Source organism: Persicitalea jodogahamensis (assembly GCF_014651615.1).
In the GTDB taxonomy this organism is placed as follows: Bacteria; Bacteroidota; Bacteroidia; order Cytophagales; family Spirosomataceae; genus Persicitalea; species Persicitalea jodogahamensis.
Map to the genome: position 1 here is coordinate 173015 of NZ_BMXF01000007.1, position 57671 is coordinate 230685.

A 57671-nucleotide genomic window follows, 5' to 3' on the forward strand; every position below is an offset into this window, starting at 1 on the left:
GCCATTGGCTTCGTCGTGGTACCATTCCCGTTCGGCGTCCAGGAGTTCGCGGGCGTTCTCGAAGTAGAGCCGATGCGCGGGCTCATGCATGGGGTAGGGGCGGTTGAACAGAATCTTCGATTCCTCGTCCTGGAAGCTCACGCGGGTGAATTTATGAAAGCTCAGGCCGTAGGTACTTAGCGACTTGACGCGCAGGTAGTTCTCCGACCAGCTTTGCAGCAGCAGCATTTCCAGGCCGGGGCTACTCTCCAATAGTTTCGGATGTTTTCCCAAAACAATCAGTTCCCGGTCTTCGTAGTCCCAGCCCGTGCTTTCGAGGTACTCGCCCCGGTTGGGATACCGCGCCCGGATGGCGCGTTCACCATCGACGTACAGCTGCCGAAAGCGGGCGTTGGGCAGAGCGGCCTTATGTACGCCGGGCTGGTTTGAAACGGGTCGCCAGTCCGTCACCGCCCGTCCGCTGTGGATGAGTACCTGCCCGTCGCGGGAACCGCGGTAGGTCACCCGGTACGCGGCCGAGCCGCCGTCGGCCGGGCCGAAGCGCAGCGGCTGGTCGAGGAAATATTCACCCGGCTGAATCTGCACGACGATGTCCTGCCGGCGTTGGTTGCCGGGCAATTCCCGGATCGCCCGCTGCGCCCGGGCAATCGTCTGGAAGGGGGCGGTTTGGGTACCCCTGCCGTTGTCGTTGCCCTGGGCGGAGACATAAAAGTCTGCCTGTCCCCAAGCGGTGGAGCCGAAGATGGCAAGTGAACAGAGTAGAAAAGCAGTAAATCTTTTTATCATGAAATACATGAAAATATCCTGATCCAAAGTAAGAGAATCAAGACTTCACATGCTGCGACTATCTTATTTCTTTATAGCACTATTTTAACCAATTAGCTTTGATTATTGAGTAAAAGCGATGAGATAGTCTTCTTTTCGTTGGTGTATCAGGAAAATATCTTCTTTTTTCTGCAAATAATGCCCAGTTTTTGTCCGCAACTGACTTTACCTAATTATGAAAACACTCGTCGAGAAATGGTCGCGTCCCAGTCGGCATTCGTTCACCACCAATCGTTACATGGCCGACAAAAACCTGGATCGCAGCTCGGAAGTCCTGATGCGGCTGCACGACGAATACGAGGTGACCGTCATGATGGGATGCAGCGGGAAGCGGTTCATTGGCAACACGATCGAGAATTTTTCCCAACAAGACCTGTTTCTGATCGGCCCGCACGTGCCGCATTGCGTCCAACTCAACGAACACAACCGGGAAGACGTGATTACGCTGCACTTTTTGAAAGAAGGATTTGGGCCGGGCTTCTTCGAACTGCCAGAAAACGAGAGCATCGCCCGGCTGCTGCAAGAAGCACAGCGCGGCGTTTCCTTCGCCCCCTCCGAAGTACCCGCTTTCCACCAAAAAATCGTGGAAATAACCGACCTGCAAGGCTTCGAGCGCATGATCGCGTTTTTCCAACTGCTCCAGCATATGTCCCTCACTCCGCAGCGGACGACCCTGTCGAGCCGGGGATTCACACTTGTGAAAAATGAAAGGGATTATGAAGTGGTCAATAATATTTACGAGTACATCATCACCCGCTTTGCGCATGACATCATTACGCTGGACGAGATCGCGGCCCACGTGAGCATGGCACCAGCCACTTTCTGCCGGTACTTCAAGGAGCACTTTCACAAGACGTTCACCAGTTTTCTAAATGAGGTACGGGTGGGTCACGCCTGCAAACTGCTGCAGGAGACAAATATGAACATAGCGGAGATTGCATTCGCTTCGGGCTATAACCACCTGACCCACTTCAACCGACAGTTCAAGCGTATATTGGGGTACTCACCCAAACAGTACCGGCAGCAACTTGACCGTCAGAATGCGTAGTTGTGGGCTGATTATTTTAACGGGTACGGGTTTTCACTTGGTTGTCTCCCCGGCAGCCTACAACTCTTCCTTCGTCAATGGAAACGTTGGAGAAACATCAACTGCGGATACGACTTCGACAAATTTACGGTTAGTCCGGCCGGAACAACCGCAACCGATGTTCTGTCCGACCGCTGGAACGGCGCATATCAGGGTATTTGGCGTAGCAATATCATTCTGGCCTGATTTCGCGGACGTTTTTCGCAACGACAACGGCAACAAGGCGAGGATCGTTTTTGCCGTGCAGTACGCGCGCGCGGGGCGGCGTCGGCGAGGGCAACAACATCTTCACGCAATTTGCGCCGCAGGGTTCGGGAAAACGCCGTGATCGGCGGCGGAACCATCCTCAACCACCCCACCGCCGACGTACTGGATGCCTACGAGCCGGGCGACAAGCGCAAACAGGCCACCATTGTCACCAGTTACGTGACGGCCAATTATAAGACGGTCAAAATTTTCTTCGTGAAAAAATTCCTCGATCCCGCCATGAACTCCGTCCAGGAAACCGACACCAACTATCCGGTGCTGCGCTACCCGGACGTACTGCTGATGTAAGCCGAATGTCTGAACGAGACGGGAAAAACCCAGGAAGCCCTCCCGTACCCGAACCAGGTGCAGGAGTATCAGAAGGTTTTTCCCATCCCCCAATCCCAGATCGATGTCCATTCGACCAAAATCACCCAAAACAAGGGTTAATGATTTCCAATAAGAAAAAAATATTTACAAATTTATAAAAGCCAGCCCATGCCCACATTACTGGTTTTAATCAGCCTGCTGCTCATACCGCACCTTTCTGAGCCGGAAGAGTTTCAAAACAAAAATCTCGACAACCCCGTTCTGGTGATCTCTAATTTAATTGGGACTTTCGCTTGTGATTAGAAATAGGATTAAATTTACTGGATGCTGCAGAAAAAAGACTACATAAAGTATCTGCTGAGCCCGCCGTTCGACTACACCTGCACGAACCTGGCCGACCACAAGCCCAACCTGTACCACGATTCGGTCAGCGGCTTTCTTCGGCGCGAACGCTTCACGCCCTCGTAGTTGTGGGCTTCGGTCGCACCCTACATCAAGGATTCGGAGACCTCGGTCATCATGGTCGATGACAGCGTCCAGAACAAGCAGTATTCCATCTTTATCGAGTTAGTCAAGCGGCAATACTCTGGCAATGAACACGGTACGGTCAGGGGGGGGGGGCTTGGTCAACCCGGTGCATTCCTCTGGAAAGGACAGCGACCTTTGGCCCATCGACTACTGCGTCTACAGTCCCAAGGACGACGGCAAGACTAAGAATGATCATTTCCAAGAAATGTTCATGCATTTGGTGACCATCAAGCAGCTCAAAGCCAGGACGATACTCTTGGACACCCGGTACGCCTCGGTGGCCAACCTCAAGCTCATTCACCGCAGCGAGTGAACCTTCTTCACCACACCGCAGCGGCGGCCGCTGAAGAGCAACTTCCTAGTGAGCCTGAACCGGGAGATTGGCTACCAGCATTTGGACGAACTTCCCTTTGACGAGCAGTCGCTGGTCAGGGGGTTGACAGTCAAGCTGAAAGAATGCCCCTTCATGGTAATGCTGTTCATGATAGTTGCCCCAAACGGCGACATTGACTGGGTCATCACCGCCGGAAGGCCCCGAAATGACCTTGACCACGCTGTAAACCTGTTTGTCGCCGAGATCAAGAACGACAACAGGTGGCAGGTGGAGCAATTCCAGAGGGAGTTCAAGCAGTTGACGGGCTCGGAGAAGTGCCAGTGCCGCAAGGCCCGCTCGCAGCGAAACCACCTGGCTTGCTGTTACCATGCATGGGTCTCGCTTAAGGTCAAAGCCAAGCAGATGAAGACCACAGTCTATCAGGTCAGGCAGGGTTTGTTCACCGACTATCTGGTTCAGCAACTGATGTGTCCTACTGTCCATGCTGTTTAAGCGAAAGTCCTGATATTAGTTAAGGCCGAAAGCTGTCCTTAATTTCAGAAGTCAACGTATTTTCGACTTTTACCAGCCACAACAATCCCACGATTCCGGAAAGCACCGTCCCAAACATAATGGCCAGCTTGGCGCTGCTCTGTTGAGCGGCATCCGAAAAGGAAAGCCCAGCAATGAATATCGACATTGTAAAGCCGATACCCGCCGTGAAGCCCAACCCGATGATGTGTCGCCATTTTAGTCCGAGGGGTAGTTTGGCCCCACCTGACTTGACAACGCCCCAGGAGAACAGCACAATACCTAGTGGCTTTCCCAGAAATAACCCCGCCACGATACCCAGGCTCAGCGGCAACGTCAGCAAACCATAAACGTCCCCGGCCAGAATAATCCCTGTATTGGCCAACGCAAAAATGGGCATGATGAGGTAGTTAACAGGCTTATACAGCGCGTGTTCGATCTTACCCAGCTGGCTAAGCGGAATGGTCATAGCCAAAAGCACCCCGGCGATGGTCGCATGAACGCCCGATTTGAGAACGAAAAACCAAAGCAAAAGGCCAGGGATGAGGTAAAAGACAAAGCGAAGCACTTTGAAATAGTTGAGCGCGACGAGGACTGGCAGAGCAGCGGCCGCACCAAGTAACATATCAATATGAATCTCGTGGGTGTAGAAAAGCGCGATGACAATCACCGCGATCAGGTCGTCGATAACAGCGATGGCGGTCAGAAGCACTTTCACAGCAAAAGGCACCCGCTTGCCCAGCAGCGACAACATCCCCAATGAGAAGGCGATGTCCGTCGCAGTGGGAATGGCCCAGCCATCAGCGGCGATGGTATCGATGTTGAAAGTCAGATAGATTGCCGCCGGGACGATGGCCCCGCCCAGCGCAGCCGCGACGGGGAGTACGGCCTGCCGCCAGTCCGCCAATTCCCCCGCCAGGATTTCGCGTTTGATTTCCAGCCCCACAAAAAAGAAAAAGACGGCCATCAGACCGTCGTTCACCCAGTGACTGATGGTTTTGTCCAGCGGCGGAATGCCGACTTTTTGGTTCCAAAAAGCCAGAAACTCCGTGCCCTGTGAAGAATTAGCCCAGATCAACGCTATGGCCGTGGCCACCAGCAGCAACACGCCCGACAGTCGGCCAAGTCACGAATGGGGTTGATAACCGGATTGACTACATTCTTTATTTTGACAATTCTCCTTTTATTCTTCATCTAAGTTTTTAAAAAATTCCGTTTTATGGCAGACTGTTGTTACTTAGTGCTGCGTCTTGTAATTGCCAGGATTCGTCAGCGGGTTCAAACGCGTTGGGGTGGGGTTAGAGTTTCTAAAAATTGACCAGCCCGGCCGCTGTTTGTATTTGGGCGTATTGAGCTGATAAATCTCTCTGGGTACTATGACGGAGCGTGGCACGATCCCCACACGCGAGGGGAATCGGCTCCGGCGCTGAATCCTTTGCGAGTCCTCGGCCAGCTTCGCTTTGTGCGGGTGTTTGTAGTTATGCACCGACACACCCGGATCAACTTTTACCTTTTGCTGATCTTGGGAGTAAACCTCGAAGATACTCAGCAGCATCGCGCAAACTGTAATGATGAAAGATTGGACGGTATTCATGATTTTACTGGGTACAATGTAATGGATCGGGACTAGATTGTTGTACAAAAATCTTTTTTGTCTCAAAGCGCCATATCCCCGGCAGCTTCAGGTTGGTAAATCACCTCTTCGATCTTAATTGAGACCATACCACCCGGCGTATTTATCTTAGTGAGTGTTCCCTGTCGGCAGCCCAGGATGGCGACCGCCAGCGGAGCGAAGATTGAAATCCGCTTTTTCTCGATGTCGGCAACTTCCGGATAGACGAGCTGGACTTCCAGTGTCCGGTTGCTTTCGGGATAAGTCAGCCTGACACGGGAGTTCATTGTGACCACATCCGCCGGCATGTCGGTCGGGTCAAGCAGCGTGGCTTCGTTGACCGTTCGCAGGATGTCATTGGTCTGGTTGTTGGAAAAATTAAAGTCGTTTTTTGCCCGACCAATCCACTGCTGGAGCCGCTGGTAATCCAGGCGACTAATAATGAGAGTGTTCATAACTTAGTTAATTTAAAAAATGGAATAATTAATTGAGATGAAATTTGGACGGGTTTCTTTCCAAAAATTTGGTTTTATATACAAGGCTCTGAATAAGAATGCCGATAACAACAGCCACGGCGATCATCAGCGTGGTGATTACCGACACCCCGGCGGCTTCGCGGTGTGAACCCTGCACGATCTCCTGACCGGTTTCAGATTGGATTCGGGCAAGCGTATGCAGGTTCTCGATGCTCCGGCGGAAAATGGCCACTCCATCTTTATTATATAGGGCGGTGGCTATCTCCCTGTTTTCGTCTTCGGCCTGCTTCATCACCACCCGCTCCATGCGAACGTTAGCGGCCAAATCGGATTTAAACTCCTTCAGCACTGCCGCTTCGTTCCGTGTAAGTAACGTCTGCTCGAAATCACCTACCAATTGGTTATTCCTCTCGTCATGTTCTGCAAATTTGGTTTTCAATTCGGGGGTAGTAAGTCTCGAATGCTCGCTCAAGTGGTTGTCGAGAAGTCTGCGCTTGTCGTGGAGATTCTCGCTGAGTTTAACTATGATCAGCGCGGGTTGCAGGCGGTCATTATAAACCGAAGTGATGGCCGCGTCCATGTTGTGTGCCTTGTCGTCCACGCGTAGCGAATAAAGTATTACAAAGGCCATCACCAGCAACAGCAGGGCCGCCAATTTCACTTTTTGGGTAAGCAATTGGGAAATAATCATATTTAAGACAGGTTTTGGTGAAATAATGAGAAACGCTACGTACTTATTTTGAATTCAATTTTTATAGCTGTAAATTTACAACTGTAAAATTACAAACGCAAACTTTATGACCTATATCAGCACCGAACCTCGTATCTCCGGCCGCTGGGAGGAGGTATGTTACCCTATCGAATCCGTATGGCTGAACGACTTATTGCCGAACCACGACATTATCGCCACTGACCGCCAGCAACTTATCGTAGGACAGATGCCCGGAGGACGCAAAACGCTCTTCGGAATTCAGAGCGCGGATTACACCATAGTACCCAATGCGGCTATACGCGAGGTGATCGACGAGTTAGTGGATGAGTACCAACTAGTAGTCAAACACACCAACACGGGAGAGTTTAACATTTGCATCGTGTTGCCCGCCACGGTGCAGATCGGCGGCGAATCCATTCACCGCAGTCTAACACTAACTAACAGCTATAATGGCAAGACACCGTTCAGCATTCAGGGGCAGTCGCTCACGGCCCTGCTCGACCCCGCTACCCGGCTGGGAAGCAGCCTTTACCGTAATCTGTGTCAAAACGGACTGATGGGCTGGGCCGATCCGTTTACCGATCTGGCCGAATACGAGTCATGGCTTGGGCAATGGGCCGGGGGAGGTAAAAAAAAGCAGCCGCCCAAAATTACCATTGGCCCAAAGCGGAAGCGGCAGATGAGTTCGGAAATTCGCAACATTCACCACGGTGCGCTCACCATCGAGATATTTCAGGAACACTTGCGTGACCTGGTCGCTGAACACCTCGCCGCCGACTACACTCTCACCACCCAGGTATACGAGCATTTCCAACAGATGGTACCCGCCAGGGCGGATGAGTTTTTACTGAAGGAACTGCCTGTTCCCGTCCAATTGGCTAAACAAGCCCGCGAACGGCTGAGACTCGAAGAACGGCTACTGGGGTCGGAACCTTCGTACTGGCTGCTGTACAATGCCGTGAACTACGCACTGTTCACCGCTCGCAGCAGCCTGACCTTCAATGACCGCTACCGGCTCGACGAGCGCGTGTTTCACCAATTGGCCGCGCACTCATTTGACTGAAAATTCTGCTTTTTTCAATTTTATAAAAACAAAATCCGTGTATTACCAAAAATGAAAAGTCATGAATTCACCTGATCTGTTAATGGGCTTGGGCAGCGTCATTTACGCCCTTTCAAAAATCGACGGCGAACTGCAAAAAGAGGAAGTGAAGGCCGTTCGCGAGATTCTCCTTGACGAGCCGCACGGCGATCTGGCCGTGTGCGGATTTTTCCTGCGGGATAACTTCGGGTACAGCACGGAGGAAGCTTACGACACCGGAATGCGGCGCATGGCTGGCGAAGGCATCGAGGTCAACCGCGAAACCCGGAAGCGCTTCATCAACATTCTGCTTCGGGTGGCGCGGGCGCACGATGGCGCATCCAGGGCGGAATGGGAGTTCATCCGCAAGTTCTGGCGGGAGTTACTTTCGATGAAAGCCAGTGAAGGGGAAGTGAGAATTCCAATGCTAAGCTCTACCGGGTGAGTTCAAAACCACAATAGGGTCGCTGCCCCCTGCTTTAAACAAAAAACAACTTAGCATGGAAACAGAGCAGAATAGTTTTTAACAAAAAACCACTCGCTTATGAAACCCTACCTGATTGCCCTATTTCTGGCATTTATTTTAATGGCTGGCTGCGGAACAAACTGGAAGAACAAAAAGCTGGATCAACTGTCGGCATTGTCGATGGAAACGGACGAGCTTTCGAAAGGACTCATCATCGGGAGATCCTGGCGACTGGTGGAATTGGAAGGGGAAGAAGTCGCCAGGAGTCCGAATCAAAACAGCGAAATCAAATTTGTTCTCAAAACCGATCAGAATCGGTTTACGGGTATCGTAGGTTGTAACACCTTCAGCGGCAATTATCGATTGAAGTGGGGTAAAGCGATTCGTTTCTCTCAGATAGTCAAGACGAGGAATGATTGCCCCGAAGTGTATGCTCTAGAAAAGGGAATGTTCAATGCTTTTGGACTAGTCGACAGCTATATAATCAAGGGGGACACGCTGACTTTGCTTTTCGGCGAGGGGGCACCCCTGGCTAAGTTTGATACGGTACAATTGGATGACACGACATTAGCAGAAAAAAACTAGGAAAGTTAGGTCCACATGGGTTCTTATCGGTAAAGCCAACTATTCACATTACGAAGTATCATTTGGAAAATCTAGCATAATGAAGACCACAAATTTAGTTGGAGAACCTGTTATGCACGGGTACGTTCCATTGATCGTCGACTTAGTTTTTTCGCAATAATCATCATTGCGTTCACCTCGCCCCTTATCGCACCTAACCCCCTGGCCATGCTGTTTGGCCTTTCCTTTGTGCTCGGCGGAGTTTCTGTCCAATTCGTTACGCATATAAAACAAAAGTGTGGCCTCGCTAAAACTATTCGACTTTATGGATGAAATTTTCACAAACTAGATAAGCCAACATCGGCTTGAAACTTAACGGAATAACGGCATGGTAGAAAAAAACTTCGCGCTCGAAAGGCTTGTGTTTATTTCGGACGCGGTCGTGGCTGTTTCCATTGCGTTACTCGCTCTCGGCATAGGTATTAAATCAATCTCTTCCGAATACTGGCAGTTTTCCGATATCGGCAATTTATTTAAGCTACTGGCGGCCTTCACGTTGTCGTTTTTCAACATCGCCAATTTCTGGCGCACCCATCACGCTTGTTTCACCCATATCAATCGGGTCGATGAAAGGCTTCTATGGTATAATATGTTATGGTTGTTTTTCATCGTTCTTATTCCCTTTTCGACATCGTTGCTGAGTACTTTTTGGGGTGAGACTATTGCAGCGACTGTTTACAGTATGAATACACTCCTCATCGCCCTTTCTCAAAATTTAATTTGGGATTATGCGTCGGACAATAAATACACAAAGGAGGTGATTTCAACGAAGATCGATGACAGTATCCGCATTTTTTCCAATTTAGATATGATCAACGGAGCGCTGGCACTGACATTCTCCTTCTTCCATCCCTTTGCAGCGTTCGTTCTATTATTTATCAAACTACCCATGATTGTCATTTCCCGAATGTATTTCCGCGAGGGTAGAAGCTCTCGAGGATAATGAAAACAAGAAACCTGTCGATAATCAAGAAATATCACAAAAGCCGGTAGTTCAATTCTAGGGTTGTCAAGTTAAGGCGGTCAGGAATATTTGCCAGGCGGATTCCGCTCGATAAATTGAGGTTCTCTGCCTGGCGGACCGTCTGAACTTCACTAAGAAGTTGGCATCGTCGCATTGTCCAACACTGCTGGAGGCGAAAGTTTTGACAAAACCCAGACTGGGATACGTATGGCAAGCGATTCTAATTGACTCAAAGCCCTACGGCAGCCAAGTTTTTAACATGGCCTAAGCCACGCCGACGGCCCCGACTACCAATTCTGGCGGCAAGGTGCCTCTTGGCGCTAGCTTTTTCAATATACGGCTAGTATGGTTTCGTCGCTGTTACGGAATTATTCAGCCAATATTCAATTTATCAGATAATACCATGAACTTCGAAGCATTCTTCCGCGCCAACGCCGAGGCAATCTACTGGGGATTTGGAGTAACGGCCACCGCCGCCCTGCTGTATTACCTTACCAATGTCTCAGTAAAGGTCTTGATCAATAAAGGGAAGAGACGCGGTTTCGATAATTTTGGCCTGCTCTTTACGGTACAGCGCATTCTCAAAGTCTTTATCCTGCTGGTTCTGGTTCTGTTCTCGACCTACTACTTCGTGGATAAGGACAGTCACGATATAGTGACTCACAACATCAAGACCATCACTTACCTCACCTTCGTGGCCATGCTTACGATCGTGCTGGATTCGGTGGCTCGGACGGTCATTAACCTAGCGATCAGAAAGAAAAAGCAGCGCGGTGAAAACCAGACTACTTTCAAGTTTTTAAAATACGTCAGTTCTTCGCTGGTGTACCTGCTCGGCATCGGCATGGCAGCGTACGCTTTTCCTTTTCTGAAAGGTATTACTCAGACGGCCATTGGCGGAGCGGGCATTGCAGCCGTCATTATCGGCGTAGCGTCCCAGGAGGCTTTGGCCAATCTGGTCGGCGGCTTTTTTATTATTCTTTTCAAGCCATTCCAAGTGGGGGATATCATCAAGATTTCGGGAGAAATGCTGGGGGAAGTGACCGACATCACCCTGCGGCACACGCTTATTCGCGACCCTCAGAACAAGGTCATCGTCGCTCCCAACGCCATAATTAACAAGGAGAAGGTCATCAACCACAGCCTCGGTGAATCGCCCATCTGCGAATGGATCGAGATCGGAATTTCCTACGACAGCAACGTCGACCGGGCCAAGGAAATCATGCGCAGCGAATGCCTGGCTCACCCTGACGTTATCGACAAGCGCACGGCCCTCGAGCGGGCAAACGGCGACCCTGTGGTACGCGTCCGCGTCATTCGGCTGGCGGAATCGTCGGTAGTGGTACGTGCCTGGGCGTGGGCGAAGGATTTCCCATCCGCCTTCGCCATGAAGTGCGACCTGCTGGAATCCATTAAAAAGCGGTTCGACACTGAGGGCGTGGAGATTCCGTTTCCCTACCGGACGTTGGTTTTCAAGCAATCGGAAGCGCCGGATTCACAGAATTTGCATACCGGACAGGATCAGCGAACTTCTGTCCGAAACTCAAATCCGAACGGTTTTAATCGGAAAGCCGAAAATTGATGCAATAACTTTGGCGTTGCTTGAAAAGTAAGGCGTCAACTTTAAATATGACTGTCGTCATCGGTGGGATGGTCAAAAACATATACGTTTGCACCCCCATCCATATAAGCAACATCCCTAAAAAATGAAGACCGCTTCCCTATACAAAGATCTGACTTACCAGGATGACAAGCCACTGGTGCAGCCACTGTTGGAAACTGACTTCACCCGCGAGATCAGAATCGTGTTCAAAGGGGGACAGGTCATGAAAAAGCACTTTACGCCCTTCCCCATCGTCATCGAGATCGTGGAAGGAGAGATCGATTTTGGCACGGGTGGCACAATTCACCGCGCTGCAGAAGGAGACTTGATTTCTTTGGAGGGGGGCATTCCCCATGATTTGACGGCCCTGACCGATAGCATTGTCCGGCTGACGCTATCGAAACCCGACCGGAGTGAGCGGGTGAAGGAGGTGGCCAATCAATAGCGGCAGGGCGACGGGTAATCGGACACGGACTCAAACGGAGAACATCTTTCAATGCACCCGAATCTCGTCGGCGAACATGTACCCTTTGTTATTTTTGGCAAAAATCCGAATGTAACGCGCCGACTGACCGTCCAACGGCACGGTCACGTCTTTAATAACCAAAGAATTGACCGACTCGGGCACGGTACGCTCCACCCGCACCGGGGCCGAAAAGGTTTTGCCGTCTTGCGAGAGGGATACTTCCACGTAGCGCGGCATATATACTCCGGGGCCCGTGAGCTGCATAAGGCCGATCTGTACCTCCTGCAAAGGCTGCACTTTTTCTAAGTCAATCGTCACGTCCATGTCGATACCCTCGAAGCCCAGCCATTGCTGATCGCCGTAGGTGAACGAGCCGCGGTTGCCGTTGACCAGCGTGCCGTCGCCCTGCGCGGGGTAGCTGTTGGTGTAGCGAATCCCGTAGGTGATGGGTTTGCCGAACGCCTTGTGAAAATCCACGGGCAGCGCCGCCACCGGACCGATGGCCGCGCCATCGCGGTACAAAGCCGCCTTGATGCTGGCCGATTCTTTCACCGAAAAGGGGCCCGCATAGCGGCTCGACCGGGCGGTGGGTTCGCTGCCGTCGAGCGTGTAGCGAATTTCCGGCTGGTACTGCTCCGAGCGAAACTCGACGCGGGCCGCCCATTCATTGGGTTGGAAATTAGCCAGGATTTCCAGATCGACGCCGGGACGGTAGTAGTTAACGTTGCGACGTTGCAGCAAGAGGTAGTGATCCTGCAACCGCCGCTGAAAACCGGGCCAATCCCGCGCCGACGAGTCGGACCAAACTACCTCCGACAGTGCCAGCAGCCGGGGGAAAACCATGTATTCCAAATGCTCCATCGTGGGGACGTACTCCGTCCAGATGTTGGCCTGAGCGCCCAACACGTGCTTTGCCTGGGTGGGTGTCAGCTCTTTGGGGATGGGTTCGTAGCCATACACTTTTTTCAGGGGCAAAAAGCCGCCGATGGCTTCGGGCTGCGTGGTGGGGTTGGCCTGGTAGCTGTCGAAGTACACGTAGCCGCCGGGCGTCATGATCACGTCGTGGCCCTTTTGGGCGGCCGCAATACCGCCACTTTCGCCGCGCCAGCTCATCACGGTAGCTCCTTCGGCCAGGGGTGCTTCGGGCGTGTCGCCATGCAGGATTTCGTCCCAGCCGATCATCTTGCGCCCTTTTTTCTCCAAAAACTGATCCATCCGGCGCACGGCATAACTTTGCAGCGCGTGTTCGTCGGCCAGGTTGTGTTCCTTGATACGGCGCTGGCACTTGGGACATTTTTTCCAGGCTTTGGTACTAGCCTCATCGCCGCCGATGTGGATGTATTTGGATGGGAAAATGTCCAGTACTTCGGTAAGCACGTCTTCCAGAAACGTGAAGGTACTGTCGTTGCCCAGACAAAATTCGCTATTGGCGTAAGGCTCGCCCGAACACGATAGGTGCGGATACACCGCCAGTACTTCCTCGGAATGGCCAGGCATCTCGATTTCGGGAATGACCGTAATGCCCCGTCGGGCAGCGTAGGCTACCAACTCGCGGGCTTCGTCCTGCGTGTAGTAACCGCCGTAGGCATTGGGATCGCCCTCGCGGCTGTAACGGCGCGGACTCGCCCACCATTCTTTCCAGGTGCGGTGGGTGCGCCAGGCGGCCCGCTGGGTGAGGGCCGGGTACTTCTCGATTTCCAGCCGCCAGCCCGCTCCGTCGGTCAGGTGCCAGTGGAAGGTATTGAATTTGTAGAGCGCCATCAGATCGATGTACCGCTTGACAAAATCCAGATCGAAGAAATGACGCGAAACGTCGAGGTGCATACCCCGGTAGCCGAAGCGCGGCGCGTCGGTCAGGTTCAGGCCGGGTAATTGCCTTGGGTCAGGTTGCAGATCAGCCAGTTGCAGCAGGGTTTGCACGCCCCGCTGCGCTCCCGCCACGGTGGCGGCGGTGAGGTGAATGCGGTTGGCTTCGATGCGGAGTTGGTAGCTTTCAGCATCGGAATCCGCCGGGTTGGTCGCTTTCTTTTGCTCAAAAATGACCTGCGCCAATCCGCTTTGGTTTCCCGACAGCGGGCTTACCGTCAGTGCTTTGCCAAAGCTTTGTTCCGACCACAATTTAGCGGCGCCGGTGAAGGCGGGCGAACTGCTAATCCGTAGCTCTGGCGTGAGCGAGAAAGTACCCGGCACTTCCTTTAAAGTTGTAGGTTGGGGAATTAGCGAATGGACGGTTTGTGCCTGCGTTGTGAACGCTGAAAGGCTGGTTAATACAAAAAGGAATACGCCTTTTTTGAAAATTTCCATAAAAATCAAAGGTGCATGATTAAATCAATTGCCGGGCGGACGGGGCAGACCCACCTGTTAGCCTCCGGATAGAGGAATTATTACTACGAATACACCTCCGGCATTTCCGAGGCATAGACGAAGAATTCTATATCCTCCAAATCCTGAAAAAATTCGCCGTACTGCGCCTCACTCATGTTACGCACGGGCAAACGGAACGTTCCGCAATCCAGGCCCAGTGCCCGCATGTAGGCTTTGCCCACCGAAATGCCGCCGTACTTGCCCAGCAGTTTCACGATGTCGATGGATTTTTCCTGCAAACGCCGGGCTTCTGCCAGATCGCCCGCGTCGAAGGCGGCCATCAGGCGGTGGTACAGCGGCGCGGCATAGTTGAACGTGCTGCCTACGCCGCCGCGCGCGCCCATGGCCATGCCGCCCAGGAACACCTCGTCCCAGCCCCAGAGGATGTCGTACTTGCCGCCACCGTAGTTGAGGCATTGGTTGTACTCCATCATGTCGTGGTGGGTATATTTGATGCCCGCGAAGTTGGGCATTTGTCCATCCAGATGCTCCAAAAGCTGAACCATCGAAACGTTGACGCCCGTCAGGACGGGAATATGGTAAAAATAGACGGCCGTGTCCGGCGCGGCCTCGCCCACTTCCCGGCAGATTTGGGCGATGGTTTCGGCACTATTGATTTTGAAATAATGGGGAGCAAGAATGGCGATGGCATCGTAACCGCAAGCCGCAGCCCATTTGGCCAGTTGCTGCATCTCTTCTACCGAATTGCCACCCACCATCGCGATTTTCAGGAGGTCTTTCTCCGAAGCATGCCCCCAGGCCTCGATGATGTCGCGTTTTTCCTGGTAGGTTAGTGACACGCCCTCGCCCGTCGAGCCGGCCACAAAGGCCCCCTTGACGCCGTTGTGCGCCAGCATCCGGGCGTATTGTGAAACGATGGAAAGATTTAGACTGCCGTCGGCGTGCATCGGGGTAAAGGGAGCGGCCACGAGGCCTTCGATTTTTTGTATCATGATAAAATAGTTATTAGCCATTAGCGATTAGCCGTTAGCTCTCTTTTTGGATTGATTGATAATTGTCTGCTTGATTTTTAAATTCAAAATATTTAAGTAACTCAGGAAGCAAGGCAGCTAAAAACTAATCGCTTACAGCTATATTAAGTTGAAATGTAGATGCGGGCAGGCCCGCTGCGTTTTGCAGGTTCCCAGCGCTGAAAGGCTGCCAGCCGTAAAGTACCCTTTGCCAGTTGCTGTTTTCGGGTTTTATAACATGAACCTTATTTCCCGAAATTGTGGCTTGCGCAGGATGGCGTATGCCCGCTTTATCTTCCAACTCGAATCCAGCCAGTGGTTGAGCGTCTTTGGTTTTCAATGCCTTATCGGAGTTCTGAAAAGTCAGGATTATTTGCTTGCCTTGCTGCCGGACTTTTTGTGGCGAAGGCCCACGGGCGGCGATCTTTCGTCCGTAAGTATCGGCCAAAGCTACGCGGGCCAGTCGCTCGCTTACGGTCTTTTTGTCGGTCGGGTGAACGTCCGACGGGTGGCCGACGTCGCTGGTAACGGCCATGCCCGTGTTGGGAATCGTCTCGGCCATGCGCCGCTGACTGTCGCGAAATTCCGGCCAGTGCTCCGAGCGGTACCCTTTTTCGGTGCCGATGGAAGAGAGTTGGCAAAAGTAGAAAGGGAAATCGCCTTGCCTCCACTGCTGCCGCCAGTCGCGCACCAGCGCGGGGAAAAGCTGCTCGTGCTGCTGCACTCGGCGCAAACTCAGCGCATTGCTTTCGCCTTGGTACCAGAGGACGCCACGAATGGACAATCCCAGTAGTGGCGCGATGCCCGCCTGGTACAAAAATCCGGGTTTGAAGGGATGGTTGACGCCCAGCGAATCGCCGGGAAGCGCGAGATTTGTCGCCAGCAAGTTATCCAGATTCTGGTAGCCGCGCTCGATGCACCAGGGTTCGAGGCTTGGGTTGTCGAGCCAGTCGCCCCGGAACATGGGTTCCAGGTTCGCGTTGCCCGCCACGGTTTGCGGGCGCACCCAGGCTTCCGCGGGCGAGCCGCCTACCGCGACAGTAATGAGGCCGATCGGCACGCCCGTTTCACGTTGCACCATTTGCCCAAAATAAAACCCAACCGCCGAAAAATCCCGTGCGCTGACCGAATCGGCGGTCTGCCAGGTACTTGGCAGGTAAAAATGTTCGGGTTGCAGATTCGGGATTTCCCCGACTGTATAAGGTACATCGTACACCGAAACGCTCGGTTGATAATTCAGGAGACGCAGTTTGGGATTGGTCGCGTTCTGCAGACTTGCCGCCGCGAAGCGGTCATTTTTAGGCATGAAAGCCATGTTCGACTGCCCGGCGCAAATCCAAATGTCCCCGATCAGTAGATCGTTCAACGTCAGCGTGTCTCGGTTGCTGATGACTTGAAGTACTTGCGGCCTGGCGTTGGCCTTTTGCGCTTCTAACGCCAATTGCCAGGTGGAGTCGGCCGCCACGCGCGCTTCTTTTTGTGTCATTTTTGACCTGGTAGCTGCGGTATCGAAAAGCCGCACGGACACCACCGCACCCGGCGTGGCTTTGCCCCAAACCTGAATGGGTTGGTCGCGCTGCAACACCATGCCTGAACTGAAAACTTTCGCCAGACTAAGTTGCGCTTCGGCTGACCCGAGCGAAATTGCCCAAAGGGCCAAAATTAGGATTCATTTTTTCTGCCTCATATCGCTTTTTAGTCCTCGTACTTGACATCCAGCTCCTGCATATTTTCGCCATCTTCCTCCACTAGCACCGCCGTGAACATCCACTTGACGGGATTTCGCCATTCGCTTTTGAAACTACCCACGGGGGCTTTGATCAGAATTTGGTTCCAACCCTGCTTGAGGTGGACGCGGGCCGGGGCGCGGTACTCGTAGCCTTCGTCGGTGAGCGGGACTTCGGCGTCGCCTTTTTGTCCGGCGCGAGTCCAGTGGGGTGGCTCGATCTCCGTGCCATTGAGCCAGATTTTGCTCATCCGGTTGTCCCACGCGCCCGCAGGCGGCGAGTCCGTATCGGGGGAGCGCGAGATATTATTGAATCCAATCCACATCCCGGCCTCGCGCTCGGTGGCCGACCAGACGCGGGCGCGGGCGTACACGGTGCTGTTTTCGACGGGCTTTTCCAGAAACCCGGTCGGTTGCGGGTACCACCAGTGCCGCAGGTACACCGTCGCGCCGACGGCCACCGAAGTTTTGATGTTCGACCAATCATCGGTCGTTTCCGGAGCAAAGGCTTTGGCCAGATCGCCGCCGTTGTCGTAAGGCTCGGTGATGCGCCAGCGGATATTCGACTGTCGTACGTAGGGAAAGGGCTTATCGCGGAAATACCGTTTTTTGTGGTCGATCAGACGATTCTCGAATTCCTGAAACGCCGCAAAAGCCGGGGTGTCCGGCGCGGCGATCAGCGTTGTTTCCAGCGCCTCGCCCCCGCCCCGCCAGGCCCGCTCCGACCAGGCCAGCAGTCCCGGATACACGGGATTCTGGCGCAAAAGGGCTTCCTGAGAGGACGCGCGGCGGTCCTGCCACACGCAAATGATGCCGCCCAGGTGGTCGGCGTCGCCCTTGTTTACGCCGCAAATGCGGTGGTTCAAAATCTGGATCACGCTCTCGAACGGGTCGTGGTGGTTGAGGTACAGGTAGCGCGAATCCACAGTGGGAATGCCCGGCGTGGGCTGGGCCGAGCCGACCCAAAGCTGCCTAATGGCCGTTTTGGGCATGTTGCCGCCCGGAAACCAGCCCACTACCTTTTTGCCTTTGGCTTCGACTAAAGCCGCCATTTGGGGCAGGAAGTCGGGATTGGTGATCTTGACCTCATCGCCGCCGAGGTGCAGGTACGGCACGTCGAAGGTCTGGCAAAATTCTTCCAAAACCCCTTTCACGATTTTCATCCCCTCCGCCGACTGCATGTCCACGCCCATCGCGCGTTGAAAAGCCGCGCTGTGGCCCGGCATGTCGATTTCGGGTACCAGCGTGATATAGCGCGCGCGGCAGAAGTCGATCAAATCCTGCAAATCGGCCTGGGTGTAGAATTTACCCACCTCGCGCGTCATGGTTTCGGGGCGGGTCAGGGCCGGGTAGCGCTTGCTTTCCAGCCGCCAGGCCACGTCCTCGGTCAGGTGCAGGTGGAAGATGTTGAGCTTGTACTGCGCCATAACCTCGATCTGCTTTTTCAGGAAACGCACCGTCTGGAAATTGCGGCCCACGTCGTGCATCAGCCCACGCCAGGCGAAGGCCGGGTAGTCGGTGATGCGGCAGCCGGGAATCGCCGCGTCATCGCGCATGAGTTGACGGAGGGTCTGCAAGCCGTTAAAAATGCCATGCGGCGCGTTGGCCGTCAGCGCGATGCGCTTGGAATCTACCAAAAGTCGGTACGCTTCCTCGGGGTAAAGCGGGGATTCGACCTTGCCCAATTTAAGCGTAATCCGGTGGGTACTTTGGGAAGAGAACTTCGCCCCTTTTTCCTGCAATAAATTCTTGGCTTGCTCGCCCAACTGTGCCAATTCTGGATCGTGCTGAATAGAAAATTCGGCGGGAATCTTGAATGATTCTTTCGTCCACTCCGCTTGTTGAGGTTGGGGAATGAGGGCGGGTTGCGCCTGAGCGCTCAGCCCCTTTCCTGCCCCAACGAGCAGTAGCAAAGTGCTTACCCACAATTTTACAAATCCGTTTTTCATACTTCGTGAATCGTCAATCCAGCTAGTGATTTCCTGGGCGCACCGAATACCAGACTAAATATGTACCCAAACAACAGACTAGATACCAGCCCAGTGAAGGCATACATCAGCAAATTCAGTGTCGTGTACTGGCTGATCCAATACTGAAAAACGGTACTCAGAATCAGGCCCGCCACCACGCCGGTGCCGTTGGCGCGGGTGGTGAAGATGCCCAGCATGAACACGCCGCCGATGCTGCCCGTGAACAGACCCAGAATCACGTTGAACTGGTCCCAGAGCGAGTAGGCTTTCATCTGCGCCATCAGCAGCGCCACCACCATGCCGAACACCCCGACCAGGAACGTCACCCAGCGGGCGGTGCGGAGGTAGGTCTTTTCGGATAGATTGGGGGCAAAGGGTCGGAACAGGTCGTTGGTGAACACCGTCGCCACGCAGTTGACGCTGCCGTTGAGCGCGCCCATCGCCGCCGCAAAAATGGCCGTGATGACCAGCCCGGCGATGCCGACGGGCAGTTCGTTGACGATGAACCAGGGGTAAATCGTGTCCTGGCTGTCGAGGGCGATGTTGACCATGCCGGGCTGTTGCTGGTAGTAGAGGTACAGCAGCGTGCCGATGGCGAAGAAGATGATCGTCGAAGGCACGGTGAGCCACGCGCCCAGGCGCAAGCTGTCCTCGGCGGTCTTCTGGTCTTTAGTCGTCAGGTAGCGCTGCACGACGGTCTGGTCGGCCCCGTACTGGATGAGGTTGAGCGAGAAACCACCAATGATGACCACCCAGAACGTGGAACTTTGCCAGTCGAAACTAAAATCGAAGACGGTGAGCTTGTCGTAGTTTTTGAGCGTCTGGTAGTGGCTTTGCCAGTCGCCTTCCAGCAAAAACGGAATCAACACCAGCGTCAAAATCGCCCCGCCCAGCAGGATGATGACCTGCACGACCTCCGTCCAGATGACGGCCTCGATGCCGCCCAGCACGGTATAAAAAATGCTCACGACGCTCATGATGACGATGCCCGTCACCACGTCGATGCCCGTCACGACCGACAGCGCGATGCTCGGCAGCAGCAGCACGATCCCCATGCGGCCCAGTTGCAGCAGGATGTAAAGCACCGCGCCCAGAAAGCGGGTGGTGTAGTTAAAGCGTTTTTCGAGGTACTCGTAGGCCGAGGTAGCGTTGATGCGCCGGTAAAACGGGATGAAGTACTTGATGACGAACGGCATGACCATGACAATCGTCATCAGCAGGAAAAAATACGTCCAGTCCTTGGCGTAGGTCTTGGCCGGAATGCCGATGAAGGTGATGGCGCTGAGTTTGGCCCCGAAAATACTGAGACCCGTGGCCCAACCGGGAATTTTCTCGCCGCCCCGGAAGAAGTCGTCGGTCGAATGCTGGTGCCGCGAGGTCCACCAGCCGATGAAGATCATCAGCAGGAAATACATGACCAGCACCCCGTAGTCGAGCCAGGCGAAGTAGGTCTTTTGCAGCAAAGTACCCTGCCAGATTTCGGGCGTGCGCACACCCGCCTTAATCTCGCCGCTGGGCAGGTAGATCTCGTTTCCCCACCGCACCGCCGTGGTCGTGACCTGACCAGCGCCCGGAAAATCGCCCAGATGCGTCCAGCGGTCGGTAATGGTGTTGTAAAACAAAACGCCGCGCCCGAAGCCCGGATGCCCGTTCAGCAACCTGCTCCGTTGCGCCAGCAGCGTGTCGGAATCGGGCGAAGCGGCCAGTTGCCGGCTGACTTCCTCCACCTGCCGGAAGGTGCTGCCGTCGTCGCCGCTCACCACCAGAATGTAGGTAGAACCGACCGCCAGGCCCGTTCCCGCCGAAAGCCCCGCGCCGGGCAGGGGCTGGCGGGGCTGCCAATGGTGTTTCTTGATGTCGTAGGCAAAACCCTCGGTATGGAAAGTGCTGGGGCCAGTGGCGTTTCGGCTTCTTCCGCCGAAAATAAAGAATGATTCGCCATCGCCGTTGGACTGAATGCCGCCCACGGCGTGCGAAACCGCCAGAGGCAGGTCGGGTAGTTTCTGCCAGCCCGCCGCCAGATTGTTCAAATCCAGCATCAGAAAATCGGCCACGGTTTGGCCGTTGCTTTCGCCGCCCGCCAGATAGAGGCGTCCGTTGGCGGTGGCGAGCAGCGCGTTGCTCACAGGCCGGGGCAGGTCGGGCAGCGATTGTACGTCGATGGTACCTTGCTCCGCGTTCCAGTTGAGCCGGAACACGGATTTCAAGGCCCCGCCCTCGTTCTCGCCGCCCGCGCATACCAGACCCTCTGGCGTGGATACACTGGCTCCGTAGGCCACGGCCTGGGGTAGTTGCGTGGAAACCGGGACGCTTTGCAGCGAATCGCCCGCCTTCCTGAATACAAAAATATCGCGATTGAAAGCCTTCTTTCCACCCTCCCACGGCAGTTTATCAGGAAAATTGGCCCCGCCCGCCACGATCAGCACCCCGTTGTCCACTCCCACGAACGCCCCCGCCACCCCCGGATTCGCCTTGCCGGCGACTGCTGGTAGTTGTCCGCCTTTTTTCCAGACGATCTGTTCCTCGGCCTTTTGGGCGAAGGCAGGCGTACATAAAAGGGTAATCAGAAGGGCGACGATGGCTTTTTTCATTTTTCTTAAACGGCGAAGTTAAGAAGGGGTCAGCGGTTAATTTTGGCCGACCCCTACGGGGTGTGCGACGACGCTAACATTGTCGTGCTACTAACCGCTGACCCCTCCGGGGTACCTATCTCTTTTATAATTGTGCAGCAACAGTCTGGTTCATCCATCAACAGAAAGCAACGAACCCTTGACCGTTGACCGTTAACCGTTGACCGTCAGTATCCCGGCGTCTGCGTCAGCTTGGGATCGTTGTTGAGCATGGAGACCGAAATCGGCAGCAGCAGCTTGTACGATTCTGCGGCCGTCAGGTACTTAGGGTCGATGCGGTCATAGACGAAGGCATCGCCCGCGCGGCGCTCGGCCCACCAGTAGCGGCCCTCACCGATGAACTCGCGCAGGTACTCGTCCAGGATGGCGTTCAGGTTCTCGGTTTTCGAGCCAGGCACGAACGGCTTGAAATTCGGCCCGTAGGCGCGCTTGCGGATGGCGTCGATTTCGGCCTTGGGGCTTTCGCCCAGCTTGGCCTTGGCTTCGGCCAGCAGCAGCAGCACGTCGGCGTAGCGGTAGATTGGGAAATCGGTGTCGTAAATCTGCGACGAGCTGATGGGATCGGCGCGGCCCAGGAACTTGGTCAGCAGCACGCCGCGCAGGGCATAGGGCGCGCTGTTGTTGTGCAAGGTACGGAACGTGGCCGCAATCCGGCTGTCGGGCGGCGTGGTGCCGGTCAGTTTGGCGATGAGCGCGGGCGAAAGTCCGACGCGGTTGGCCCCGCCGACGTAGGGATAAGCCGACACGACCGGAACGGGATTTTCGGGATTGAAAATCAGCGTCGAGCGCTGAGTGGTGTTGACCAAAAAACTGCCGTAGGTACCCAGGTTGGCCTGGTCTTTCTCGTAGTTGATGGCGAAAATAACCTCCTTGTTGCCGTTTTCCTTCAAAGGATCGAAAATATCGGCATAGTTGGGCTGCAGACCGAAGAGCGGATTGTCGCGCACTTCTTCCAGGGCGGATTTGGACGTGGCAAAATCGCCGCTTCCGCCGCCCATGTGCGTGCCCGACCACAGGTACACGTCGCCTTTAAGGGTGAGCGTGGCGGCGCGGTTCCAATAAACGCGCTTGTTGTTGCCGGGGTTGGCGGGCGTGGCGTACGACACGTTGGGACCGATCAGGGCCAGCGAGGAGTCGATGTCGGCCTTGATTTGCTTCATCACCATTTCGGGCGTGGCGCGTTCCTGATAGAGCGACGACAAATCGCCGATTTCCTTCAACGGCTGCGTCGCGAGCGGCACTCCTCCCCAGGTACGCAGCATATTGTAGTACACGTAAGCGCGAAGGCCGAACATCTCGCCCCGGTAGCGATCGCGCGTGGCGACGTCGAGCGGTGCTTTGGGAAAAAGCGTGATGACCGTGTTGACGCGGTTCAGCAGGCTGTAAAAGCCGCCCCAGTTGCCAAGGGGCGCGGTGGCCTCGCTGAAGTCCTGCGCCCAGAACTGCCGGAAGGTGCCGTCTTCCGACTCGGTGAACAGGCCGTTGGCCCAAATCTCGGAACGCATTTCGCCCAGCGTAAAGAGCGTGTACTGGTAGCCGCGCAACGTGACGTACACGCCATTGTACAGCGCGTAGGCCGACGAAGCATCCGCCAGAATCACATTAGGATCGAGACTTGTCTCGGGCCGTACCTCGGCCAGTTTGTCCTTGCAAGCGGCCAAACCCAAAAGCATGGCCGTGGCGAGGATGATGGGGTTTTTGATAGATTTCATTTTATTTTTAAATAAGGATGAAAGGAGAAAAGGAGGATGGAGGAAAAGATTGGGTTGGTTACCAGAGAATTCTTTTCAATTATCCATTATCCACTATCCATTATCAATTAAAGTGTGGCGCTCACGCCCAGGGTCAGCGTCCGCGGCAAGGGGTACTTGCCGTTGTCGTAGCCGCCTTCTTCGGGGAACGTGCCGGAGTATTTGGTGATGTACAGCAGGTTGGAACCCGTCATGTACACTTTCAAACCCTTGATGCGGTCTTTCAGGAGGGTGCTGAGCGGCCGGGCGGGTACTTCGTAGCTGAGCGTCACTTCGCGCATCATCAGGTAGTTGCCTTTTTCCCAGAAATTGGCCGGCGGCGTACCCGAACCCGCGCCAGTTTCGTAATTCCGGCCGTAGTTGGCCCAGATGTAGCGAGGCAGGTCGGCGTCGGGGTTTTCGGGCGTCCAGGAGTTCTTGATGTCCACCGGGCTGTTCTGCGAACCCTGCACCTGGCTGAGGCCGCGCATGCGGATCTGGTTCATCGAGATAAAGCCCAGGGCGTAATCGAACTGACCGAAGAGCGACAGGCCCTTCCAGCCCAGCGCGGTGGAGAATCCGCCCACGATGGTGGGAGTGGTGCGGCCCACATAGACGAAATCGCGGGTGTCGAGCGTGTCGTTGCCGTCGAGGTCGCGCCAGCGGGCGTCGCCCAGTTGCTTGATGCGCTTGTTGGTGGTGGGCAGGAAAGTATTGAGCAGATTGGCCCGCGCGTCCAGTTCGCCCTGCGTTTTATAGACGCCGTCGAAAATCGGGGCGTAAATCTCGTCGAGGCCCGCGCGGTAGCCTTCCTGCAAACCACCCACCCACTGGTAGGAATTGGTGGCGGGATCGAAGACGCGGACGGCCCCCTGACGGTTGCGCTCGAGACCGTTGTCGAGGAGTTTTTTGGCAAAAGTCTTGACGTGCGAAATGTTGGCCGACACGTCCAGGCTCAGCCCGTCGGCGTCCTGCGGGCGCAGTACGCTGCCGCGCAGTTCCAACTCGAAGCCGCGGTTTTGGAGCGTGGCAAGGTTGGTTTGGTACGAGCTGAAACCCGTCCAGGCCGGAATGGCGATGCTTTGCAGTTTGTCATAGACATCCCGCACGAAGTAGTCGGCGATCACCGTCAGGCGGTTGCGGAGCAGCCCCACGTCCACGCCGAAGTTGAGCGTAGTGGTTTTCTCCCAGTTCAGGCGCGGGTTCACGAGGTTGGTCTGCCCGTAGGCACCGATGCCGTTGTAAAGGCCCAGGTTGTAGTACTGCTGCACGGTGCCGAAATCACCCGATTCCAGCGTGCCGTTCTGGCCCCAGCTCAGGCGCGTCTTGATGGTCGAAACCACGTCGCTGACGGACGAGTTGCGGAAGAAGTCCTCGTTGTGCACATTCCAGCCGAACGATATGCCGGGGAACAGCGTGTAGCGGTTGTCGGGGTCGGTGAGTTGCGAGGTTCCGTCGTAGCGCAGGTTGAGGTTGAAGAGGTAGCGGCCGTCGAAGTTGTAGTTGACCCGCCCGATGGCCGACGCAAAACGGTACCACCGGTCCAGGCCCGAACCGGCGCGGGTCTCGATGAAGATCGAGTTGTCGAGATAGGGCAGCTCGTCCGACGCGCTGCCGATGCCCGAGCCCGACTGATCGTAGGCCTTGTTGTTGAAATACTCGCCTCCGGCCAGCACGTCGAAGCCGTGCTTGCCGAACGCGCGGGTGTAATTCAGGAAGCCATTGTAGGAATACTGCTCCATGCGGTTGTTTGAGAAGCTGGAAGCCCGTGCCGAATTGACGGAGCCGAAGGTGCCGTTTCGGTAAAGCTTGTTGAAATTCTCGGCGTTGCGGTAGCGCAAGAAGCCCGATCCCGTCGCCAGCACTTTCAGGTGGTCGGTGAGCGAATAGGTCAGGTTGACCGAACCCGAAAAACGCTGCTCCTGGGTGGTGCGGATGAATTTGCCGTTGAGGTACCGGGGATTGCCCAGAGTGCTGCCGTCCACGCCGGGCAGGATTTCGCCTGTGATGTCGTCGGTCAGGCGCACGGTGGGGGCGATGCCCGCAAAGCGCTGGATGATGCCATCGTTACCCGCCAAGTAAGATGGGTTGCCGTTGGTACTGTAGGCGGCGAGGTTGGTGGTAATTTTTAGATTCTTGCCCACGTTCAGCCCGCCGTTGAAGTTCATGTTGAAACGCTTCAGGTCGGAGCCAATCAGAATACCCACGTCTTGGATGCCGCCAAGCCCCAGCGCGAAGTTGCCCTGCTCGTTGCCGCCGGAAAAGTTGACGTAGTGCTCTTGCAAGCTGCTGCGCTGCAAAATCAGGTCTTCCAGTTCGCGCTGCGAAGTGGCGCGGTACAGCAGGCTGTCGGTTTGGCTGGGATTGAACGGGTTCTGGTCCACCAGCAAATTCCACATTGGGTCGCCGATGAGGTTCCGGTTGGCGTTGGTCACGTTCTGGGTGGAATACAGGCCGTTGGAACGGGTGAAGCTGGAATTGGCCGCAAAACCCCACGAGCCGTTGAGCTGGTTGCGGGTATTGTTCATCTCGCTGGTGTTGTTGTCGGCCTGGGCCAGCAGAAAGCGGTTGCGCAGCCCGATGCGGTTCCAGCGGATGTAGTCCTCGGCACTCAGGTACTGCAGGCCGTTGCGCCGCACGTAGTTGGTGGCGTTGCGGTAGGTGTAGGTCACCTGGGTGCGTCCCTGCCTGCCTCTCTTTGTGGTCACCAGCACCACGCCGTTGCCCGCCCGCGCGCCGTAAATCGCCAGCGAGGCGGCGTCCTTCAATACGTCCATCGACTCGATGTCGGAGGGATTGATGCCGTAAAGGCTGGGGACGATCACGCCGTCCACCACGTAGAGTGGCTCCCCGCCGCCGCCGAAGCTGGTGCCGCCGCGCAGCACCACGCGGGGCGTAGCGCCCGGTTGCCCGGTACTTTGCTGTACTCTGATACCAGCGGCAGTACCCTGCAGGAGCGTGGCCGCGTTGGTGCGCGGCACCGACTTCATGACCTGCTCGTTGACGCTGGACACGGAACCCGTCACGTCGCGGCGGCTCTGCTGGCCGTAGCCGATGACGATCACCTCGTTCAGCACCTGGTTATCGGGTGCTAGCTGCACCGTCAGGTTCGTCTGGTTGCCGACCGCGATTTCCTTAGTCTGGTAGCCCACGTAGCTGAATACCAGCGTCGCGTTGGGAGCCACGGCAATCGTGAATTTTCCCTCGACATCGGTCGTGGTTCCCTGGGTTGTCCCCTTCACCACCACGCTCACGCCGGGCAGCGGCTCGCCCTCGGCGGTCACGGTTCCCCGGACGCTGTTCTGCGCAAAAGCCGTCGGTACGGCCAAGGACAATGCAATAAGTAGGATGTAATACCCCCTTTTGCAACAATAAGCCATAGAATTTTCCATAAATGGGTAATTAGGTTTATTATGTGTGATTTGACAAAGGTATTAAATATTACCTAAAACCCAATTTTCTGATAAAAATTTTATTTTCAGGAAAAAATCTTTGCTTATTCTAATAGATAGGCTTTACTTTGCAGATGCAATCCCTAATAGGTATTACCTAATCAAGAACTATGAACTACTCGAATATCCAAAGCGACCTGCTGGAAGCCGACAGCCACTCGCTGGTGGACAAGGCGGAAACCAGCATTCTGGAATTATTCAGCGAGAACAAATACAAGGTGGGGGACGTGATCCCGAAGGAGATGGAGCTGGCCGCCCAACTGGGCGTGAGCCGGACAGTAGTGCGCGAGGCGGTCTCGCGGCTGCGGATGCGCGGTCTGCTGGAAACCCGCCGCAAGCGCGGCACGGTCATCACCAATCCCGACGTGATGGGGCTTTTGGAAAAAAACCTCTACCCCGGCATCCTGGACGACGCCACGCTGCGCAACATCTTCGAGCTAAGGATGGTGCTGGAGATCGGCATGGGCGACCTGATCTTCGAGCGCGTCACCCAGAACGACATCGACGAGCTGTACGCCATCGTCGAGAGCGAGCCGACCAACGCCGAGGAAATTCTTTTCGACGTGGATCAGGAAGTGAAATTCCACGGCAAGCTGTACCAGATCACGGGCAACTACACCCTGGAGCGCTTCCAGCAGATGCTGCTGCCCGTTTTCGAGTACGTTCACGAGAGCGGCATCCTGCGGCGTCCGATTACCAACAAGCGCTTCGTCTCGCACCGGGGGCTGGTGGATGTCATCCAGCACGGCTCCCCCGAAACCTTCCGCAACGCCATGCGGAACCACTTCGAGAATCACTTCCAGCGGATATTTAAATAGACGTTGGACGTTGGATATTGGATATTGGATTTGATTCCAACCGTACCGACGGATCGGTCCAGCGTCCAGCGTCCAGCGTCCAGCGTCCAAAATCTACAATCCAATGTCAAAAATCCAAAACACTCCGGCCGTGCTTGCCTTAATCCTAAGCATTTGCCTTGCATCCTGCAACAAGACCATGCAGTCGCCGCGCGACATGGGTACGCGCCCGGCTGACGGTCAGGGCGTTACCGAAACGGTCGTCTTCGAGAACGGGCAGGACGGCTACCAGTGCTACCGCATCCCGGCCATCGTGGCCGCGCCCAACGGCGACCTGCTGGCCTTCGCCGAGGCCCGGCGCAACGACTGCGGCGACTTCGGCGACGTGGACATGGTACTCAGGCGCAGCACCGACCACGGCAAGAGCTGGGGCAAGCTGGAACTGGTCGTGGACTACGGCGACAACCAGGCGGGCAATCCTGCCCCCGTCTTCGACCTCACTGACCCAACTTTCCCGAAGGGCCGACTGTTCCTTTTTTACAATACCGGAACCGCCCACGAAGCGGACGTTCGCAAAGGCAAAGCCGTGCGGGAAGTCTGGTACAAAACCAGCACCGATAACGGCAAAACCTGGAGCGACGCCGTAAACATTACGCTCCAAACTTCGCGGCCCAACGCCCCCACGGCCAACCCGGCCTACACTTTCAAAGAAGACTGGCGCTCGTACGCCAACACGCCCGGCCACGCCCTGCAAATCCAGAACGGCCCGTACAAGGGGCGGATTTTTGTGGCGGCTAATCACTCCGCCGGGCCGCCGCAGGAGCATTTCCGCGACTACGCCGCCCACGCCTTCTACTCCGACGACCACGGCAAAACGTTCAAACTCACGCCCAACCTCGACTACGCCGGGGGCAACGAAGCCACCGCCGCCGAAACCTCCGACGGCAGCCTTCTCTTCAACTTCCGCAACCAATCCGGTGACGCCAAGTACCGCCTGCAGGGCTTCACCAAAAATGCGGGCGAAAGCTGGGACGAGGTGCGTGTCATGAAAGACCTGCCCGACCCCGTCTGCCAGGGCAGCATCATCGACTACCAGCCTAAAAAGGGTCAGCACGTCCTGCTGTTTTCCAACGCCAACAGCCAAACCAAGCGTGAAAACCTCACCGTGCGCATCAGCACCGACGACGGCCAAACCTGGTCGGCGGGCAAAGTCATTTACCCCGGCCCGGTGGCCTACTCCGACCTGGTCGTCCAGAAAAACAGCGACCTTGGCGTCCTCTACGAAAAAGACGGCTACAAGCGTATTGCGTACGCACGGTTTGGGTATGAGTGGCTGGAAAACTGAGTGGCAAAGTACCAGAGTGCCAGAGTACCAAAGTGCTATTGAGTGTATTATCCAATTCTAACCTATCCAAAAGTAAGTAATTATTTGAACATAAGACTGTTAACACTACTGCTTACTTCGCCACCTTTTCTCTTTGCCACTTTGGTACTTTGCCACTTTGCCACTCCAAACAAACTATGCTCGAAAACTACACCCAACAATACCGCGACGCGCTGCTGAACGACGTGCTGCCTTTCTGGCTGAAAAATTCGCCTGACCGGGAGTTTGGTGGGTACTTCACCTGCCTGGATCGGGAGGGAAAAGTGTTCGATACCGATAAGTTTATCTGGCTGCAGGCGCGGCAGGTGTGGACGTTCGCCATGATGCACAACCGTGTGGAGGCGCGGGCCGACTGGCTCGACATGGCCGAACACGGCGCGGACTTCCTGTTGAAGCACGGTCGTGCCGCCGATGGCAGTTGGTACTTTTCGACCACGCGCCGGGGGAAGCCGCTGGTGCAGCCCTACAATATTTTCTCCGATTGTTTTGCCGCGATGGCCTTCGGGCAATTGTCGCGCGCTACGCAGAACGCGGAATACGCCGATTTGGCCAAAACTACTTTTGATAACATTCTTGCCCGCCGCCATAATCCCAAAGGAGCGTGGAATAAGGCGGTACCCGGCACGCGGCCGCTGAAGAATTTCGCCCTGCCGATGATCCTCTGCAACCTCTCGCTGGAAATCGAGCATTTGCTGGATAAGTCGCTGGTGGAGGAAACAATCGCCGAGTGCCTGCACGAGGTGATGGATGTGTTTTACGACGCCGAGTCGGGGATGATCTTGGAAAATGTCACGCCCGACGGGAAATTGTCGGACAGCTTCGAGGGGCGGCTGCTCAACCCCGGCCACGCCATCGAGGCCATGTGGTTCGTGATGGACCTGGCCGTGCGCCGTAATGACCCGGTGCTCATCGAGCGGGCGGTGAAGATCACGCTCGACACATTGGAGTACGGATGGGATAAAGCGTTTGGTGGCATCTACTATTTCCTCGACCGTAAAGGCGCGCCGCCTCAGCAACTGGAATGGAACCAAAAACTGTGGTGGGTTCACATCGAGACGCTCATCGCTCTACTGAAAGGCTACAAACTGACCGGAAACGAGGATTGCTGGCACTGGTTCGAGAAAGTCCATCAATATACCTGGTCGCATTTCGCCGATCCCGAAAAGGGGGAATGGTACGGCTACCTCGACCGCCGGGGCGAGGTGCTGCTGCCACTCAAAGGCGGCAAGTGGAAGGGCTGCTTCCACGTTCCCAGGGGTTTGTATCAATGTTGGCAAACATTGGAAAAAATTCGAGCTTAGAACGGTATTCATTTTTTTCAAAACGCTAACATGGAAATTATCGACTCGCTGATTCCGCTATTGACCCTTATTGGTTGCAAGTACCAAAGCGGGCCAGATTTCAAATAGGCTGTCGCCTTATTCTCTGTAGATTGTTTTTCTTTAACCAATTGGCCAGATTCTGCTTGGTCGTACCATACCGCTTGGCAATGAATTGTTGAGTCGAGCCGTTATTTAGTAGGGCTTCAATCTCAATGTAGGGCTTCAATCTCAATCTTGTAGGCATCCAACTTACTTTTACCCGCCCCCTTTGGACGACCTAATTTCACTCCTGCCGCATTCTTCACCGCCAAAGCTTGGCGGGTTCGTTTGGCAATCAAGTCCCGCTCGATTTCAGCTGCCATGGAGAAGACCATGGCCATCACTTTGCTTTAGATCGTATCATCCAATTGCCAGGCTCCCTTGACAGTGTAAACCCGAATACCCTTCTGTACGGCGATTGATATAATTTCCATGCACTCCAGCATGCTACGTCCCAGCCGGGAAAACTCGCTCAATAATATGGCATCGCCACTGGTCAGCTCTTCAAGCACTCCGGCGATTTTGCGTTGGCGCCAATGGACTTTGCCCGATACCTTTTCTTCCACGAAACGCACTTGTCCCAGATTGCGGTCGTTGGCCAAGTGCAGAATTTCTGATTTGTTCTTTTCCAGATCCTGATCCAGCGTGGAGACCCGCAGATAGGCAATATTTTGAGCCATGGGAATTCAGTCAAATGAAAACGGTATGAAACGAATTGTTTTTTACCTTTCGGTCACCAAATATAAACCGTTTTCGCTTTACTTTACGGCCTCTGAATACCCTCCTTTTTACTTGCCCTTGTGAGCCGCTTAAAACTACTCGATACTGCCGAAGCCCGACGCTTTGACCTACCCCCCTTGTTGACCCGCCAGCAGCAGGCCCATCTCTTTACTTTGCCGCCCGACGGACTGCCCCAGTTTCGGAAACCCGTTACCCGGATAGGCTTCTGTCTCCTGTGGGGCTACTTTTGGTTAACTCAGAAGTTTTTTCGAGCCGCTGACTTCCACCCGACCGACATTGATTATGTGTCCCAACTGTTCCAGAGCCAACCGGTTGATCTTGCCGACTACTCCGCCCAGACCGCTTGGGAACACCAGCAACTGATTCTCAATGTACTTCATATCAGACCCTTTGAAGCCTATCGCGACACATTCACCCAACTGGTTTACGGGCTCTTTGAGCAGCCGCTCTTGCCTCGCAAAGTACTCGAAGAGTCTCGCCAACACCTGATCCAGCAGCGGGTCGAAGTACCAAGCTATGATGTTTTTCTGCGGATTATCACCGACCAGTACAACCGCTACGGCCGGCGATTGTCGGGCCAGCTTGAGCAGCACCTGACAGGGGAACATCGGCAGCTCTGGAGCAACTCATTCAAACCGATACGGCCTATGAACGGCCCCTATTGCAGGCATTCAAAACGGTCAGTCAGGTCGAACAGCCGAAGGCGATCAAGGCCAGCCTGACCCTATTCAAGCAGGTCAAGACCATTTTTGAGCAAGTGGAAGGGGCGGTGACTGAATTAGATTTTTCCGATGCGACGTTGAGCCACTACGCGCACCGGACGGGGCAGGATCGCCCTGCTCACATCAAAGAGCATGAGTCCCGCCACCTGTTTCTGCTCTGCTTTTTGGTGCATCAGTACCGGGTACGCCAGGATACCTTCGTCGACATAGTATTGTCCTGTGTCAAGGCAACCGAACACATCACCGGACGAAAACGACAGCAACTGTACTTTGCGACCAACCGGCAACGGCGTAGTGCCACCCTGTTGACGATTCGAAGTCGGCATCAGTATGCCCGGCAGATCGAGCAAATCCGCCAGGTAATGGCCCTGGAAGAGGAGCCGGTCAGAAAACTGGCCCGAATTGATGCGGTACTTGCCGTGGAACCGCCCCTGACCGTGGAACAGCAAACACTGGTTGATCAGTTGGACGGAGAAATGCACCGCTCGGAAGAACAGGAAAAGCGGACATTACTAGGGGAACGTTCCGCGTGGATGGGGAATCGATTGACGGGAATCCTGGGCGTTTTGCATTTTAACCCCGACACCTCCGATGTTGTTTTGTTGAGTGCCATCAAGCACTATGTGGAACGGCATGGTAAGCCCACCGCACCGGCTAAAGACCTGAGCTGGCTGAGTGAGGCTGACCGACAGGCCCTTTACAATGCCGGTGATCGGTTCAACAGACGTCTCTACCGAGTCCTATTGATGAGTACGCTGGCCCACCACCTGCGGGAAGGCACGATGAATCTCAAACATTCCTACCGGTATCGATCCCTAGAAGAGTATCTGATAGGCAAAGCGTACTTCCAGGCCAATCGGGAGCGTTTGCTGGCGGAAGCCGGACTAAGCCATTTCGCTGACAGTAAGCGCGTACTCCAGACCTGGCGTACGAAATTGACGACTCAATATGCCCAGACCAACCGCCGCCACCAGCAGGGACTCAACACTCACCTGAGTTTTGACAAGGATAATCGGCCCATCATTGATACCCCAAAAGTCGAAAAGCCCGATGTAGGCCGCATTTCGGATTACTTTAACCCAGCCCGGTATATCTCCGTGCTGAATCTATTAGCCGAGGTCGATTCATCGGCCCACTTTCTGACCGGTTTGGAACACTTGGCGGGCAAAAACAGCAAGGGTCGCCCAAGTCCGGGTACGTTCTTTGCCGCTATCGTTGCGCTGGGTTGCAACATTGGGATCGAAAAGATGGCGGCTATTTGCAAAGGGGTGAACACCAGTACGCTGCAGCTTACCGTCGATATGTTCCTCTCTTCACAGAATCTTAAAGCCGGTAATGACCGACTGATTCGGCTCAAAGAAGAACTGGCTCTGCCCGAACTGCATCGGCGTGATCCCGACGGACGCCATACGGCTTCTGATGGCCAGAAATACATCGTTACGGAAGACTCGCTGAACGCAGACTTTTCCTACAAATACCCTGGGTTTGATAAGGCCGTGACGGTCAATACGGGCATTGATGACCGCTTTGCGCTGTTCCATACCTCGGTAGTCAGTGCGGCCGAGCGGGAAGCTCCTTACATGATCGACATTCATCTGCACAACCCGGTGGTTAAAAGCACAATACATTCGACTGATACCCACGGTTTTTCGGAAGCCGTTTTTGGCATCATGCATCTATTGGACATCTTTTTTGCCCCTCGGTTGAAAGGCATTGGCAAACTACAGCTTTACGATTTTATATCCGTCAAACAGCATGAAGCCCAGGCTTCCCGGCTACAGCCTGATGCTGTGGTCAACGAGCCCCTGATCGAGAGTCAGTGGGAAGACATGCTGCGGTTAATGATCTCACTCAAACTAAAGCAGGTGACGGCGTGGCAGGTGCTCAAACGGCTCAGTGCTTACACGCGCCAGCACCCATTGTACCGGGCCCTGAAGGAGTTCGGGCGACTCGTCAAGACAGACTTTATTCTCCGTTATTACGACGAACTGTCTCTGCGTCAAAGCATCGAAAAGCAGTTGAGCCGTATCGAGCTGGTTAACCGATTCAGTAAGGCTGTCTTTTTTGGGGGTAATCAGGTCTTCGGAGTAGCTACCAAAGAAGAGCAGGAAAGAATCATCCATGCCCGTCGGCTAATTCAAAACTCAGTCATCTTATGGAACTACCTGTACCTGTCCGAGTTGCTGTCAAAGACAACTGACCAGACACAGCTTGAATCAGTATTGAACGCTGTTCGTAATGGGACGGCCATTGTCTGGCATCATGTCAACTTACAGGGCGAGTACGACGTAGATCAACTTGGGGGAGGATCGGCAAATCGTTTTGATTGGCCCTACCTGAGCGGTTTACGTTGGCCAACGGCTGAAAAAGATCAGCTATTGAACTCTATTTGATATCTGGCCCGCTTTGGTAGTTGCAACCATATTCAGTGAATTATGCTAATCAAGCAGGCCCGTATCGGTTTTCATTTTCTGAGGATCTGAGACAGATTTTTGTTGCTGCCAATGAAAAAGCGGACAAAATTCGATGGGCTAGGCCCGAATCAGTCTTCATTGAAGCAAGGGATCAACTTCGGCTAATCAATAAACGTCGTATTTATACGCGAGAAGGTGTAAAAGAAGTGACCATCACAACCCTCTACGAGCGGTTTACTACAATAACTTGAAGTAGCAGGTACTAAGTTATACAGCACAAAAGAGCCGCATGATGCGGCTCTTTTGTGCTGTATAATTCGAATTATATACAGATGCATCTAAGAGAAGTTAGGCAGCCCTGTTTACTACACTATCTACAACTAAATGTACATGAGTTTTGAGGTACGGGACAGACGATGTGCTGTCAGCATATCAACGCCCCGGCAACCTAAGAAACGCAAACACTTTTTTTTCCAGTTCTGGTAAAAGCTCATCGCTCAGTTGTGCCCTTCGTCTGACCATTTCCTGACGGCTGTAATGGCCTCTTGGTATTTCCCCCGTTACATTCACGCCGGTCGGTTTATGAGTCAATACCACTGTGCAACTAGTCAGGCCGTTTGCCCTCGATTTTTTGGAGAATTGCCCTTTCCTGCCTTCACTGATCCCGTTTCTAAATGAATCGATGACGTCAGTGGGGTCTAATTTGAATTTAGGCTTCATCATGACCAAACAGGCGAGGGCTAAAAGGGAAAGAATAAGAAAAGGCAAGCACTCCTTTCTAGCAGAAATTAGAGCAGGGTATGCTTGAAAATTCCGAAGACGGGAGATCAGCGAGGTTTTGCAAGTGATTTCAATTGTTGCAAGGGCGCAATAATTTACCAGTCGATTAGTTGTTAAATTTCAAAAAAAAGACTGACAATATATGCGTTCCCGGCGATGGATATTCATTTACATACTGGTAGCTCCTGTTTTCTGTTGGGGTCAGCGCCTGCAATCTCCCCCATTACCTTATAAAGTTTGTCAGTTTGATCGTATTTGGGTCGCTGAAACCGATTCGGTCAGGAGGCAGCTGGTGACCGACTCACTGGCCAGACTGCTGCCGGGTCGCTGGCAACTGGTGGAGATGGGCGCGGGTGCTTGCTTTGTGGCTGCCCATGCGCCTGACCGGTATACGGAAATGGTACTGACCGATCAGGGGAAGGGAACGGTTTACCAGGGTGGGGAGCTTCTGACTACGTTTCAATTAAGTTTCCATTTTTACTGGGGGCAACTTCGCTTCATTATGGAAGAGACGCGAGCCCCTGCCTATTTTGACTTTTTTCCGTCTTTTCTCGATGAGAGGGCCGGGCGGTACTATAAACCCGATTCCCCTTACGCCCACGTATACAAAAACACAATCCTGGTTTGTGAGGAGACCCTGGTTATGTACGGGCCAAGAACCGGCCTGAGTTTCGTTTTCAAACGCCTGCCCTCCCCATAGGGTGAAGCGGTGGAGAGCACACGCAGTATTTCCTAAATATCCACTGGAATAGCTTGTTCCGTCTTAACTTTCCTAACCTCTATTTGTTTGGTCGATGGATTGGACAGAGCGAAATAATCCGCCACTGCAAAAGCCGCCAGAAGTAGCACCACCGAGATCAGGATAATAAGAATCGTTTTTTTCTTCATGGTTCAGTGAGTTTCGCCATTTTGTTCTTTAAATAAACATGCCAGGTGAACCGAACTCCTAGCTGGGAATTTGATTCGAGCGAAAAAGGAGATTTTGAGACGGGAGCCGAGGTCGAGGGTGGCCCGACGGGCGGCATAACCGGGAAGCGCCGCCACGAACGGCAGCAGACTGCCCTGGCCGATCCACTGTAAGGCTTTTCGTCGGTGCATGGTCGCTTATGGGTAAAGTTTAACGTTGGAGTAACGATTCCAGAATTTTTTGTCCCGGGTGTCATCTAAGTAAAGTCATCTGTACCCTTTTTCTTACGTCACGTGCAAGCAGAAAGTGAAGGAAGGCCAATGGAGCGTGATCGCTTTCACCTACAACCACGAGCACTAAGTGTATCACAACGACGAATTGGATGCCAATAGTAACTACAACCCCTATCTTTGCGACAAACCACCTTTCGACAGCGGCAATCGGGGCTGGGACTTCACCGTGGCGTAGCGGGAAGTGTGTTCCTGGCCCGATACCTAGTGGGAGTTCAAGGTGATAAAGTCGGCTTTGGGGGCGGTTTGGCGGATCAGCAGTTTTTGAGCGGGCTCCAAGGACCGAAGAAATTCAGAAAATTTACCACCCAACCTTTAAAAACAAGAAGGAGGCAAATTAAAATCAGTTGCGTGAGGGGCGGTATCATGTGAACGTGTTCGGTGTAATCTCAATGACAGGGTAAGCCTTGGCGATAGTCGGGTCAATCGCTCATGGTTTTTGCACACGGCAGCTTTGCGGCAAGAACACAAGAGTTAATAGTTCGCCAGAAACGTTTAGCAAGGTCTATAATTTCATATCCACAAGGTCCATCGGGTAAGGGCAGCTCAATCCTCCACCACGACCCGTACGTGAAACGTACCCGGACCGGCCCCCTTGCTTTCTCCTGTGACCGTCACTACATAGTTTCCCGGTTTGGCGTAGCGGTGCCTGGTTTCCTCGGTCCAAGGAGCTTTCGTACCATCGCCATAGTCGATGGTCAGGTTTTGCAGGTTGACGTGGCGGATCAGGAAGCGCACCTCATCGCCGGGCTCGATGTGGCGGATTGGGTAATAGTTGATCCAGGCACGGGGCGGCTTCATGGTTTGGTTTTTGGCCAAAACAAAAACCTCCACAAAATCGCGATCCCAGCGTCCCTGATCGTCGGCGACGCGCAGCTCCTCGCTGTAGGTGCCGGGCTGAGTGTATTTTCGGGAAACCCTCGGCCCCTGGGCCTGGGTGCCGTCGGTAAAAGACCAGACGTAGCTCTTGATTTTACGGCCCGCTCCCGCCAGCGATTTTGTGGCGTCCAGCGTGATTTCCTGTCCGGCGTAGGCGTGGCGAATCACGCCTGCGATAGGCAGCAGTTCGCCGGGAAAGCTGTTGCGGTAAGCCGCCACGATCATCGGGAAGGAATTATAGTAGTGGTCGCTGTTGGCCGAGTCGTGCAGCGACACGTGCAGGTGCGGCGAGGGGCTGCGGTGGTTGTCGTAGGTGTTGCCCGTCAGGCCGAGCCGCTGACCCTGCTTTACGGTTTCGCCCACCCTATTGTTTTGGTCGATGTTATACTCATTCATGTGCACATAGCGCACGATCATTCCGGTGGAGTCTTTCACCCAAAGTACGTTACTGCCCTTGTCGCCCTCCGGGCCGGGACGACGGATGAGAGTGCCTTCGTTGACGGAACGGACTTCTTCCAGATCGGGAATCATGCCCATGTCCTCGCCCCGATGGTAGTAAAGCCGCGCGATGTTCGGCACCACTCCCAGATAGGTGTGCTGGTAGTTGGAGGCGTGCCAGCGGTAGTTTTTGATGGGAAACACGAAGCGATCCGCCGCCACCCAGGGCGCATCGGCGCTTTTCACTTCCAGCCGCACGTCTTTTTGCAAACCATCCTTAAAAATCCCGCCCGCCATGCCCCTCGTGCAGCCCACCAGCACCGCCACACCGCCCACCGCCACGGGCAATTGAAACGGCCCGCCTTCGAGTTTTTTTTTCTTGCCTTCCACCAAAATCTCTACCTCTGCCCGCACCACGGCGTCCACGATTTGACTGTCGGCCACCTGGAAATACGGCTCAGTAATTTCTTTCAAGGAAAGAAGTTCGATAGTCGCTTTTTGGCCCTTATCCAGCATTACTTCCTGCCGTTCACCAACGTCCAGTTCGACGGTTTGGATTTGGGCGAAACAGTTGGTAAAAACCAAAACAAGCAGGCTCGCTAACAACCAATAAAATTTATGGAAAAACCTTTCGATCATGATTTACAAATGTGTCGCCCCCCCGAGGCTGCTATCACAATGTTTTATTCACTGATTCTATCACCGAAGGGTCGGCCCCGTCACTAATTCAAAATTGACCTAGTTGTACATAAAAAATGCCGTTGTCTCGCAGGGCGCATCCACGGTCAGCCGCACCCAGTGGGCGCTGAACCCAGCGGGGAACTCGTGGTGGCGGTAGCCGTTGGCAGGGACTTCTATAGTATCGTACTTCGACCACTGCCCATCACCCACGAAGTCTACCTCGACGGTATACTTCACTGTGCGGTTGGCCTTGTGCTTCAGGTGCAGCACTTTCTGGTCAAAGCCGATCATCAGAAAGGGGTTGGACGATTCGTTTGCTTTAACGGCGGTGTTATACCAGACTGCCCCCATGCCGCTGGGCTTGCCCCACTGCCACATGTCGTCGGTTTTGCCAAACCACAAGTTGGCCTGCGGCTGCCCGGCTAGCGGGTTGGCGTCGATGGGTGCCTTAAAGCGCATGGGCGTGGCCTGGTTGCCGCCCAGCACAAGCATCCCGCGCCAGGAGCAGAAATCGGGAATGACGCGCAGGTGCTTGGCGATGGGCCGAATGCCGAACGGGTGGCCGCTGTAAGTGTGGTAGGAGATTTCGTAAAACATCCCGTGGCAGTCCATCATGGCCCGCTCGGTTTCGATCTCGCGGATGCGCATCCACTCGGTGTTGCTCGTTTCGTCGAAGGTGTAGCTGCTTTTGGGCAGGCGGTAGGTTTGCCACTCGTTGCGGATAAGTACTTTCAGGATAACTGAGCGGTTGTCCCAGCCCGTCGCCATCATCGGCGAGCCGAAGGCGCGGGCGCTCCACACTTCGGTGAAGGCGGTTTTTTCCAAAACCTTCCAAGTCTTACCGTCCCACTCGGCCAAGCGTCCAGCCTCCCACTCGCCGTCGAAATCTTTGCGGTTGTAGCTGTTGTTGGCGATCACGACGCGCCCGTGGTGGGTGAAACCGCTCTTGAAGTGCGGCTTGGCCTTGTCGGGCTCGTCCAGTTCTTTATTGAGGTCATATAGCTGCTTCGACTCCATTGTCCTGACATTCCCCTCGAAAAACTCGCCCTCCATCCCCAGAAAGTACACCTTGTTTTCCGGGTCGGTGAGATGTTCCATCGTGGCGGCCAGGCGGTGGTTGACCAGCCCCTCGAAGGTGCGGACGTTGCCCAGCGTGTCGATGGCATGCGGGCCGATGATGAGCTGTTCGCTGGGTGCGTGAATTAGGCGGTTGGCATAGGTACCCGTCCGGCTTTCGGGCCGCTTGCGCATGTTCATTTCCCCGTCGATCTCGTACAGACCCGTGCCGGAACCCGAACGCGGCAGGTGCGCCACGTAGGTCACGACCCACAGGCGGTTGGCCCAGGGCATGAGCGCCCCGGTACCTGCCTCGGAACGCGGGTAGTGATCGGCCACCATCGCCGTGTTGGGAAACACGCCGCTGATGTTGAGTTTGGCATTTTGGGCTTCTATTGAGGAAGAAAGGAGGAGGGAGGAAAGCAGGAATGGAAGGAAAAACTTCATGAAAACTTAGAACTTGGTTTTTAATTACTGATTGTCAGAACTTATAAAGTTGATAAAAGCGGTTCGAAATCAAGCCGATAGCTGACGGCACTACATTCTTTCCGGCTTCACCTCCGCCTCCCATTCATGCAGAAGTTTCCTAAGCCGTTCGGCGTCGGCGGGGCGCTTTTGCAGCAGGTTATTCTTCTCGCCGGGATCGGCTTTCAGGTCAAAGAGGTACTCGTCGCGCTTGCCTTCGTCGATGTCGAGGATGTATTTCAAATCGCCCGACCGCACGGCGGAGCGGACTTGGGCGGCGCGTTTCTTGCGCCAGAACAGGTTGCGGTCGTAATCCTTTTTACCAGAGACCAAGTGACCCACCATGTCCACGCCGTCGAGTTTGTGGCGCGGCTTAGCGTCGGTGAGCGCGGCCAGCGAAGCTGTAATGTCCATACTGATAAAGGGTTGGTCGGAAACTACCCCCGCAGGTACTTTTCCCGGCCAGTGGACGATGGCGGGTACCCGGATGCCGCCCTCGAAAACGTGTCCCTTGTTGCCCGAGAACGGGCCAGCGCTTCCGATGGTGGTCGGGCCGTTGTCGGAGAAGAAAACGACCAGCGTATTTTCGGCGAAGCCTTTTTCTTTTAGCTTGTCCAGAATCTGGCCGACGCCCCGGTCGAGGTCTTCGATCATGCGGGCGTAGGTTTTGGTGTCGCCCTTCGACCAGCGGTCCATGCCGAGTTTATCGGGCTGGTAGTCGTCGGCCCCCTGGTAGGGTTCGTGCGGCGTGGTGTAGGGGACGTAGAGAAAGAAAGGTTCTTCTTTCTTCTGGATGTTGAGCCACTCCACTGCCTCATTAGTGAGCAGGTGCGTCATGTAGGTACCCGCACGCTGGTGGGGCTGATCCTGGCGGTAGAAGTCGTGGTTGCCCTCCATCATCGTTCCCAGGAAAACGCCTACGGGTTCGGTGTGGTGGAAGTAGTCCACCGCTCCACCCAGGGGACCGATGGCGTAATCGAAGCCGTGGGCCGCCGGACGGTAAGCTGCGCCCTCACCCAAATGCCATTTACCCACGATAGCCGTGCGGTAGCCACGCTCCTTCAGCATCGTCGGCAGCGCGCTCATATCGGTCGGTAGCCCCAGTTCGCCCTTGTCCGACAGGGCCTTGGCCTCGGGATAACGCCCGATGTTGCCCAGCCCGATGGCACATTCCAGTCCGCCCGCCCGCTGCTGGTAGCGGCCCGTAAGCAGGGCCGTACGGGTGGGCGTACATTCGGGGCCGTTGGAATAAAAAGCGGTCAGCCGCGCCCCCTGCTTCGCCAGCGCGTCGATCCGGGGCGTCGTAATCCCTTTGGCCCCATAACACCCCAAATCTCCGTACCCCATATCATCCGCCAGAATGATGACAATATTGGGCCGGGATTTATCAGGCGAGTTCTGGGAAAAAGCCGGATAAACCAATAATAAAAGTAAGCAAAGACAAAAGGTTTTTTTTTTATTATCCATTATCAACTATCCACTCTCAATTAATTTTTCGGTTCCTGAATAAAAATATCCGCCTTTAAGTCGCCCAGGTGCCCCCAGTAGCGGGGTAGTTCGCTGATTTCGACTTCGGCGATAGCCAGCGTCCCTGGCTTGTCGGTCTGATCGAGCATCTGCCCGTCGTAGTCGAAGATGGCGGTCTTGATCCAGGGACCACGTACGTCGTAAGTACTGGTGACCAAGTACACCTGATTTTCGATAGCGCGGGCCTGGGCCAGCACCGGGTTTCCCCCGGCGATGGGCATGGCGATGATCTCGGCCCCGTTACGGCTGAGTTGGCGGGCCACTTCGGGAAAGTACAGGTCGTAGCAGATCATCATGCCGATTTTGCCGATTTTAGTGTCAAATACCGGATAGTCCGTGCCCGGCGTGAGGCCCGACGCGTTGGCTTCGGCTAGCGTCAGCACTACCTTGCGGTACTTACCGATGAAGCCTTCCGGTCCCACCAGGATCGCCGTGTTGTAGAGCGTGTCGCGATCACCTTCCACCATTCCGGCCACGATATACATATTGTTTTGTCTGGCCAATTCCTGAAAGGCATTGGTGGCAGCTCCGCCGGGGATGGGTTCGGCCACCTGGTCATTGGGCAAATCGGTAAATTTCTTGGTCAGCACCTCCGGCAGACAAATCAACTTAGCTCCCTTGTCGGCGGCTTCTTTGATAAATGGCGCAAAGAGTCGGACGGCCGCCTCGGGAGTCTTGACTTTCGGCACTGTCTTGAAGGGCTGAAAAACGGCGGCCACTTTCACCTTTTGCTTGGCGGGGGAAGCGGTTTTTTGCAGCGAGAAATCCCGCCATTCTACCTTGGCACCACCATCCCAGCGTAGATGCAGTTCCACCACGGCATGGGTGGCATTGGCCGGAGCCTTAAATACCGAAGCGACCGTAACGCTACCATCCTCGTTAACTTTTTCCCGGTACGGAATCTCGGGCCGGGCTGTCCAGGGCCAATCGGCCTCAGGATCAACGAAGGTTTCCAACCCAAGGCGCTTGTCGTTGTAATCGCGATCGCGCAACACGGTTTTGCCAGCAGCATTGAGCCAATGGATATTGACGGGCGTGGCCCTGCGCACGTCGGCGATGTTACTGACTTGCTTTTTAATGGAAAACGCGTAAAAGTGTCCGCCTTCCACGGGTACCGAAGCTTTCCACAGTCCGTGCTGATTTTTACGGTTGGTTTTGATACCCAGCACCTGACTACCGGATTCGGTGGTTTTTATATAAAATTCGGGGGAGAGCTTCGGCAGGATGCTTGCTGATTCCCAATGGAGAGCGCCCGCAACTTCCTGCGCCAAAAGCGTCTCCCCAAAAAGAATGATTACCGACAGGAGAAGGAATTTTATAAAATATTTTTTCATGATTTTTCCGGGTTGAAAACTATTTTCAGAGAGCTACTCCGCCCTTTCAGGGCTTTTCGACTGTTTATTAGGTCGGTAAACTACGGGCTGGATACTTCTGCACGACGCATCACTTTGTGCCTTTGCCGCTCAAAATTAATACCCCGGATTCTGCTTGAACCGCGTCACGTCGATTTCCGTCTGCGGAATCGGGAACAGGTAGTCGCGGGCCGGATCCACTTTATGCGGTTCCAAAGAGTTTGCGCCTTCGAATACCTCTTTCAAAATTCCCCAGCGCTGGATGTCGAACCAGCGTTTCATTTCAAAGGCCAATTCGAGCCGCCTCTCCTCGCGAATAATTTGGATCAACTCGGTCTTGCCCACCGTAGCGGGGATATCCGCCGGGAATTTGGTTTCGGTCTTGCCGTTGAAGCGGGCGCGCTTGCGTACCTGGTTGACGTAGCCGATGGCTTCCGCTTTGGCTCCTTCCGACTCAGCGATGGCCTCTGCCGCCATCAACAGCAGGTCGGCGTAGCGGTAGATATGGTAATCGTTGTCGGTACGGCGGTCGTTGCCGGCCTCCTGCGGTCCGGGGTAGCGGAAGTACTTGGCGATGTGCGGGCGTGGAGCGGTGAATTTCGTGTCGGTTAGGGCGGTGAGCTTGCCGTTGATGACCACCGAGTCCTCGAAGCTGACGCGCTTACGGTAGTCGCGCCCGTCCCAAGAGTTGTAAACGGCGAGCGACGGCACAACGATCGACGTGCTGCGTGGTTTGTAGTCTTTGATGCGGGTGTGCACCGCCAGCCAGTCGGCTTGGTAGGGGTAGTCGGTGAAGCCGTTTTGCCAATCGATGTTGAAGATGGGTTCACGCAGACGATTGGCCAGGTCGCCGTTGAAGAGATCCTGGTAGTTTTTTTCCAGTTCGTAGCCGTAGGCACCCGCCTTGCCAATGACGTAACGGGACTCCTGCGCCGCCTTGTCGAACATTTTCAGCGTCAGATACACATCCACCAGTTCGGTAGCCGCCGAGCCGGAGGTGGCCCGGTTGCGGACGCCGCCCGGCTGCTGGTCGGGCAGGTTTTCTTTGGCAAATTTCAGGTCGGCCTCGATGTGGTTATAGATGACATTGGCGGGCGTGCGGCTGGCGCTGTCCAGGGCCGCCGCGCTCTCGACGGGACGGTCGAGGTAGGGCACCGCGCCGTGCATCCGCACCAGTTGGAAGTAGGAGTGCGCCCGGATGAACCGTGCCTCCGCTTCCAGTTTTTTCTTAATTTTCTCGTCGGCGTTAATGCTTTTGGCTCCCTGAATGGCCGTGTTGGCCGCTGAAATGGAACGGTAGAACGCATCCCATGCTTCGGAAATGTTGTTGTTGCTGGGATCGATGGAAAACTCGTTGACCTGAATGCGGTCGGCACTGGTGTTGCGGTCACCGATATCGACCATGTCGCTGCGCACCATGATCGTCATGGCGAAAGTATTGCTATAGATGGCCACGGCAGCGTACTCGGCGTAGGCTCCCATGATGGCCGCTTCCACATCACCGGGAGACTTAAAGAATGACTCTGGGGCCAACAACCCGATAGGTTTTTCTTCCAAGTTCGTGCAGGAGGAGTGCGCAGCAACAACAGCCAAAAACGTCAGGTGCAATGTCAGTCTTTTCATATATAGAAGCATTAATTTTTAGCTGGATTGAAGCACGGTTTGAAGCATATTTCCGGCACTACATTTAAAAATTGTATTATCAAAGTGTGTGTATAGTGTTGAATCTTTTACCCTTAAAATTCTAAATAAACAATCCCTTAACCCAAAAGGGTTTACAACCCCAAATTCACCCCAAACGTCACCGACTTGATATTAGGATAACTACCGTAGTCCAGGCCCAGGTTGATATTACCGGACGCAGTACCGTCGGAGTTAAAGGCCACTTCTGGGTCCACGCCTTTGTATTTTGTAAATGTGAGAATATTCTGGGCGCTGACGTAGAGCCGAGCCTTCTGAATGCCCAGCTTGCTGAGCAAACCCAGCGCGAAATCGTAGCCCACCGTCAGGTTCTTTAAGCGCACGTAAGAGCCATCCTCCACGAAACGCGTCGAGATGCGGCTGTTGCGGTTGTCGGTGGCTTTCGGTATGTCGGTGTCGGTGTTGGTAGGCGTCCAGCGGCGCAGGGCATCGGTGGTGGCGTTGGTCGTGCCGTTGAGGCGGTCGAGTTCCAGCCGCGTCAGATTGAGGATGTCGCCGCCCACGCTGGCCTGGAAAAACACATTCAGGCTGAATCCCTTGTAAGAAAAGTCATTGTTCAGTCCCCAGGTATATCTTGGGTTGGGGTCACCGATAATCTGGCGGTCTTCCGCGCTGAGCCTGCCGTCGCCATTCAGGTCGGCGAATTTCTCACCTCCCGCCACCTGCTCGAAACCGCCACCGGGCAGGAAGTTGTCGCCTTGTTGGTAAACGCCCTCATAGACGTAGCCGTAGAACGAGCCGACGGGCGCTTCCTCCCGCAGAATGGCGTGTTGCAAGGCAGAATTAATAATGTTGGAAGGTGCGCCCGCGTAAATGATGTCCGTGCCGCCGGGCAGCGAGACTACCCGGCTGCGGTTGCGAGTGATGTTGAAGCTGCTGCTCCACTTCAAAGTACCCACCAAGTTTTTAGAAGAAATCATAAACTCTACACCCTTATTCTGTACCTCTCCGATGTTTTCGAGGCGACTGGAATAGCCCGAGAAAGCCGGAATCGGCACCCGGAAAAGTAGGTCGGAGGTGTTCTTGACGTAATAGTCAGCGCTCAGGTCGATGCGGTTTTGCAAAAAAGCCAAATCCAGGCCCACGTCGAACTGCGCAGTGGTTTCCCAGGTCAGGTCCTTATTGGCGATGGCCGTGGGCCGCACCGAGTTGATGATGGCGTTGTTGACCACGAAAAAGCTGTTTGACAACCGCGCCAGCGATTCGTAGGGAACGATGGCCTGGTTGCCCGTCAAACCGTAGCTAATGCGAAGTTTGGCATTGGAAAGTACCCGGTTTTTAGGAAAAAAGTCCTCGTTGCTCACGTTCCAGGCGAAAGCCCCCGACGGAAAGAACGACCACTTGTTGCCCGCGCTAAACTGCGACGCCCCGTCGTAGCGGGCGGTTCCCGTGAGGAGGTAGCGGTCGGCGAAGTTGTAGTTGACGCGCCCGTAAAAGGAGGCGATTTCGGACTCACTCAGACCGGAATTGGGCGTTTTCAGCACCGTACCCGCGTCGAGGTTCCAGAAGCTGAACGCATCGGAAATGAACCCGGCGTTGGACGCGCCGAACGATTCGTTACGGAATTTTTGGTAGGAATAGCCGCCGGTTAGCGTCAGGTGGTGTTTTTGGGCAAAAGTCTTGTCGTAATTCAGGTAGTTTTCGTTCAGTATGTTGAAATTCCGGCGGTTGGAGAGCGAGGCGATGCCGCCGTTATCCTGTCCCCGGTTGCTGATGCGGTTGTTGTAGCTGCCGTTGCGGGCGTTGCGGAAAATGAAACCCACCGTGCTGTTGAAGGTCAGCCCGTTCAGTATTTTCACCGTTGCCCGCAGGTTGGTCTGTAAGTTTTCCCCAATGTTTTCGATTTCCCGTCCCCGCAGCACCGCCAGCGGGTTATCGGAGGGTGCGGCGTAAATCTTTGATACGTTGTAGTTACCATCGGCGTCGAACACCCCGACGGCTGGCTCGAAGCGGTAAGCCGCCGTAGTCACGCCCGGATCGGCGGCGGCGGAGGTGCGCTGGCTGTACACGCCGTCCTGCTTGGTGCGTGACATCAGCGAATTGAGCGACAGGCTGATGCATTTCGAAACATCGAAGGCCAGGTTGGTCGTCAGCGACATCCGGTTGTACTTCGAGGTGTGAATCACGCCCTGCTGGTCGTAAAACACGCCCGACACGTAGTACTTTACCCCTTCTTTGCCTCCGGCCACCGACACCTGATGGTTTTGGGTATAGCCTGGCCGATAAATCAGCGACTGCCAGTCGGTGTCGGCTTCCAGATTATTGAGATCGTAGTAGTCGCGGCCCCGGGCTTCGTTGATGTATTCGGCAAAGGGCCGGGCCGAAAGCAGATTCAGGCGGTTGATTTCCCGCTGCCGTGAATACGAACTGTTGACACTTACCTGCACCTTGCCCGCCTTGCCCGATTTGGTCGTGACCATCACCACGCCATTCGCTCCGCGTGAACCGTAAATCGCCGTGGCCGAGGCATCTTTCAGGACTTCGATGGAGGCGATGTCCTCCGGCGGCGGTACGACACCACCCACCAGCCCATCCACCACGAACAGCGGCGCGGAGCTGGCGTTGATCGAGGTCGCCCCGCGAATCCTGATCTTGAAATCGCCGCCTGGCTCGCCGTTGGTGGACTGCACGCTGACGCCCGCCGCCCGGCCCTGTAGGGCCTGTACGGCACTCACGGCGGGGTAAGCCGTCAACTCCTGCTCGTTCACGCTGGCTACCGAGCCCGTCAGGTCGCTCTTCTTGACCGCTCCGTAGCCTACCACTACTACTTCTTCCAGCGCCTTCACGTCAGTCAGCAGGGTAATGTCAAGGTTCGACTGGTTGCTGATCGTCACTTCCTGCGGTAGGTAGCCCACGTAGGAAAATGACAGCGTAACGTCGCGATCGGGGACAGACAGACTGAATCGGCCTTCGGTATTGGTGGTGGTGCCGCGCGCACCGCCCTGTACCACCACACTTACACCGGGTAGCCCTTCGCCCTTCTCGTCGCGCACCCGTCCCGTAATCGTGCGCTCGGCGGGGGCAGTTTGCGCACGGGCAGTCAGCGGATTTACCAGGTCACCGATTTCGCGGCTTACGGGATTTCCAAGTGGTGAATTTCTGTTCTGCCGAGCCTGAAACCGGGCCGTTTTGGTGGCTTTTTCCACCTCCGACTTACTCAGAATCAAGTAGCTGCTCTCGTTCATTTTTTTGAATCGCAGCCCGGCGGATTTCAAGACGCGCTCCAGGTTCTTTTCAAAACCGTCAGCTTTCTTCACAACATCCGGTTGCACCTTCAAACCTTCGACGGTTTTTATTTCAAAAAGTATATCCTTTCCGTAAAGGGTCTTTAACTGGTCGAGAACTTCTTTCAGGTCTTTGGCTGCGGGTTGCTGCGCGCTGGTACTTTGCGGAGGCTCCCCCTGGGCGAAAGCCAGGTTTTGGCAAAATCCGGGCGATGCTCCTGTCACCAGAGCCGCAAAAACACCCGACATGACAAATTGGATAATGGTCTTTTTCATTGGGGGAGGAATTTTGTATCGGCGTTTATCTTTTCTCCGAAAACGACACCTTGTCGCCCTGCCGGGTTACGCGGATGTCGAGCAGTTCGGAAAGCGTCAACAGTAGTTCGTCCACATCTTTGGCTTTAAACGACCCCATGAACTCCCGACGGGCGAGGGCTTCTCCTTCAACCGTCACGTCCAGTCCGTAGTCGTCACGCAATTGGTAGGCGAGTTCTTCCAGCGTAGTTTCTTCAAATACGAAGCGCATCTCCTCCCACTCGGAATACTGCTTCGCCTGTTGGGTCGTGCTGAGCTTCGCCTCATTGTCCCGGTTCAGGGTGACCAGGTCGCCGGGCTGCATCGTGATTTCCTTTTGCTGCTCGGCCTCCCGGTACTGCACCCGCACCTTCCCTTTTTCAAGCACCACACGAGAGTTGTGTTCGCGGGCGTAGAGCGTGAATTCAGTTCCCAGAACCACCACGTCCAGGTCGCGGGGCGTATGGACGATAAATTCCCGGTCGTCGGCCGTATGCGTCACCGAGAAGCTGCCCTCACCTTCCAGAAACACCTCCCGAGTGTCGCGGCCAAAGCTCCATCGCGGCACCCGCAACGCGGAGTTGGTATTCAGCTTGACCGCGCTGCCGTCTCCGAGCGTGAAGCTTTTCACTTCACCGTAGGCCGTTCGGTAGTTTTGGTACAAAATGTCATCGCGGAACAACCAGCCGCCCAGTCCCAGCAGCAGCAGCACGGTAGCGGCCACCGTCCACCGGGTCCAGATTCGACGGTTTCCACTTGATTCGACCGCACTTTCCTCCGCCACTACCAGCGGTTCGGGCTGCGGGTGGGCATCCACGAATTGCAGGAAACGGTTCATCGCCGGGTCGGTCGGGGCATCATACTGCAGGTGCCCCCGCTCCCACTCTTCCAGCCATTCGTAGTACTGCTCCTCGTTGGCTTCTTCCTTCACCCATTCCGCGATCCGCTCCCGCTGCATGGGGGAGGTCTTGCGGTCGAAGTGGTCGAGAATCAACTGTTTCGTTATTTTCATTTCGATAAGGTGGTCTTGTACGCTATATTCATAGACACGAGCCGCTTCAGCTACCCTGAGTGTCTCATTATGTTTTTGTTGAAAATTATTACAAATGATCCCGTAACCCCTCCCGCATGGCAACGAGAGCCTTGCTCATATGGGTCTCCACGGTTTTGATCGACACACCCAACTCGTCGGCCACTTCCCGGTATTTCATTCCTTCGAAACGGTTGAGCAGGAAAACACGGCGGCATTGCGGCGGCAGTTCTTCGACGAGTTGCTCGACCCGGGCGGCCACCTCTTCGTACTGCGTGGCCAAAATGGGGCTGTGGGCCGGGGAGGAAGCATGCGCTTCCGCCGCCTCGATGCCTTCGTTTTGCAGGAACCGTTGCCGGAGGTAGTTCAGCGATTCGTTCCGCACGCTGCGGAAGAGGTAGTAGCGGTAAGAACTCGTAACCGACTCGTAGCTTTTTTTCTTCCAGAATTTGCAAAAGACCTCACTCACAATATCTTCCGCCAGTTCTTTGGAATAAACGTAGCGCACGGCGTGGCTGCATAGCACCGTATGGAAGCGCCGGAACAAAAGTTCGCAGCCCTTGCGGGGACTTTCCTCAAAGGCTTTCCTAATGAATAATTCCGAATCGCGAATGGTGTCCTGATCATTCTCAGATTCGCCCTGTTCCTGTTCGGAAAAAAGAAGCGGCTTGATGCCGGAAGGCTCTTCGGTCGATTGGTTGGGTGCCGGTACCTGCATAATGTATCGTAGGAATTAGGGGTGCGTCTCTTTACATATAGACACAGCCCAGAGAAAATACCCCGAGTCGATATTGATTTATTTTCTAAAATTTTATGAAAATTCGGCGTTTTTTGGTACGGGCTTCCAGTCCGTTCTGGCGATGTCATTCAAGAATCGGCTGGATGCTCATACTACTGCCACGTCACTTTATTTTAAAACCCGCCGGATTCTGAACCAATTCGCTCGTTGAAATAGCCTGGAACGGAATGGGCGCGATATACTGCGCATCGGTCGGCATCCTGACCAGGTCCACATTTTCCTTCGGATCACGCTTGGCGGCAATTTCCGCCACCGATTCGGTTCGCACCAGGTCGAACCAGCGCTTGTATTCCCCGGCCAGTTCCCAGCCACGCTCGGCCACAATTTCCTTCGGTGTGGCCGTTGTGACATCGACTTTTGCGTTAGGCGTCAGGTACGGCAGACCCGCCGCTCTTCGCTTCACCTGATTCAGCGCCTCGACCGAAGCGGCGGTCTCGCCCACGCGGGCCTGGGCCTCGGCAAAAATCAGTAGTGCCTCGGCGTAGCGGTACAGTTCCACGGCCCGGTAGCCGACCGTCCGGTCACCACGCGTGATGTCTTCCGAAAGGGTAAACTTCTTGTACATGGGATGAGCGCGCTGCGATTTCTCCCATGGCAACGTGGCGGGGTTACGGGTCACGATGGCTCCGCTGGCTACACTCCGCTGCGGAATTTCCGTGGCAAAGGTGGCATCCTTGCGGGGGCCGGCGGGGAAATCCCGGAAAAACTGCAACTCGGGAAAGGCGTCGGAATAACCCCGCGCTTCGTGGAAACTAAATGCCGTCGGGAAACTGGACCGCAGGTCCTCGGTGGGCGAAAACTGTACGGCAAAAATGGACTCCCGGCTGTTCTGGTTTTCCAGCCGCCACAACTGGTCGATGGGCAGGAGTTTGAAAAAATTCAAGTCGATGACCTCTTTGGCCTTCTTGGCCGCCAGCGGGTACCTGGCAGCATCCTTCACGGGCCAACCGCCCCAGGTTAGGTACAAGTCGGCCAGCAGCGTTTTGGCGGCGGCGGACGAAACCCGCCCGACGCTGGCCGTGGCACCGGGCTTGGGCAGGTTGGCCTCGGCGATCAGCAAATCGCTTTCGATCTGCTGGTAGTTTTGCAAAACCGTGGCCCGCTGCTCTTTGCCGGTCGGTGCCTCGCCGTCCAGGATTTCGGGGACGTTGCCATAGGTACGCACTAAATTGAAATAGCTCAGCGCCCGGAAAAACCGGGCCTCCGCGTCGGCCTCTTTCACAATGGCGACGGGAGCATTGGCCGTTTTCAGACCATCTATCAAGGAGTTGGAGAAATAAATGATGCGCCAGTACTGGTCCCAGGCATGGTCGAGCCACATGATGTCGGAGTTTTCGCCGCTGCCGTAGTCGAAGCGGTCAAAGACCCGCAGCGGAGCCTTGTTCCCCGCCTCCCAGGTTGTCAAGTCGTCGGCCCCGTAAGTGGCCGTGCGCAGGTAGTGCGGGTTCCGGTGGGTTTCGTACAGCTGTCGATAAATGGGTGTTAGCGCCGCCACGACATCGTTTTCCGTGCGCAGGTTCTCAATTGTCAGGATGCTGCTCATGTCCTCTTCGAGGTCGATGCAGGACTGGCTTACAAACATTGCCAAAGCCAGCAGAAAGAATTTGTTGATATGTTTTTTCATTTTGGAAAAGGTTGTTTTTGAAGGAAAAAGCAGGAAAGGGCGGGGTCGCTCGTGGATATAGGAGTAAAAAGTTTATTCGTCAAATATGGATTCCTCTTATCCCTTCCTCCATCCTCCCTTCCTCCTATAAGTTAAAACGTCACATTCACGCCCAGCGTAAAGCTTCGGTTAATGGGATAGGTGCTGTAATCGATGCCCAAATCCACGTCGGAGCCGCCCGAGGCGGTAGTTTCGGGATCAAAGCCCCGGTACTTCGTAAGAATGAACAGATTATCGGCATTCAGGTACAGACGAAGTCGGCTGATGCCCACCTTGCGCAGCAGGTCGCCCTCGAAGCTGCGGCCAAAAGCCACGCTTTTCAGCGTCGTGTAGGAGCCGTCTTCGAGGAATTGTGAGGAAAGAAGTTCTATACTATTGCGGCTGGAAGGAATGTTCGAGGGGTTGTCGGGGGTCCAGCGGTTCAGGTAGTCGGCATGAACCGCGTGGAATTGGCCCGAACCCAGGCCCATCATGCGGCCGCGCTGGAAGTTGTAGATGTCATTACCCTGCGATCCCGTCAGCAGGAAGTTCAGATTCCACTGGCGGTAGGTCACGTCCCAATTCCAGCCCCAAGTGAAGTTGGGGTTACCGTCGCCGATGGTAGAGATATCGTCGGTCGAGATAATGCCGTCGTTGTTGAGGTCGCGGTACTTGGCGTCGCCGGGCTTACGTCCGTATTTGGCGGCTTCGTCCGCTTCGTCCAGTTGATACACCCCGTCGAAAAGATAACCCCGGAAACTGCTGATGGGCTTGCCTACCTCGACGCGCGTCGGATTAACGGGGAACGTGGTACCGATGTACTCGTTGCCCAGTTCAATTGGTTTGTCATCTACCAAAGCCAGTACCTTGTTGCGGTTACGCGATACGTTCAGGGTGGAATTGATGTTCCAATCATCGTTTTGCAATACGCGCAGTCCCAGCGAGATATCGAAGCCTTTATTTTCGACAGCGCCGATGTTGCGCGTCACGACGGTCGGCCCCACGAAGGAAGGCAACTGGGAGTTGAGCAGCAGGTCGGTGGTTTTTTTGTGGTAAAGGTCCAGCGAGAGGGTCAGCAGCGAGTTCCACAAGCCCAGGTCCACGCCCAGGTTGGTTTGCCGGGTGGTTTCCCACGTCAGATCGGGATTGGCCAGGCGGCTGGAAGGCGCCACGCCTACCGTGTTGCTGCCGCCCGTAAGGGGGTAGTTGACGTCGGGCGAGACGATGGGGATGGCCCGTGTGGCCCGCGCCCCGATGGCCTGGCTACCGATTAGCCCGTAGCTGGCCCGTACCTTGAGGTTGCTTATGGTGGAGATATTTTTGATAAAGTCTTCTTCGATCAGCCGCCACGCCACTGAACCCGATGGGAAGACGCCCCAGCGATTGCCGGGCCGGAACTTACTGGAACCGTCGGCCCGTACCGAAGCCGTAAACAGGAAGCGGTCGAACAGCGCGTAGTTCACCCGCCCCAGAAACGATTGCAAACTCTCGTCCGACTGGTTGTTCTGTGTCCGCTGGATGGAACCCAGCGAGAGGTCGCGGTAGGCGGTCAGGTCCGAAAAGAAATTACTGGCTGTGGCCTCGAGGGATTGCCGGGTCACGAGCTGTTGTTCGTGGACGGCGTCTATTTTCAGGACGTGATTCGGGTTGCTATCGAGGGTATAGGTCAGGCGATTGGTGTTTTGTAGTCGGGTGACACTGCTATTAAAAACCCGCGCATTGCCCACGTTATTGACAAAAAGTGGCACGTAGCTGTTGGCCTCCGACTCGAAGCGGTCGAGGCCGCCCGACACATTGAAAACGAGGTTTTTAGAAATATCGTAGTTGGCGTAGCCGCTCAGCGTCACCCGGTTGTCGTACGCATCGCGGACATTGTTGAGCGGCCCTACCAAAGGGTTGATGCCGCCGTTGCCCACGCCGGGCTTGATGGTGTTAAAATTAAAATTGCCGTCGGCGTCGTAGGCGGGGGTGGTGGGATCCCAGGTCAGGCCACCCGAAAGGCTCACGCGGTTGCCGCTGGATTTTTCGTGGCTGAGGAAAGTATTCAGCCCCACTTTGATCTTTTTGGAAGCCTGGGCGTTAACGTTCGCCCGCAGCGTATAGCGGCGGTAGTCCTGGTCGATAATCGTACCTTCCGTGTCGTAGAGATTGCCGGAAATGAAGTAGTCCATCGCATCGGAGCCGCCACTGACCGACAACTGGAAGTTGTTGGAATGCGCGGTTTTGAAAAAGCGCTCCTGCCAGTTCTCCCCGCCCCCGTTGCGCAGGGCGTCAATTTCCTGCGGGGTATAGAATTCCTTACCCTCCGCAAAGTTCACGCCCTCGGCGAACTCGGCGGGCGTCATGAAAGGCAACTTCTGCACCACATTGGAGATGCCGGTAAAATAGCCGAACTCCACCTTGGCGGGTCCTTTGCGGCCCTGTTTGGTGGTGATGAGGATGACGCCGTTCGCCCCGCGTGATCCGTAGATGGCCGTCGCGGAAGCGTCTTTCAGTACTTCCATCGAGGCAATATCATTGACATTGAGCGAATTGATATCGCCCACCACCAGGCCGTCCAACACGTAAAGCGGGGCATTATCGCCGCTGATGGAGTTGGCCCCGCGAATTCTGATCTTGAAGCCCGCCCCCGGCGCGCCGCTGGTCTGGTTGACCTGCACCCCGGCGGCGCGGCCTTGCAGGGCCTGGTCCATGCGGGTGAGCGGCTGCTTTTCAAATTCTTTGGCCGTGACAGAAGCCAGCGAACCCGTCAGGTCTGACTTGCGGGTAGTACCGTAGCCGACTACCACCACGTCGTTCAAGGTGCGGGCGTCGGGCTCCATGCTGATGTCGAGCGTGGTGGCGTTGCCCACGCGCCTTTCGGCCATCTTGTAGCCCAGAAAGCTAAAGACCAGCGTATCGCTGGAAGCCGCCCGAATCGAGAAACTACCATCGGCCGCCGAAGTGGTACCCGTGGTACTTCCCTTGATAAAGACGTTGGCTCCCGGTACGGATTGGTCATTTTCGTCGGTGATCTTGCCAGTGATGGTTTGTTGGGCAAAACTAACCGACATACTAAATAGTAGGAATGCCCCCAGGAATAGGCTGTTTCGTAAAAGTTTAGGGAGTTTTTTTGGCATAATTCAGAATGGTTTAGTGTTTTAAAAAGATGCTGGGAAGCCTACCTTGACTCAAAAAAATGGGTGAATCCTCCTACTTACTAGACACAGCCGCCCGAAAATACCCCGAGTATCACTTTTGTTTTATTTTTAAATGATTAGCTTTTTTAAAGAAAAAGCACTCCTTCGGCTCAGGGAGAAAAAGGGTCACATGTGTCTATTGAGTCGATGGATGTTTTCAAAAAACCATTACCTATCGCCCCCGATTATAAAATGAGAGTCTTCCTTTTGCTCCTTTTCTTCACACCCAATGCGCTAAGCTGTTTTTCTCAATCCCTGCCCTATTCCCATAGCAAGCTAATCCGGGGCATCGAAATCGACTGGTCCACCCACCAGCGGCACGCCGTCGGCAGCGACAACTTCGCCCTGACCTGGGCCGACGACGGCCACCTTTACGGTCCCTGGGGTGACGGTGGCGGCTTCGGCGGCACTAATAGCAAGCACCGCGTTTCGCTGGGCGTCGCTCGCATCGAGGGCCCGGCCGACAACTACCGGGGCGTCAATCGTTACGGCCACGCCGACAACTCGGAAAGTACCGCTACGATTAAGGGAAAAAGCTGGGGCATCGTCAGCGTGGCGGGAGTACTTTATATGTGGGTGCATCCCGATCAACCCGGTGGCTGGGGCAACTGGGGCGAAATCGCCAAAGAAGCGCGGCTCCACCGCTCCGATGACAAAGGCGCAAGCTGGCAAGCCGCCGACTGGGCGGTCACGAATGCAGACGGCCTGGTCGGTGGCAACATCTTACAATACGGCCGTGACTACGCCGACGCGGGGCGGCCCTCCGCGCTTAACAATTACGTGTATCACTACTTCGTAAAACCCAACGCCATCCCCGACACGGCGGGGCGGGCCAGCGAGTTGCACAAGCCGGGCCTCATTTATCTGGCGCGGGTTCCCAAAGACCAACTCATGCAGCGCGAATCCTACGAATTCTACGCCGGAGAGCGTGGCGGTAAGGCACTTTGGACCAAAGACTTGAATAAAAAAAAGGCCGTTTTCCAAGACGAAAACGGCGTGGGAATGACCATCGGCATCAGCTACAACCCCGGCTTGAAACGCTACCTGCTCACCACCGAACACGAATTCGGCGAACGGGGCAATTTTGGGTTGTTCGAAGGCCCGACGCCCTGGGGTCCGTGGGCGACGGTCAGCTACCTCTCGCGAGGTAAAGGAACAGAATTTGGCCACGAGCGGGCGGCAGAAGTACCTCCCAACACTTTCTACTGGACCTTTCCCACCAAATGGATGGACGCTTCGGGCCGGGAACTGACGATGACCTTCACCGGAGCCGGAAGAGGAAAGGACAACGATTCGTTCAACACTGTTAAGGTTAACCTCTTGACGAACTAAAAGGTATCCGCCATGAAAAAAGGGATTTTACCCGCTGTCTTGCTGTCCTTTTTACTGTTTCCGCTTTGGGCCACCAGCCAGTCAAGGCCTAATTTCGTCGTCATCCTCACCGATGACCAGCGGTTCGACGCCGTGCAGCAAAACGGTAATCCGGTTATCAGGACGCCCAATTTGGACCGCCTCATAAAACGCGGCAAGAATTTCACCAACGCCCACGTGGTATTCTCGCTATGCAGTCCCAGCCGGGCCGCCATCCTGACGGGCCGCTACGGGAGCGCCAATGGGGTGCTGGAACTCGGCAGTGAGCTAAACAAAGGGGAGCGGACCATTGCCAATTACCTGAAAGATGCCGGCTATTTCACGGGCGTATCGGGCAAATGGCACGTAGATCAGTCACCGCAGGAGCTGGGTTTTGATTTCGCCACGATTTTCCACGGCAACGGGCCCTACCACGGGCGCAAAATCAACGACAACGGAAAAATAATCCAACCCGAAGAGCATTGCGACCTGTACTGCGCCCGGCGCTCCATTGATTTCCTGGAGATGGCCGGGCCGCGTTCGGCCGGGCCGCGTTCGGCCGGGGCTAAATCCCAACCATTTTTTCTTTTCCATAATACCCAACTCCCGCACATGGACGACCAGCATGGCTGGCCCGCCCCCGATTCGATCCGCGCCCGGTATCAGTCCTCCGCCATGCCCGTCGTCGCTAACAGAAACGATGACCTAAACGGAAAACCTGAATACCTGAAAACCGTCCGCAACCGCACCCAGGCACTTAAATACGGCTATCCGGCCGTGGACAAAATTCAGGCGCACACCAAAGACTACTATTCAGTGATTACGGAGATGGATGCGTTCGTGGGGAGCATTTTGCAGAAAGTGGAAGAATTGGGCATTACCGATAACACCTACATTGTCTTCATGAGCGACAATGGCTGGATGTTGGGCGACCACGGATTCACCAGCAAGGTCCTCCCCTACCTGCCCAGCACCCACGTACCCCTGGCTATCGCCGGGCCGGGCATCGTGCCTTCGGCGAATTCGAGCCTGGCTTTAAACATCGACTTGCTGCCGACTATTCTGGATTTGGCCGGAATCAAATCGCCGACCAATGTGCACGGGGAAAGTTTGAAGGGGGTCTTAGCGGATAAAGTTAAAGGAGTCCGGGAAGCCTTTGTGTACGAAGGACTGGGCAGTTACGGCGGAGCCCAGCCCAATTTGATGGTCGTTTCAGGTGCATTTCGTTACATCGTGACCTACGAGGATGCGAAGTTGAATCAGGAGAATTTTCGGGAATTGTACGACATTCAGACTGATCCGGGAGAAATGGTGAATCTGGCAAGTGATCGAAAGTATTCTGTCCTTGTGAATAAATTGGATAGATTGATTCAAAGTCATGTAAAGCGTATCGTCTCTAGTAAATAGTTAGTTATATTTTTTATGGGTTCTCTTATCCAAATCAATCGATCTTCGCGAATCAATTCAATTGCCGCTTAAAATTCTCTTTCAATTTACTGTTTCACAGGTAGTTCTGAAATATATTACCCTAAAATAGCCTTACCAAACTTCTGTAAGATCATGAAAGTAAGGGACTCGATTGCATTCAGGAAAAATCCCAAAAACATGAAACTGAAAGCCAAGATTGTCGAGCCACGCTGGTCAGAAATATTTTACGAGCGGCAGCTGCTCAACGAATTGATAATTCCCGTGCAGCTATCCGTCCGAAGCAGTTGCTTTCCAGTAGAACTTGTTTTTCAAACCCCGGAGATTCGGGCGAACCGCCGCGCTGAACTCACCCTCACCTAGCCGTACAGCGTGCGTGCTATAACTGTGCCAGAAAGCCCGCATTGAAAGAGCAAAAATCCCTCGGAATCATTGGCAGAGGGCTTAACCATAAAAGCAACCTTCTACGGCCGGGAAACCATGGAGAAAAAACCGCCCGTTTTTTGATACGGAAAACAGGCGGATT

Annotated in this window: 43 protein-coding genes and 1 pseudogene (1 of these 44 cut by a window edge); 19 read left to right on the forward strand and 25 right to left on the reverse strand. The window is 54.8% G+C overall.

Features of this window, described 5'->3' with window-relative positions:
- Positions 1-786, reverse strand: partial view of a right-handed parallel beta-helix repeat-containing protein gene (locus tag IE117_RS24415; RefSeq protein WP_189568397.1) — the 5' end (the start) only. Its footprint begins 1059 nt before the window's first position; 786 of the gene's 1845 nt are visible here — the first part of the coding sequence; its start codon is at positions 784-786; its stop codon lies off the left edge, out of view.
- Between the two features lie 214 nt (positions 787-1000).
- Between IE117_RS24415 and IE117_RS24420 the strand changes: the two genes are divergently transcribed.
- The 3 genes and pseudogenes from IE117_RS24420 (at position 1001) to IE117_RS26635 (ending at position 3842) form a co-directional block, all read left to right on the forward strand.
- A complete protein-coding gene (locus tag IE117_RS24420) occupies positions 1001-1873 on the forward strand; it encodes a helix-turn-helix domain-containing protein (RefSeq protein ID WP_189568399.1) in 873 nt (290 codons plus the stop codon).
- Positions 1874-2209: 336 nt separating this feature from the next.
- A complete protein-coding gene (locus tag IE117_RS24425; protein WP_189568402.1) occupies positions 2210-2467 on the forward strand; it encodes a hypothetical protein in 258 nt (85 codons plus the stop codon).
- A gap of 345 nt (positions 2468-2812) precedes the next feature.
- A pseudogene (locus IE117_RS26635) lies at positions 2813-3842 on the forward strand (IS701 family transposase).
- A 19-nt stretch (positions 3843-3861) separates the two neighbouring features.
- On the opposite strand, the gene nhaA reads toward IE117_RS26635, so the two are convergent.
- From nhaA to IE117_RS24450, 4 genes are all read right to left on the reverse strand, one after another.
- On the reverse strand, positions 3862-4968 hold the full coding sequence (gene nhaA / locus IE117_RS24435; RefSeq protein ID WP_229581422.1) for a Na+/H+ antiporter NhaA: 1107 nt from the start codon (positions 4966-4968) through the stop codon (positions 3862-3864).
- A 129-nt stretch (positions 4969-5097) separates the two neighbouring features.
- Entirely contained in the window at positions 5098-5454 is a 357-nt protein-coding gene (locus IE117_RS24440) for a hypothetical protein (protein ID WP_189568404.1), read from the reverse strand.
- A 62-nt stretch (positions 5455-5516) separates the two neighbouring features.
- On the reverse strand, positions 5517-5927 hold the full coding sequence (locus tag IE117_RS24445; RefSeq protein ID WP_189568407.1) for a GreA/GreB family elongation factor: 411 nt from the start codon (positions 5925-5927) through the stop codon (positions 5517-5519).
- A 28-nt stretch (positions 5928-5955) separates the two neighbouring features.
- On the reverse strand, positions 5956-6639 hold the full coding sequence (locus IE117_RS24450; RefSeq protein ID WP_189568410.1) for an MCP four helix bundle domain-containing protein: 684 nt from the start codon (positions 6637-6639) through the stop codon (positions 5956-5958).
- 106 nt (positions 6640-6745) lie between these two features.
- Here IE117_RS24450 and IE117_RS24455 point away from each other — a divergent pair, with 106 nt between their 5' ends.
- From IE117_RS24455 to IE117_RS24480, 6 genes are all read left to right on the forward strand, one after another.
- A complete protein-coding gene (locus IE117_RS24455; protein WP_189568413.1) occupies positions 6746-7723 on the forward strand; it encodes a hypothetical protein in 978 nt (325 codons plus the stop codon).
- Between the two features lie 61 nt (positions 7724-7784).
- Positions 7785-8186, forward strand: a complete 402-nt coding sequence (locus tag IE117_RS24460) for a TerB family tellurite resistance protein (RefSeq protein ID WP_189568415.1) — start codon at positions 7785-7787, stop codon at positions 8184-8186.
- A gap of 99 nt (positions 8187-8285) precedes the next feature.
- On the forward strand, positions 8286-8792 hold the full coding sequence (locus IE117_RS24465) for an META domain-containing protein (protein ID WP_189568417.1): 507 nt from the start codon (positions 8286-8288) through the stop codon (positions 8790-8792).
- A 367-nt stretch (positions 8793-9159) separates the two neighbouring features.
- Positions 9160-9774: a TMEM175 family protein gene (locus IE117_RS24470; protein WP_189568419.1), complete on the forward strand. Its 615-nt coding sequence runs from the start codon at positions 9160-9162 to the stop codon at positions 9772-9774.
- 424 nt (positions 9775-10198) lie between these two features.
- The gene (locus tag IE117_RS24475) at positions 10199-11377 is read left to right on the forward strand and encodes a mechanosensitive ion channel family protein (protein ID WP_189568421.1); all 1179 of its coding nucleotides are present in this window, start codon (positions 10199-10201) and stop codon (positions 11375-11377) included.
- 124 nt (positions 11378-11501) lie between these two features.
- Positions 11502-11843 carry a cupin domain-containing protein gene (locus IE117_RS24480; RefSeq protein ID WP_189568423.1) on the forward strand — a complete coding sequence of 114 codons (342 nt, stop codon included), beginning with the start codon at positions 11502-11504 and terminating at the stop codon, positions 11841-11843.
- A 48-nt stretch (positions 11844-11891) separates the two neighbouring features.
- Here the strand turns inward: IE117_RS24480 and IE117_RS24485 are convergent, their stop codons facing one another.
- The 7 genes from IE117_RS24485 to IE117_RS24515 form a co-directional block, all read right to left on the reverse strand.
- On the reverse strand, positions 11892-14168 hold the full coding sequence (locus IE117_RS24485) for a glycoside hydrolase family 20 protein (protein WP_189568425.1): 2277 nt from the start codon (positions 14166-14168) through the stop codon (positions 11892-11894).
- A gap of 83 nt (positions 14169-14251) precedes the next feature.
- Positions 14252-15181, reverse strand: a complete 930-nt coding sequence (locus IE117_RS24490; RefSeq protein WP_229581424.1) for a dihydrodipicolinate synthase family protein — start codon at positions 15179-15181, stop codon at positions 14252-14254.
- A 124-nt stretch (positions 15182-15305) separates the two neighbouring features.
- Positions 15306-16859 (reverse strand): sialate O-acetylesterase, encoded by a 1554-nt coding sequence (locus IE117_RS24495; RefSeq protein ID WP_229581426.1) that lies wholly within the window; start codon positions 16857-16859, stop codon positions 15306-15308.
- Between the two features lie 35 nt (positions 16860-16894).
- Positions 16895-18874 carry a beta-N-acetylhexosaminidase gene (locus IE117_RS24500; protein ID WP_189568430.1) on the reverse strand — a complete coding sequence of 660 codons (1980 nt, stop codon included), beginning with the start codon at positions 18872-18874 and terminating at the stop codon, positions 16895-16897.
- Positions 18871-21486 carry a sodium:solute symporter family protein gene (locus tag IE117_RS24505; protein ID WP_189568432.1) on the reverse strand — a complete coding sequence of 872 codons (2616 nt, stop codon included), beginning with the start codon at positions 21484-21486 and terminating at the stop codon, positions 18871-18873. Before IE117_RS24505 ends, IE117_RS24500 begins: the two co-directional genes overlap by 4 nt.
- Positions 21487-21692: 206 nt before the next feature.
- Positions 21693-23237 carry a RagB/SusD family nutrient uptake outer membrane protein gene (locus tag IE117_RS24510; protein ID WP_189568435.1) on the reverse strand — a complete coding sequence of 515 codons (1545 nt, stop codon included), beginning with the start codon at positions 23235-23237 and terminating at the stop codon, positions 21693-21695.
- Between the two features lie 107 nt (positions 23238-23344).
- Positions 23345-26647, reverse strand: a complete 3303-nt coding sequence (locus tag IE117_RS24515) for a SusC/RagA family TonB-linked outer membrane protein (RefSeq protein WP_229581428.1) — start codon at positions 26645-26647, stop codon at positions 23345-23347.
- Between the two features lie 170 nt (positions 26648-26817).
- On the opposite strand from IE117_RS24515, the gene IE117_RS24520 reads away from it, so the two are divergent.
- From IE117_RS24520 to IE117_RS24530, 3 genes are all read left to right on the forward strand, one after another.
- Positions 26818-27525, forward strand: coding sequence for a FadR/GntR family transcriptional regulator (locus IE117_RS24520; RefSeq protein WP_189568438.1), 708 nt, complete (start codon positions 26818-26820; stop codon positions 27523-27525).
- 103 nt (positions 27526-27628) lie between these two features.
- Positions 27629-28849: a sialidase family protein gene (locus IE117_RS24525; RefSeq protein WP_308439301.1), complete on the forward strand. Its 1221-nt coding sequence runs from the start codon at positions 27629-27631 to the stop codon at positions 28847-28849.
- Positions 28850-29025: 176 nt separating this feature from the next.
- The gene (locus IE117_RS24530) at positions 29026-30189 is read left to right on the forward strand and encodes a n-acyl-d-glucosamine 2-epimerase (RefSeq protein ID WP_189568441.1); all 1164 of its coding nucleotides are present in this window, start codon (positions 29026-29028) and stop codon (positions 30187-30189) included.
- A gap of 230 nt (positions 30190-30419) precedes the next feature.
- Here the strand turns inward: IE117_RS24530 and IE117_RS26330 are convergent, their stop codons facing one another.
- Together IE117_RS26330 and IE117_RS26335 are read right to left on the reverse strand one after the other, a co-directional pair.
- On the reverse strand, positions 30420-30590 hold the full coding sequence (locus IE117_RS26330) for a hypothetical protein (RefSeq protein WP_229581430.1): 171 nt from the start codon (positions 30588-30590) through the stop codon (positions 30420-30422).
- A gap of 9 nt (positions 30591-30599) precedes the next feature.
- Positions 30600-30929: a recombinase family protein gene (locus tag IE117_RS26335; protein WP_229581432.1), complete on the reverse strand. Its 330-nt coding sequence runs from the start codon at positions 30927-30929 to the stop codon at positions 30600-30602.
- A 120-nt stretch (positions 30930-31049) separates the two neighbouring features.
- Between IE117_RS26335 and IE117_RS26630 the strand changes: the two genes are divergently transcribed.
- From IE117_RS26630 to IE117_RS24550, 3 genes are all read left to right on the forward strand, one after another.
- Complete coding sequence (locus IE117_RS26630; RefSeq protein ID WP_189568444.1) at positions 31050-31712, forward strand: DUF4158 domain-containing protein; 663 nt, start codon at positions 31050-31052, stop codon at positions 31710-31712.
- The gene (locus tag IE117_RS24545; protein ID WP_229581448.1) at positions 31619-34105 is read left to right on the forward strand and encodes a Tn3 family transposase; all 2487 of its coding nucleotides are present in this window, start codon (positions 31619-31621) and stop codon (positions 34103-34105) included. Before IE117_RS26630 ends, IE117_RS24545 begins: the two co-directional genes overlap by 94 nt.
- A gap of 943 nt (positions 34106-35048) precedes the next feature.
- On the forward strand, positions 35049-35606 hold the full coding sequence (locus IE117_RS24550) for a hypothetical protein (RefSeq protein WP_189568447.1): 558 nt from the start codon (positions 35049-35051) through the stop codon (positions 35604-35606).
- 32 nt (positions 35607-35638) lie between these two features.
- Here IE117_RS24550 and IE117_RS24555 read toward each other — a convergent pair whose 3' ends face one another.
- Positions 35639-35794, reverse strand: a complete 156-nt coding sequence (locus tag IE117_RS24555) for a hypothetical protein (RefSeq protein ID WP_189568450.1) — start codon at positions 35792-35794, stop codon at positions 35639-35641.
- Between the two features lie 45 nt (positions 35795-35839).
- On the opposite strand from IE117_RS24555, the gene IE117_RS24560 reads away from it, so the two are divergent.
- Positions 35840-35986, forward strand: a complete 147-nt coding sequence (locus tag IE117_RS24560; protein WP_189568453.1) for a hypothetical protein — start codon at positions 35840-35842, stop codon at positions 35984-35986.
- A gap of 663 nt (positions 35987-36649) precedes the next feature.
- On the opposite strand, the gene IE117_RS24565 is transcribed toward IE117_RS24560, so the two are convergent.
- The 10 genes from IE117_RS24565 to IE117_RS24610 form a co-directional block, all read right to left on the reverse strand.
- Positions 36650-38059 (reverse strand): PKD domain-containing protein, encoded by a 1410-nt coding sequence (locus IE117_RS24565; RefSeq protein ID WP_189568455.1) that lies wholly within the window; start codon positions 38057-38059, stop codon positions 36650-36652.
- Between the two features lie 99 nt (positions 38060-38158).
- Positions 38159-39604 (reverse strand): hypothetical protein, encoded by a 1446-nt coding sequence (locus tag IE117_RS24570; RefSeq protein WP_189568460.1) that lies wholly within the window; start codon positions 39602-39604, stop codon positions 38159-38161.
- Between the two features lie 90 nt (positions 39605-39694).
- Entirely contained in the window at positions 39695-41089 is a 1395-nt protein-coding gene (locus IE117_RS24575; protein ID WP_189568463.1) for a sulfatase-like hydrolase/transferase, read from the reverse strand.
- Between the two features lie 20 nt (positions 41090-41109).
- Positions 41110-42483 carry a carbon-nitrogen hydrolase family protein gene (locus IE117_RS24580; RefSeq protein WP_189568466.1) on the reverse strand — a complete coding sequence of 458 codons (1374 nt, stop codon included), beginning with the start codon at positions 42481-42483 and terminating at the stop codon, positions 41110-41112.
- A 135-nt stretch (positions 42484-42618) separates the two neighbouring features.
- On the reverse strand, positions 42619-44124 hold the full coding sequence (locus tag IE117_RS24585; RefSeq protein WP_189568469.1) for a RagB/SusD family nutrient uptake outer membrane protein: 1506 nt from the start codon (positions 44122-44124) through the stop codon (positions 42619-42621).
- Positions 44125-44276: 152 nt separating this feature from the next.
- The gene (locus IE117_RS24590; RefSeq protein ID WP_189568472.1) at positions 44277-47702 is read right to left on the reverse strand and encodes a SusC/RagA family TonB-linked outer membrane protein; all 3426 of its coding nucleotides are present in this window, start codon (positions 47700-47702) and stop codon (positions 44277-44279) included.
- Positions 47703-47727: 25 nt separating this feature from the next.
- Positions 47728-48732, reverse strand: coding sequence for a FecR family protein (locus IE117_RS24595; protein ID WP_229581436.1), 1005 nt, complete (start codon positions 48730-48732; stop codon positions 47728-47730).
- A gap of 88 nt (positions 48733-48820) precedes the next feature.
- Positions 48821-49471, reverse strand: coding sequence for an RNA polymerase sigma-70 factor (locus tag IE117_RS24600; protein ID WP_374757981.1), 651 nt, complete (start codon positions 49469-49471; stop codon positions 48821-48823).
- Positions 49472-49652: 181 nt separating this feature from the next.
- Entirely contained in the window at positions 49653-51173 is a 1521-nt protein-coding gene (locus IE117_RS24605) for a RagB/SusD family nutrient uptake outer membrane protein (RefSeq protein WP_189568478.1), read from the reverse strand.
- 131 nt (positions 51174-51304) lie between these two features.
- Positions 51305-54310, reverse strand: a complete 3006-nt coding sequence (locus tag IE117_RS24610) for a SusC/RagA family TonB-linked outer membrane protein (RefSeq protein ID WP_189568481.1) — start codon at positions 54308-54310, stop codon at positions 51305-51307.
- Positions 54311-54562: 252 nt separating this feature from the next.
- On the opposite strand from IE117_RS24610, the gene IE117_RS24615 reads away from it, so the two are divergent.
- The 3 genes from IE117_RS24615 (at position 54563) to IE117_RS24625 (ending at position 57508) form a co-directional block, all read left to right on the forward strand.
- Positions 54563-55702 carry a glycoside hydrolase family 183 protein gene (locus tag IE117_RS24615; protein WP_189568484.1) on the forward strand — a complete coding sequence of 380 codons (1140 nt, stop codon included), beginning with the start codon at positions 54563-54565 and terminating at the stop codon, positions 55700-55702.
- Between the two features lie 12 nt (positions 55703-55714).
- On the forward strand, positions 55715-57127 hold the full coding sequence (locus IE117_RS24620; RefSeq protein WP_189568487.1) for a sulfatase-like hydrolase/transferase: 1413 nt from the start codon (positions 55715-55717) through the stop codon (positions 57125-57127).
- Positions 57128-57280: 153 nt separating this feature from the next.
- Entirely contained in the window at positions 57281-57508 is a 228-nt protein-coding gene (locus tag IE117_RS24625) for a hypothetical protein (RefSeq protein ID WP_189568490.1), read from the forward strand.
- The last annotated feature ends 163 nt before the right edge of the window (positions 57509-57671 follow it).

Coding starts and splice junctions, on each gene's coding strand:
- IE117_RS24420 (WP_189568399.1), top strand. CDS start 1,001: ATGAAAACACTCGTCGAGAAATGGTCGCGTCCCAGTCGGCATTCGTTC.
- IE117_RS24440 (WP_189568404.1), bottom strand. CDS start 5,454: ATGAATACCGTCCAATCTTTCATCATTACAGTTTGCGCGATGCTGCTG.
- IE117_RS24445 (WP_189568407.1), bottom strand. CDS start 5,927: ATGAACACTCTCATTATTAGTCGCCTGGATTACCAGCGGCTCCAGCAG.
- IE117_RS24450 (WP_189568410.1), bottom strand. CDS start 6,639: ATGATTATTTCCCAATTGCTTACCCAAAAAGTGAAATTGGCGGCCCTG.
- IE117_RS24455 (WP_189568413.1), top strand. CDS start 6,746: ATGACCTATATCAGCACCGAACCTCGTATCTCCGGCCGCTGGGAGGAG.
- IE117_RS24460 (WP_189568415.1), top strand. CDS start 7,785: ATGAATTCACCTGATCTGTTAATGGGCTTGGGCAGCGTCATTTACGCC.
- IE117_RS24465 (WP_189568417.1), top strand. CDS start 8,286: ATGAAACCCTACCTGATTGCCCTATTTCTGGCATTTATTTTAATGGCT.
- IE117_RS24470 (WP_189568419.1), top strand. CDS start 9,160: ATGGTAGAAAAAAACTTCGCGCTCGAAAGGCTTGTGTTTATTTCGGAC.
- IE117_RS24475 (WP_189568421.1), top strand. CDS start 10,199: ATGAACTTCGAAGCATTCTTCCGCGCCAACGCCGAGGCAATCTACTGG.
- IE117_RS24480 (WP_189568423.1), top strand. CDS start 11,502: ATGAAGACCGCTTCCCTATACAAAGATCTGACTTACCAGGATGACAAG.
- IE117_RS24485 (WP_189568425.1), bottom strand. CDS start 14,168: ATGGAAATTTTCAAAAAAGGCGTATTCCTTTTTGTATTAACCAGCCTT.
- IE117_RS24490 (WP_229581424.1), bottom strand. CDS start 15,181: ATGATACAAAAAATCGAAGGCCTCGTGGCCGCTCCCTTTACCCCGATG.
- IE117_RS24500 (WP_189568430.1), bottom strand. CDS start 18,874: ATGAAAAACGGATTTGTAAAATTGTGGGTAAGCACTTTGCTACTGCTC.
- IE117_RS24505 (WP_189568432.1), bottom strand. CDS start 21,486: ATGAAAAAAGCCATCGTCGCCCTTCTGATTACCCTTTTATGTACGCCT.
- IE117_RS24510 (WP_189568435.1), bottom strand. CDS start 23,237: ATGAAATCTATCAAAAACCCCATCATCCTCGCCACGGCCATGCTTTTG.
- IE117_RS24515 (WP_229581428.1), bottom strand. CDS start 26,647: ATGGAAAATTCTATGGCTTATTGTTGCAAAAGGGGGTATTACATCCTA.
- IE117_RS24520 (WP_189568438.1), top strand. CDS start 26,818: ATGAACTACTCGAATATCCAAAGCGACCTGCTGGAAGCCGACAGCCAC.
- IE117_RS24525 (WP_308439301.1), top strand. CDS start 27,629: ATGTCAAAAATCCAAAACACTCCGGCCGTGCTTGCCTTAATCCTAAGC.
- IE117_RS24530 (WP_189568441.1), top strand. CDS start 29,026: ATGCTCGAAAACTACACCCAACAATACCGCGACGCGCTGCTGAACGAC.
- IE117_RS26330 (WP_229581430.1), bottom strand. CDS start 30,590: ATGGCCATGGTCTTCTCCATGGCAGCTGAAATCGAGCGGGACTTGATT.
- IE117_RS26335 (WP_229581432.1), bottom strand. CDS start 30,929: ATGGCTCAAAATATTGCCTATCTGCGGGTCTCCACGCTGGATCAGGAT.
- IE117_RS24550 (WP_189568447.1), top strand. CDS start 35,049: ATGCGTTCCCGGCGATGGATATTCATTTACATACTGGTAGCTCCTGTT.
- IE117_RS24555 (WP_189568450.1), bottom strand. CDS start 35,794: ATGAAGAAAAAAACGATTCTTATTATCCTGATCTCGGTGGTGCTACTT.
- IE117_RS24565 (WP_189568455.1), bottom strand. CDS start 38,059: ATGATCGAAAGGTTTTTCCATAAATTTTATTGGTTGTTAGCGAGCCTG.
- IE117_RS24570 (WP_189568460.1), bottom strand. CDS start 39,604: ATGAAGTTTTTCCTTCCATTCCTGCTTTCCTCCCTCCTCCTTTCTTCC.
- IE117_RS24575 (WP_189568463.1), bottom strand. CDS start 41,089: ATGGATAATAAAAAAAAAACCTTTTGTCTTTGCTTACTTTTATTATTG.
- IE117_RS24580 (WP_189568466.1), bottom strand. CDS start 42,483: ATGAAAAAATATTTTATAAAATTCCTTCTCCTGTCGGTAATCATTCTT.
- IE117_RS24585 (WP_189568469.1), bottom strand. CDS start 44,124: ATGAAAAGACTGACATTGCACCTGACGTTTTTGGCTGTTGTTGCTGCG.
- IE117_RS24590 (WP_189568472.1), bottom strand. CDS start 47,702: ATGAAAAAGACCATTATCCAATTTGTCATGTCGGGTGTTTTTGCGGCT.
- IE117_RS24595 (WP_229581436.1), bottom strand. CDS start 48,732: ATGAAAATAACGAAACAGTTGATTCTCGACCACTTCGACCGCAAGACC.
- IE117_RS24605 (WP_189568478.1), bottom strand. CDS start 51,173: ATGAAAAAACATATCAACAAATTCTTTCTGCTGGCTTTGGCAATGTTT.
- IE117_RS24610 (WP_189568481.1), bottom strand. CDS start 54,310: ATGCCAAAAAAACTCCCTAAACTTTTACGAAACAGCCTATTCCTGGGG.
- IE117_RS24615 (WP_189568484.1), top strand. CDS start 54,563: ATGAGAGTCTTCCTTTTGCTCCTTTTCTTCACACCCAATGCGCTAAGC.
- IE117_RS24620 (WP_189568487.1), top strand. CDS start 55,715: ATGAAAAAAGGGATTTTACCCGCTGTCTTGCTGTCCTTTTTACTGTTT.
- IE117_RS24625 (WP_189568490.1), top strand. CDS start 57,281: ATGAAAGTAAGGGACTCGATTGCATTCAGGAAAAATCCCAAAAACATG.